Origin of the sequence: Desulfacinum hydrothermale DSM 13146 (assembly GCF_900176285.1) — a bacterium.
In the GTDB taxonomy this organism is placed as follows: Bacteria; Desulfobacterota; Syntrophobacteria; order Syntrophobacterales; family DSM-9756; genus Desulfacinum; species Desulfacinum hydrothermale.
On sequence record NZ_FWXF01000016.1, the window covers coordinates 1 to 57,671 of the forward strand.

At 62.2% G+C, this 57,671-nt stretch carries 50 protein-coding genes; 14 read left to right on the forward strand and 36 right to left on the reverse strand.

Going from position 1 to position 57,671, the window contains the following annotated elements; translation table 11 throughout:
- Positions 1–901: 901 nt before the first annotated feature.
- Both sucD and sucC read right to left on the reverse strand, forming a co-directional pair.
- On the reverse strand, positions 902–1,774 hold the full coding sequence (sucD, locus tag B9A12_RS12770; protein ID WP_084058452.1) for a succinate--CoA ligase subunit alpha: 873 nt from the start codon (positions 1,772–1,774) through the stop codon (positions 902–904).
- A 12-nt stretch (positions 1,775–1,786) separates the two neighbouring features.
- Positions 1,787–2,950 carry an ADP-forming succinate--CoA ligase subunit beta gene (gene sucC, locus B9A12_RS12775; RefSeq protein ID WP_084058454.1) on the reverse strand — a complete coding sequence of 388 codons (1,164 nt, stop codon included), beginning with the start codon at positions 2,948–2,950 and terminating at the stop codon, positions 1,787–1,789.
- Positions 2,951–3,207: 257 nt separating this feature from the next.
- Between sucC and gatB the strand changes: the two genes are divergently transcribed.
- Both gatB and mtnA read left to right on the forward strand, forming a co-directional pair.
- Positions 3,208–4,638 (forward strand): Asp-tRNA(Asn)/Glu-tRNA(Gln) amidotransferase subunit GatB, encoded by a 1,431-nt coding sequence (gene gatB, locus B9A12_RS12780; RefSeq protein WP_084058456.1) that lies wholly within the window; start codon positions 3,208–3,210, stop codon positions 4,636–4,638.
- Between the two features lie 47 nt (positions 4,639–4,685).
- Positions 4,686–5,738, forward strand: a complete 1,053-nt coding sequence (gene mtnA / locus B9A12_RS12785) for an S-methyl-5-thioribose-1-phosphate isomerase (RefSeq protein WP_084058458.1) — start codon at positions 4,686–4,688, stop codon at positions 5,736–5,738.
- A gap of 36 nt (positions 5,739–5,774) precedes the next feature.
- Here the strand turns inward: mtnA and radA are convergent, their stop codons facing one another.
- Entirely contained in the window at positions 5,775–7,148 is a 1,374-nt protein-coding gene (gene radA, locus B9A12_RS12790; protein ID WP_084058460.1) for a DNA repair protein RadA, read from the reverse strand.
- A 379-nt stretch (positions 7,149–7,527) separates the two neighbouring features.
- Between radA and trxA the strand changes: the two genes are divergently transcribed.
- From trxA to rho, 4 genes are all read left to right on the forward strand, one after another.
- Positions 7,528–7,860, forward strand: a complete 333-nt coding sequence (gene trxA, locus B9A12_RS12795; RefSeq protein ID WP_084058462.1) for a thioredoxin — start codon at positions 7,528–7,530, stop codon at positions 7,858–7,860.
- 79 nt (positions 7,861–7,939) lie between these two features.
- On the forward strand, positions 7,940–8,881 hold the full coding sequence (trxB, locus tag B9A12_RS12800; RefSeq protein ID WP_139796624.1) for a thioredoxin-disulfide reductase: 942 nt from the start codon (positions 7,940–7,942) through the stop codon (positions 8,879–8,881).
- Positions 8,882–8,910: 29 nt separating this feature from the next.
- Complete coding sequence (locus tag B9A12_RS12805) at positions 8,911–9,675, forward strand: outer membrane protein assembly factor BamD (RefSeq protein ID WP_170920587.1); 765 nt, start codon at positions 8,911–8,913, stop codon at positions 9,673–9,675.
- Between the two features lie 469 nt (positions 9,676–10,144).
- Positions 10,145–11,395: a transcription termination factor Rho gene (rho, locus tag B9A12_RS12810; protein ID WP_084058565.1), complete on the forward strand. Its 1,251-nt coding sequence runs from the start codon at positions 10,145–10,147 to the stop codon at positions 11,393–11,395.
- A 196-nt stretch (positions 11,396–11,591) separates the two neighbouring features.
- On the opposite strand, the gene B9A12_RS12815 is transcribed toward rho, so the two are convergent.
- Positions 11,592–12,419, reverse strand: a complete 828-nt coding sequence (locus tag B9A12_RS12815; RefSeq protein ID WP_084058466.1) for an ATP-grasp domain-containing protein — start codon at positions 12,417–12,419, stop codon at positions 11,592–11,594.
- A 66-nt stretch (positions 12,420–12,485) separates the two neighbouring features.
- Between B9A12_RS12815 and rpmE the strand changes: the two genes are divergently transcribed.
- From rpmE to B9A12_RS12850, 7 genes are all read left to right on the forward strand, one after another.
- A complete protein-coding gene (gene rpmE, locus B9A12_RS12820; RefSeq protein WP_084058468.1) occupies positions 12,486–12,713 on the forward strand; it encodes a 50S ribosomal protein L31 in 228 nt (75 codons plus the stop codon).
- A gap of 162 nt (positions 12,714–12,875) precedes the next feature.
- Positions 12,876–13,943, forward strand: a complete 1,068-nt coding sequence (gene prfA / locus B9A12_RS12825) for a peptide chain release factor 1 (RefSeq protein ID WP_084058470.1) — start codon at positions 12,876–12,878, stop codon at positions 13,941–13,943.
- A 97-nt stretch (positions 13,944–14,040) separates the two neighbouring features.
- The gene (gene prmC, locus B9A12_RS12830) at positions 14,041–14,961 is read left to right on the forward strand and encodes a peptide chain release factor N(5)-glutamine methyltransferase (protein WP_084058566.1); all 921 of its coding nucleotides are present in this window, start codon (positions 14,041–14,043) and stop codon (positions 14,959–14,961) included.
- Between the two features lie 5 nt (positions 14,962–14,966).
- Entirely contained in the window at positions 14,967–16,223 is a 1,257-nt protein-coding gene (murA, locus tag B9A12_RS12835; protein WP_084058472.1) for a UDP-N-acetylglucosamine 1-carboxyvinyltransferase, read from the forward strand.
- 25 nt (positions 16,224–16,248) lie between these two features.
- A complete protein-coding gene (locus tag B9A12_RS12840; RefSeq protein WP_245802448.1) occupies positions 16,249–19,029 on the forward strand; it encodes a DNA internalization-related competence protein ComEC/Rec2 in 2,781 nt (926 codons plus the stop codon).
- A gap of 90 nt (positions 19,030–19,119) precedes the next feature.
- Positions 19,120–19,494: a response regulator gene (locus B9A12_RS12845; protein ID WP_084058477.1), complete on the forward strand. Its 375-nt coding sequence runs from the start codon at positions 19,120–19,122 to the stop codon at positions 19,492–19,494.
- Positions 19,495–19,570: 76 nt separating this feature from the next.
- Positions 19,571–20,614, forward strand: a complete 1,044-nt coding sequence (locus B9A12_RS12850; RefSeq protein ID WP_170920589.1) for a sigma-54 interaction domain-containing protein — start codon at positions 19,571–19,573, stop codon at positions 20,612–20,614.
- Positions 20,615–20,868: 254 nt separating this feature from the next.
- On the opposite strand, the gene B9A12_RS12855 is transcribed toward B9A12_RS12850, so the two are convergent.
- Complete coding sequence (locus B9A12_RS12855) at positions 20,869–22,104, reverse strand: TIGR03790 family protein (RefSeq protein WP_170920590.1); 1,236 nt, start codon at positions 22,102–22,104, stop codon at positions 20,869–20,871.
- A gap of 134 nt (positions 22,105–22,238) precedes the next feature.
- Between B9A12_RS12855 and B9A12_RS12860 the strand changes: the two genes are divergently transcribed.
- Positions 22,239–22,670, forward strand: coding sequence for a hypothetical protein (locus tag B9A12_RS12860; protein WP_084058483.1), 432 nt, complete (start codon positions 22,239–22,241; stop codon positions 22,668–22,670).
- Positions 22,671–22,975: 305 nt separating this feature from the next.
- On the opposite strand, the gene B9A12_RS12865 is transcribed toward B9A12_RS12860, so the two are convergent.
- From B9A12_RS12865 to B9A12_RS13020, 31 genes are all read right to left on the reverse strand, one after another.
- The gene (locus tag B9A12_RS12865; protein ID WP_084058485.1) at positions 22,976–23,932 is read right to left on the reverse strand and encodes a hypothetical protein; all 957 of its coding nucleotides are present in this window, start codon (positions 23,930–23,932) and stop codon (positions 22,976–22,978) included.
- Positions 23,929–25,242 (reverse strand): VanZ family protein, encoded by a 1,314-nt coding sequence (locus B9A12_RS12870; protein WP_084058488.1) that lies wholly within the window; start codon positions 25,240–25,242, stop codon positions 23,929–23,931. Before B9A12_RS12870 ends, B9A12_RS12865 begins: the two co-directional genes overlap by 4 nt.
- Before the next feature lie 211 nt (positions 25,243–25,453).
- Complete coding sequence (locus B9A12_RS12875; RefSeq protein WP_170920591.1) at positions 25,454–26,101, reverse strand: exosortase C-terminal domain/associated protein EpsI; 648 nt, start codon at positions 26,099–26,101, stop codon at positions 25,454–25,456.
- The gene (locus B9A12_RS12880) at positions 26,098–26,925 is read right to left on the reverse strand and encodes an exosortase/archaeosortase family protein (protein ID WP_084058492.1); all 828 of its coding nucleotides are present in this window, start codon (positions 26,923–26,925) and stop codon (positions 26,098–26,100) included. The genes B9A12_RS12875 and B9A12_RS12880 overlap by 4 nt, the downstream gene beginning before the upstream one ends.
- A complete protein-coding gene (gene pssE / locus B9A12_RS12885; protein ID WP_084058494.1) occupies positions 26,922–27,455 on the reverse strand; it encodes a PssE/Cps14G family polysaccharide biosynthesis glycosyltransferase in 534 nt (177 codons plus the stop codon). Before pssE ends, B9A12_RS12880 begins: the two co-directional genes overlap by 4 nt.
- Positions 27,452–27,964, reverse strand: coding sequence for a glycosyltransferase family protein (locus B9A12_RS12890; protein ID WP_170920592.1), 513 nt, complete (start codon positions 27,962–27,964; stop codon positions 27,452–27,454). The genes pssE and B9A12_RS12890 overlap by 4 nt, the downstream gene beginning before the upstream one ends.
- The gene (locus B9A12_RS12895) at positions 27,951–29,081 is read right to left on the reverse strand and encodes a glycosyltransferase (protein ID WP_084058499.1); all 1,131 of its coding nucleotides are present in this window, start codon (positions 29,079–29,081) and stop codon (positions 27,951–27,953) included. Before B9A12_RS12895 ends, B9A12_RS12890 begins: the two co-directional genes overlap by 14 nt.
- The gene (gene asnB, locus B9A12_RS12900) at positions 29,078–31,087 is read right to left on the reverse strand and encodes an asparagine synthase (glutamine-hydrolyzing) (protein WP_084058502.1); all 2,010 of its coding nucleotides are present in this window, start codon (positions 31,085–31,087) and stop codon (positions 29,078–29,080) included. Before asnB ends, B9A12_RS12895 begins: the two co-directional genes overlap by 4 nt.
- Positions 31,087–32,316 (reverse strand): glycosyltransferase, encoded by a 1,230-nt coding sequence (locus tag B9A12_RS12905; RefSeq protein WP_170920593.1) that lies wholly within the window; start codon positions 32,314–32,316, stop codon positions 31,087–31,089. Before B9A12_RS12905 ends, asnB begins: the two co-directional genes overlap by 1 nt.
- Positions 32,313–33,692 carry a hypothetical protein gene (locus tag B9A12_RS12910; RefSeq protein WP_084058506.1) on the reverse strand — a complete coding sequence of 460 codons (1,380 nt, stop codon included), beginning with the start codon at positions 33,690–33,692 and terminating at the stop codon, positions 32,313–32,315. The genes B9A12_RS12905 and B9A12_RS12910 overlap by 4 nt, the downstream gene beginning before the upstream one ends.
- Entirely contained in the window at positions 33,689–34,603 is a 915-nt protein-coding gene (locus B9A12_RS12915; protein ID WP_084058509.1) for a sulfotransferase family protein, read from the reverse strand. Before B9A12_RS12915 ends, B9A12_RS12910 begins: the two co-directional genes overlap by 4 nt.
- On the reverse strand, positions 34,600–35,772 hold the full coding sequence (locus tag B9A12_RS12920; protein ID WP_084058511.1) for a glycosyltransferase family 4 protein: 1,173 nt from the start codon (positions 35,770–35,772) through the stop codon (positions 34,600–34,602). The genes B9A12_RS12915 and B9A12_RS12920 overlap by 4 nt, the downstream gene beginning before the upstream one ends.
- A gap of 45 nt (positions 35,773–35,817) precedes the next feature.
- Positions 35,818–37,338 carry a glycosyltransferase gene (locus tag B9A12_RS17040; RefSeq protein WP_084058512.1) on the reverse strand — a complete coding sequence of 507 codons (1,521 nt, stop codon included), beginning with the start codon at positions 37,336–37,338 and terminating at the stop codon, positions 35,818–35,820.
- On the reverse strand, positions 37,328–38,347 hold the full coding sequence (locus tag B9A12_RS12930; RefSeq protein WP_084058514.1) for a GHMP family kinase ATP-binding protein: 1,020 nt from the start codon (positions 38,345–38,347) through the stop codon (positions 37,328–37,330). The genes B9A12_RS17040 and B9A12_RS12930 overlap by 11 nt, the downstream gene beginning before the upstream one ends.
- Positions 38,344–39,081 (reverse strand): nucleotidyltransferase family protein, encoded by a 738-nt coding sequence (locus B9A12_RS12935; protein ID WP_170920595.1) that lies wholly within the window; start codon positions 39,079–39,081, stop codon positions 38,344–38,346. The genes B9A12_RS12930 and B9A12_RS12935 overlap by 4 nt, the downstream gene beginning before the upstream one ends.
- A gap of 298 nt (positions 39,082–39,379) precedes the next feature.
- Positions 39,380–40,558, reverse strand: a complete 1,179-nt coding sequence (locus B9A12_RS12940) for a hypothetical protein (protein WP_084058518.1) — start codon at positions 40,556–40,558, stop codon at positions 39,380–39,382.
- Positions 40,559–40,604: 46 nt separating this feature from the next.
- Complete coding sequence (locus B9A12_RS12945) at positions 40,605–41,876, reverse strand: putative O-glycosylation ligase, exosortase A system-associated (RefSeq protein ID WP_084058520.1); 1,272 nt, start codon at positions 41,874–41,876, stop codon at positions 40,605–40,607.
- Complete coding sequence (locus B9A12_RS12950; RefSeq protein WP_170920596.1) at positions 41,873–42,829, reverse strand: glycosyltransferase; 957 nt, start codon at positions 42,827–42,829, stop codon at positions 41,873–41,875. The genes B9A12_RS12945 and B9A12_RS12950 overlap by 4 nt, the downstream gene beginning before the upstream one ends.
- Positions 42,829–43,611 (reverse strand): polysaccharide deacetylase family protein, encoded by a 783-nt coding sequence (locus tag B9A12_RS12955; protein WP_084058524.1) that lies wholly within the window; start codon positions 43,609–43,611, stop codon positions 42,829–42,831. Before B9A12_RS12955 ends, B9A12_RS12950 begins: the two co-directional genes overlap by 1 nt.
- Complete coding sequence (locus tag B9A12_RS12960) at positions 43,608–44,447, reverse strand: formyl transferase (protein ID WP_084058525.1); 840 nt, start codon at positions 44,445–44,447, stop codon at positions 43,608–43,610. Before B9A12_RS12960 ends, B9A12_RS12955 begins: the two co-directional genes overlap by 4 nt.
- Positions 44,426–45,652 (reverse strand): prenyltransferase/squalene oxidase repeat-containing protein, encoded by a 1,227-nt coding sequence (locus tag B9A12_RS12965; protein WP_084058567.1) that lies wholly within the window; start codon positions 45,650–45,652, stop codon positions 44,426–44,428. The genes B9A12_RS12960 and B9A12_RS12965 overlap by 22 nt, the downstream gene beginning before the upstream one ends.
- Before the next feature lie 64 nt (positions 45,653–45,716).
- Complete coding sequence (locus B9A12_RS12970; protein WP_084058527.1) at positions 45,717–47,108, reverse strand: phenylacetate--CoA ligase family protein; 1,392 nt, start codon at positions 47,106–47,108, stop codon at positions 45,717–45,719.
- 7 nt (positions 47,109–47,115) lie between these two features.
- Positions 47,116–48,393: a TolB family protein gene (locus B9A12_RS12975; RefSeq protein ID WP_084058529.1), complete on the reverse strand. Its 1,278-nt coding sequence runs from the start codon at positions 48,391–48,393 to the stop codon at positions 47,116–47,118.
- Between the two features lie 29 nt (positions 48,394–48,422).
- Positions 48,423–49,382 (reverse strand): glycosyltransferase family 2 protein, encoded by a 960-nt coding sequence (locus B9A12_RS12980; RefSeq protein WP_084058532.1) that lies wholly within the window; start codon positions 49,380–49,382, stop codon positions 48,423–48,425.
- Between the two features lie 338 nt (positions 49,383–49,720).
- Positions 49,721–50,620, reverse strand: coding sequence for a glycosyltransferase family 2 protein (locus B9A12_RS12985; RefSeq protein WP_084058534.1), 900 nt, complete (start codon positions 50,618–50,620; stop codon positions 49,721–49,723).
- Positions 50,610–51,551 (reverse strand): sulfotransferase family protein, encoded by a 942-nt coding sequence (locus B9A12_RS12990; protein ID WP_084058535.1) that lies wholly within the window; start codon positions 51,549–51,551, stop codon positions 50,610–50,612. The genes B9A12_RS12985 and B9A12_RS12990 overlap by 11 nt, the downstream gene beginning before the upstream one ends.
- A gap of 159 nt (positions 51,552–51,710) precedes the next feature.
- On the reverse strand, positions 51,711–52,688 hold the full coding sequence (locus B9A12_RS12995; RefSeq protein WP_212636939.1) for a glycosyltransferase family 2 protein: 978 nt from the start codon (positions 52,686–52,688) through the stop codon (positions 51,711–51,713).
- Positions 52,685–53,791 carry a glycoside hydrolase family 99-like domain-containing protein gene (locus B9A12_RS13000; protein ID WP_245802445.1) on the reverse strand — a complete coding sequence of 369 codons (1,107 nt, stop codon included), beginning with the start codon at positions 53,789–53,791 and terminating at the stop codon, positions 52,685–52,687. The genes B9A12_RS12995 and B9A12_RS13000 overlap by 4 nt, the downstream gene beginning before the upstream one ends.
- A 1-nt stretch (position 53,792) precedes the next feature.
- The gene (locus B9A12_RS17665) at positions 53,793–54,224 is read right to left on the reverse strand and encodes a glycosyltransferase family 47 protein (RefSeq protein ID WP_245802446.1); all 432 of its coding nucleotides are present in this window, start codon (positions 54,222–54,224) and stop codon (positions 53,793–53,795) included.
- Positions 54,225–54,897: 673 nt separating this feature from the next.
- On the reverse strand, positions 54,898–55,854 hold the full coding sequence (locus B9A12_RS13010; protein ID WP_084058537.1) for a hypothetical protein: 957 nt from the start codon (positions 55,852–55,854) through the stop codon (positions 54,898–54,900).
- A 578-nt stretch (positions 55,855–56,432) separates the two neighbouring features.
- A complete protein-coding gene (locus tag B9A12_RS13020; protein WP_170920597.1) occupies positions 56,433–57,200 on the reverse strand; it encodes a glycosyltransferase in 768 nt (255 codons plus the stop codon).
- Positions 57,201–57,671: the final 471 nt, after the last annotated feature.

The following is a 57,671-nucleotide window of genomic DNA, read 5'->3' on the forward strand; positions in this document are numbered from 1 at the left end:
GGCCTGCAGGGCACATCGGGGGGTGTTGTGTGGCAACGCAACTATTACGAGCACATTATCCGTGATGAGGAATCCCTGAACAGTAGGGGCACGGCAGCGCCGTGCCCCTACTAGTCAATATATCCTCAACAACCCTGTACGCTGGCCCTTCGACCGAGAGAATCCTTGCGCCCTGCCAACGGAAACGAGGGTGTAAACCCCCCATATATTGCTGGTAGCAAGCAACCCGCAAGGCCCTAGAAATACCCTCCCGACGGACAGGTGTGTCCAAACTCGTCGAAATCTGTTGTCGAACGCATCATTATGACCATATCAAGCTAAAAACAGACTGCCCAGAAGCGAAAAACGATCTCCGGAACGGCAAAATAGGCTCTCTGGGAATGATGCCCAGTTCATTAGACCGTGCGTGCACTGGAATCGCTCAATTTAGGGCTAGGAAACGGCCTGAGAACCCCCAGGTTGCTCCATCCTAGTGCGGGCGAAAGGTTTGGGTCGGCCAGACCGGCCCGTGGGACCGGCCTGCAGCAGATAGGGGCGGGTTCGGAACCCGCCCCCACAAAGCTCAAAAAAGCCACAGGGCACAGTGGCATTTCAACCAGTTAGAAATCTCCCGAAAAGACTGAAAGGCCATTGTCAGACAGCCTCCTACTGTCTGAGAATTCCAAAAGCACCATGGGGCCGGTGAGATTTCAACGGGTGGGAAAGCCCCCCGAAAGGCTGAAAGGCCCTTGTGGGATCGATTGGTTTCTTTGCGTGCAGGACGGCCTTGTGGGGTGAAGGCATTTATCATTTCGGACAGGCTCCGGGAAAGGAGCCGCCCGTTGCGTTTCTTTGCAGGAATGGGCCTTGGGGGAGCGAAGGATCCTTCGCCCCCCGGTCTTTGTTGCTTGCCCCCGATCGTCTAAAACCCGAACGTCTCCTTACAGATCTCGCCCAGTTTGCCCAGATTTTCCACCACGGTGATCCCGGCTTCCTTCATGGCCTGGATCTTTCCCTGGGCCGTTCCGCTGGATCCGCTGATGATGGCGCCGGCATGGCCCATGCGGCGCCCCGGCGGGGCGGTGAGGCCCGCCACAAAGCCCACCACGGGCTTGGTCACCTGCTGGGAAACGAATCGGGCGGCCTCTTCTTCGGCCGATCCCCCGATTTCCCCCACCATGACGATGGCCTGGGTCTCGGGGTCTTCCTGAAAGGCCTGCAGGCAGTCGATGAAGTTGGTTCCATTGACCGGGTCCCCGCCGATCCCCACGCAGGTGCTCTGGCCGATCCCCTGCAGGGTGAGCTGATGGACCACTTCGTAGGTCAAGGTTCCGGAACGCGAGACCACCCCCACCGGACCGGGCTTGTGGATGGGGCCGGGCATGATGCCCACCTTGCACTGGTCCGGCGTGATGATGCCCGGGCAGTTGGGGCCGATGAGGCGCGTGCCCGAGCCCTGGAGATAATTCTTGACCGTGAGCATGTCGCGGACCGGGATCCCTTCCGTGATGGCCACCACGAGGGCCACCCCGGCGTCCACCGCCTCCAGAATGGCGTCCGCCGCAAAGGGCGGCGGCACGAAGATCATGGAGCAGTTGGCGCCGGTTTCCTTCACGGCCTTTTCCACCGTGTTGAAGACGGGAATCCCGTCCACGTCTTGGCCGCCCTTGCCCGGGGTGACACCCGCCACCACCTGGGTACCGTAGGCCACACACTGTTTGGTATGGAACTGGCCTTCCCGGCCGGTGATTCCCTGAACTAGGACTCGCGTCGATGCATCCACCCAGATACTCATGGTGCCCCCCTCCTAGGCCTTGGCGATGGCCGCTACCTTTTCCGCCGCATCCGAAAGATCTTTTGCCACGATGAGATTCAGGCCCGACTTGTAGAGAATTTCCCGTCCCTGCTCCACGTTGGTCCCTTCCATGCGGATGACCACGGGCACCTTCACGTTCACTTTCTTGGTGGCCTCCACCACGCCCTGGGCCAGCACGTCACAGCGCAGAATACCGCCGAAGATATTGATGAGCACCCCTTTCACATTGGGATCGCTCAGGATGATCCGAAACCCGTTTTCCACCATCTCGGCGCTGGCACCGCCTCCCACGTCCAGGAAGTTGGCCGGCTCGGCCCCCGCCAGCTTGATGATGTCCATGGTGGCCATGGCCAGCCCGGCTCCGTTGACCATGTTGCCGATGTTGCCGTCCATCTTGATGTAGTTCAGGTTGTACTTGGACGCCTCCACCTCCAACGGGTCTTCTTCGTCCAGGTCCCGGTAGCCCAGGATGTCTTTGTGCCGAAAGAGGGCGTTGTCGTCGAAGTTGATCTTGGCATCCAGGGCCAGGATGCGTCGGTCTTTGGTGATGACCAGGGGATTGATTTCCACCAGGGACGCGTCGTAGTCCATGCACAGTCGGTACAGGGCGTTGACCATGGGGATGAATTGCTTGACCAGATCGGCCTCCAGACGGAGCCCGTAGGCCAGCTTGCGCGTCATGAAGGGCTGCAAGCCCAGGAGCGGGTTCACATGGACCTTCACGATCTTTTCCGGCGTGGCGGCCGCCACCTCCTCGATATCCATCCCCCCGGCTTCACTGGCCATGAGCACGATGGTGGCCGTGGCCCGGTCGGGCAGAAGGCTCAGGTAAAGCTCCTTTTCGATCTCCAGGCCTTCCTCCACCAGAACCTTTCGCACCAGCCGCCCTTCCGGGCCCGTCTGGTGGGTCACCAGTGTCATGCCCAGAATGCTGTCGGCCACGGAAGTCACTTCGTCGGCCGTTTGAGCCAGCTTCACACCGCCGCCCTTCCCCCGGCCTCCGGCATGGATCTGGGCCTTGATCACCACAGGCAGCGTCCCCAGTTCCTCGGCCGCGGCCTTGGCTTCCTCCACGGTCAAGGCCACCTTCCCGCGCGGAATCGGCACCCCGTACTTCTGGAACAGCTCCTTCGCCTGGTACTCGTGGATCTTCATGGTCACCCTCTCTTTTTGGAAAACAGTGGAAACGTGCTGCCGCTTGACAATGAGACTCGAACCCGTTTGGAACCACCGCACATCCCGGTGCCCCTATCTGGGCATCTTTTCTAAAAGAAAACATTCCTAAAGTCAAAGCACCTTTGCCCTTCCCCCGGCCCCCTCCCATTGCACGCTGAGGGCATTCGGTGCTAAAAGGGACCGTTGGCGTTCACGTCGGCTCCACAACAAACTGGATTGCAAACGAGGCAAACCCCATGCAGTTCGAAACCGTCATCGGCCTGGAAGTCCACGCGCAGCTCCTCACCAAGACGAAGATCTTCTGCAGCTGCTCCACCCAATTCGGCGCTCCGCCCAACACGCACACCTGCCCGGTTTGTCTGGGAATGCCGGGCGTGCTTCCCGTCTTGAATCGCACCGTGGTGGAATATGCCATGAAGATGGCCCTGGCCACCCACTGCCGGATCCTTCCCCGGTGCCGCTTCGCCCGCAAGAACTACTTCTATCCCGACCTTCCCAAGGGCTACCAGATTTCCCAGTACGAGCTGCCGCTGGGGGTGGACGGCTGGGTGGAGATTGAAACGGAAGCGGGCCAGCGGCGCATCGGAATCACCCGGATCCACATGGAAGAAGACGCGGGGAAACTGATCCACGACGAGGCCCAGCCGGTGAGCTACGTGGACTTCAATCGCACGGGCGTGCCCCTGATCGAGATCGTGAGTGAACCCGACATGCGCAGCCCCGAGGAAGCCGCGGCCTACTTGAGAACCCTCCGAGACATCCTGCGCTACCTGCAGATCTGCGACGGAAACATGGAGGAAGGAAGTTTCCGCTGTGACGCCAACATCAGCCTGCGCCCGGCGGGCTCCAGCGGCTTCGGCACCAAGACGGAACTGAAGAACATGAATTCCTTCCGCAACGTTCAAAGGGCGTTGGAGTTCGAGGTGCGTCGGCAGCGGGCGCTTCTGGAAAAGGGAGAAGCGGTGGTGCAGGAGACCCGGCTCTGGGACCCGGGCCGGGGCGTGACGGTGAGCATGCGCGGCAAAGAGGAAGCCCATGATTACCGGTACTTTCCCGATCCGGACCTGGTCCCCGTGGAAATCGACCAGGCCTGGGTGGACGCGGTGCGATCCGGCCTTCCGGAGCTGCCGGACGCCAAGCGGGAGCGGTTCATCCGCCAATACGACCTGCCCGCCTACGACGCCCGGGTCCTGACGGCTTCCAGGGACCTGGCCGACTACTTCGAGGCGGTGGTCGCCGACTTTCCCCAGCCCAAGACGGTGAGCAACTGGATCATGAGCGAGCTCATGCGGGAGCTGAAACGGGATGAACGGGAGATCGAGGATTGCCCCGTGTCGCCTTCCCACCTGGCCGAACTCCTCCAGCTCATGGACCGGAACGTGATCAGCGGCAAGATCGCCAAGGCGGTCTTCAAGGAGATGTACGAAACGGGAGCGTCGGCCAAGGCCATCGTGGAGGCCAAGGGGCTGGAGCAGGTGTCGGACGAAGGCGCCATCGACGCGGTGGTGCGGGAGGTCTTGGCCGAAAACCCCAAGGAAGTGGAAAGCTTTCGGCAAGGCAAGGAGAAGCTTCTGGGCTTCTTCGTGGGCCAGGTCATGAAGAAAACACGCGGCAAGGCCAATCCAAGGCTCGTCAACGAGATGCTCCTGAAGGCACTGAAAGGCTGAGCTGGGCCGAGCGGCGCACGGCGCCTCGGCGTTGGAGGGGAAATCGTATGGCACGAAGGTCTTTACAACCCATCTATTGGGACGGCGACGCCGTCATGATCGTGGATCAGAGGGTTCTGCCTCACAAGGACAAGGTGCTCCGCTGCACCACCCCCCGACAGGTGATCCAAGCGATCAAGAAGATGGCCATCCGGGGAGCGCCCGCCGTGGGGATCGCGGGTGCCATGGCCTTGGCGTTGGGAGCCCAATCCATCACTGCGGCCGATCCCAAGACCTTTCGCCGCAAGTTTGTGGGCCTTTGCGACCGCGTGCGGGCCGCACGCCCCACGGGCAACAACCTGGGCTGGGCCGTGGAGGCCGTCTATTCCGTGGCGGTGGAAAATCCGGACGCGGATGTGCCGACCCTGCAGCGGCTCATCCGGGAAAAGTCCCAGCAGATCTTGGAAGAAGACATTGCAATCAACCGGGCCATCGGCCGCTGGGGCCGGCAGGTGATCCCCAAGGGGGCTCGGATTCTCACCTATTGCAATGCGGGCGCCCTGGCCACCGGGGATTACGGGACCGCCCTGGGAGTGATCCGTGCCGCCTTCGAAGCGGACCCCACCGTGCACGTGACCTGCTGCGAAACCCGACCCTTCCTGCAGGGAAGCCGCCTCACGGCCTATGAGCTCCTCCACGAAGGCATCCCCAGCACACTCATCACCGACAATGCGGCGGGAAGCCTCATGCAGCAGGGAAAAATCGACGTGGTGGTGGTGGGGGCGGACCGTATCGCCGCCAACGGAGACACGGCCAACAAGATCGGCACCTACACGCTGGCCGCATTGGCCCGGGCCAACGGTATCCCCTTCTATGTGGCCGCCCCACGGTCCACCATCGACCCCACGATCGCCAACGGGTCCGCCATCCCCATTGAAGAGCGGGATCCCAAGGAGGTCACCCACTTCAACGGCCGCCGCGTGGCCCCCAAGGAGATGGCGGCCCACAACCCGGCCTTCGACGTGACCCCCAACAAGTTGATCACGGGCATCATCACGGAAGTGGGCATCTTGAAAAGGCCCTACAGGAAAAACATCCGCCAGGCGTTGGAACAGGCTTAGGGGTCGGCCCCGGCCTGACCCTGGCCCCCTCGGCGTCTACGAAAAGAAAGCATCCAGGACTTCCTGCAGGGACCGGACGCCCAGGCAGCTCGTCCCTTGCGTTCCATGGATCTGATCCAGGTTGGTGCGTGGGCACACCACGGTTCCGAACCCCAGGGACATGGCCTCGGACAACCTGCGGGCGGCGTGCCCCACGCCCCGCACCTCCCCCGCCAGCCCCACCTCGCCCCAGGCCACCAGGTCTTCGGGAAGGGCCACGTCCAGGGTGCTGCTGACCAGCGCCAGGACGAGGGCCAAATCCCCGGCCGTTTCGCTCAGGCGAACCCCCCCGGCCACATTGACGAACACGTCCTGCTGGGCGAAGCTCAGGCCCACCTTCTTTTCCAGCACGGCCAGCAACAGGGACAGGCGGTTGGCATCCACACCCATGCTGGCACGCCGAGGCTGGGCCCACCCGGTGGGAGACACCAGGGCCTGCACTTCCACGAGCAGCGGCCGGGTTCCTTCCATGGCACAGGCCACCACCGATCCGGGCACTCCGGCGGGCCGTTCGGCGAGCAGGAAGCGCGACGGGTTGGGCACCTGCGCCAGGCCCTTTTCTTTCATTTCAAAGACGCCGATTTCGTTGGTGGATCCGAAACGGTTCTTCACGGCCCGCAGGAGCCGGAAAGCGTGGGTGCGATCCCCTTCCAGGTAGAGCACCGCATCCACCAGGTGTTCCAGGACGCGGGGACCGGCCACCACGCCTTCTTTGGTCACGTGCCCCACCAGAAAGACGCCGATCTCCTTTTCCTTGGCGACCCGTTGGAGCCAGGCCGCCGACTCGCGCACCTGAGCAACCGATCCCGGGGCGCTTTCCAGCAGATCCAGACGCATGGTCTGGATGGAATCCACCGCCACCGCCAGAAACGGTTTGGATTCCAACAGGGGCACCACCGCATCCACGGATGTTTCGGCACAGACCAGGAGGTTTTCCGACAAGCTCAGATCCAGCCGTTCCGCCCGCAGCCGTATCTGGCTCAGGCTCTCTTCCCCGGACACGTAGAGAACCGGCCCGGTTTGGCCCAGACAACTCAGGGCCTGCAGGAGCAACGTGGATTTTCCGATGCCGGGGTCTCCCGCCAGCAGCACCAGGGAACCGGGAACCAGGCCTCCGCCCAGCACCCGGTCCCACTCCTGCAGCCCGCTTCGAAGCCGTCGATCACCGCTGGTGGCCACCGCCCCCAGGGGCACGGCGCCGGCCGCCTGGCCTTCGGCACCCGCACACCTCTTGCCCATGGACACGGCGGGGACCTCCTCCACCAAGGTGTTCCACGCCTGACAGCCGGGGCATCGTCCCAGCCACTTGGGGCTTTGGTAGCCGCATTCCTGACACCGAAAGAGAGCCTTGTCCCGGGCCACTGGCAGCATCCTCCTGAAAGCTTCTGACCATCAAGCCGCACGGCAAGCCGTGGTTCGTGATGGGCCGTCCGGACCCCGCAACAAGCGATGTGCCGCGGGTGCGGCCGGCGCCATCCCATCCCGTCCGCCACCACTATAGTCAATGGCTCCCTGGTTTCGAAACAAAATGGAGAAGCCGGCCGATTTTCGGGTGGACAACGGGGCAGGGAGCGTTTAGGTTCTTGGAAGGTGAGATCAATCGTCCGGTCCTTTGGTGGCCGATGCCGAGCGCGATTGACAAGGAAAATCGGTCTGGTTTATAGTCCGCCCATCATGGGTTGAAAAGGCATGGGGGAATTCAGCGGATGCGCCCATGTCCGTCGCACTGTTTCCATGGAGGCTTTGACCAATGGCTGGGAAGAATGTGATTGAGATCAATGACAGCAATTTCGAGCAGGAAGTGCTCAAGTCGGACCTGCCCGTGCTCGTGGACTTCTGGGCCCCCTGGTGCGGCCCCTGCCGGGCCATCGCCCCGGTGGTTGAAGAGCTTTCCAACGACTACGCCGGCAAGCTGAAGGTGGCCAAGTGCAACGTGGATGAAAATCCCAACACGCCGGCGCGGTTCGGCATCCGAGCCATCCCGACGCTCATTCTCTTCAAGGGCGGCAACGTGACGGAGCAGATCACGGGCGCCGTGGCCAAGAGCCAGATCGCCGCAGCCGTGGAAAAGGTGGTTTCCTGAATCCTCGCCCAGGCAAATCGGCCTCACCAAGACGCCCACGGCGCCCGTGAGGCCGTTTTTGCGCGAAAGACCTTGCCATATGACCTCTAGTGATCTGTATGATATCGTCATCATCGGTGCCGGGCCGGCGGGACTGGCCGCCGGCCTCTATGCCAACCGAGCCCGCTACAACACGCTGGTCTTGGAAAAGGTGGGCGTCGGGGGCCAGTTGCTCTCCTACGAGAAGGTGGACAACTACCCCGGCTTTCCCGAGGGCGTCAGCAGCTTCGAACTGGTGGAACTTTTCAAGGCCCAGGCGGAAAAGTTCGGCATGCAGCACAAAAACGCCGATGTGACCGGCCTGGAAACGGACGGGCCCATCCATGTGATCCACACCAGCGAAGGAGACATGCGCGCCAAGGCGGTCCTCGTGGCCTCGGGCTGCACGCCGCGGAAGCTGGGCGTCAAGGGGGAAGCGGAATTCACCGGCCGCGGTGTCTCTTACTGTGCGATCTGCGACGGTCCCTTCTACCGGAACGCGGAAGTGGCCGTGGTGGGCGGAGGGGACACGGCGGTGGAAGAAGCCATCTATCTGACCAAATTCGCTTCGCGGGTTCACCTGATCCATCGCCGGGACGAACTGCGCGCCGTCAAGATCCTCCAGGAAGAGGCCTTTCAAAACGACAAGATCACCATTCACTGGAACACGGTGGTCGAGGAAATCAGGGGGGGAGACCAGGGGGTCTCGGAACTGGCCCTTTTGGACGTGGTCACCCGCGAGACTTCATCGCTGCCGGTGCCGGGAGTCTTCGTCTTCGTGGGCCTCCTTCCCAACGCGGATTTCGTACCCCAACAGGTGGAACGGGATCCCCAAGGCTTCCTCGTCACCGATGACGCCATGGTCACGGCCGTGCCCGGGATCTTCGCCGCCGGCGACGTGCGTTCCAAAAGCCTGCGACAGATCGTTACGGCCGTGGGCGATGGGGCGACGGCGGCCTTCAACGCCGGCCGCCACGTGGAATCCCTGTCCCACGCCGGATGAAGATCACGGCGGTTTCCAGGAGCCTGCCCATGAGCGGTTTGTTCATTGGCAAGACGCATCGGCGCCTGATCGGTGCTGCGTTGCTGGTGATGGCCTGCAGCCTGCTTTCGGGCTGCGGCACCAATCTTTTGAGCTACTACTTCGACGACCTGTTCCAATCCGGGGATACCATCGAGCGCACACCGGAGCAGCTGGCCTGGGACGGGGTCCAGGCCATGCGGGAAAAGGACTACGACGAGGCCCTGGATGCTTTTCAAAAGCTCAAGGAGCGCTACCCGTACAGCAAGTACGCCATCCTGGCCGAATTGAAGGTGGGCGACGCCTACTTTTTCAAGAAAAAGTACGCCGACGCCGCCCTGGCCTATGAAGAGTTCATCCGGCTGCATCCGCGCAACGAAGTGGTGCCCTACGTTCTGTACCAGCTGGGCATGTGCCACTTTCTGAGCTTCAAGTCCACGGATCGGGACATGGAAGAGACCCGGTTGGCCATGGAGGCCTTTAAGCGCCTCACCCAGGCCTTTCCCACGTCCCCATACGCCACCAAGGCCCAAAAGCAGATCCACGCGTGCCGAAAGCGCCTGGCGGAACACGAATTCCAGGTGGGCCGGATCTACTACCGCATGGAAAAGTATAAGGCGGCACGGCTGCGGCTCACCCGCCTGCTCATGGAATACCCCCAGGCGGTCAAGGACCTGGGCTACCACAAGGAGATTCAGGAGATCCTGGCCGATTGCCGCGCCTGTCTCAATCGGGGCGACGACGGCAAAAGCCTCTGGACCAAGCTCGGCTTCTAAAACGAATCGAAATCGCTTGACATTCCCTCCCTGAATTTCTTATGAGACAGGGGCACGCCAACGCACGAGACTGGACCCTTCCCCAGGATGTTTTTCCTGTCTCCAATCCCCGAAGCATCAAGGCGAAAGATCACAATCGACCCACGGCGGCAGGCATGCGATGGATCTTCCTTTCAGTAAACGGCCATCACACCGGAGTGTGACAGGAAAGCACGAAAGCCGCAATGACCCATGAGCCATGAGTGGCGGGTGAGCAGAGCCCCATGAACCACGCCTGACAAAGATTCTCTTTCGAACCAAGGCATATCAAGGAACGAGCCAATCGGCATCATGGTTGACCTGGTTTCCCACCGCACCCTTTTGGGATCGCGGCCCGTCCAGGAAAAGGAAAGGAGTTATGGCAGATAACCACTCGAACAACGAACCGCTCAACGCATCGCAACGAAGGGAAACCCTGCCCCGGCAGGAAATGAACCTGGTGGAGCTCAAGAAGCGCAACATCAAGGAGCTTTTGACCATGGCCCGCACCCTCCAGATCGAGGGGGCCAGCTCCATGCGCAAACAGGAGCTCATCTTCGCCATCCTGCAGACCCAGGCGGAAAGAAGCGGCCTCATCTACGGCGAAGGGGTCCTGGAAATCCTGCCGGACGGTTTCGGGTTCCTGCGTACCCAGGACTACAACTACCTGCCGGGCCCGGACGACATCTACGTGAGCCCCTCCCAGATCCGGCGCTTCACCCTGAGAACGGGGGATACGGTTTCCGGCCAGATTCGCCCGCCCAAGGATAACGAACGCTACTTCGCCCTGCTCAAGGTGGAAGCCATCAATTACCAACCCCCCGAGGCGGTCCGGGACAAGATCCTCTTCGACAACCTGACGCCCATCTACCCGGACCGGCGGATCAACCTGGAAACCGACGCCGACAACTATTCGACCCGGGTCATGAACCTGCTCACCCCCATCGGCTTCGGCCAACGCGGCCTGATCGTGGCTCCGCCGCGCACCGGCAAGACCATGCTGCTCCAGAACATCGCCAACGCCGTGGCCAAAAACCACCGGGACGCCTACCTGATCGTGCTGCTCATCGACGAACGCCCGGAAGAAGTGACCGACATGGAGCGCAATGTGCGGGCCGCCGAGGTGGTGAGTTCCACCTTCGACGAGCCGGCCCAGCGCCATGTGCAGGTGGCCGAGATGGTGATCGAAAAGGCCAAGCGCCTGGTGGAACACCGTCGGGACGTGGTGATCCTGCTGGACAGCATCACGCGGCTCGCCCGGGCCTACAACACGGTGGTACCCCCCAGCGGCAAGATCCTCTCGGGTGGTCTGGACTCCAACGCCCTGCATCGCCCCAAGCGCTTCTTCGGTGCCGCGCGCAACATCGAGCAGGGCGGAAGCCTCACCATCATGGCCACGGCCCTCATCGAAACGGGAAGCCGCATGGATGAGGTCATCTTCGAGGAATTCAAGGGCACCGGCAACATGGAGATCCACCTGGATCGCAAGCTGGCGGATCGACGCATCTTCCCGGCCATCGATATCAACCGGTCGGGCACCCGCAAGGAAGAGCTGCTGCTGCCTCCGGACGATCTGAACCGGATCTGGATCCTGAGAAAGCTCTTGTCTCCGCTGAATCCGGTGGATGCCATGGAATTCCTGCTGGACAAGATGCAGGGGACCCAGGACAACGCGGACTTTCTGGCGTCCATGAACCGGTGATGGGGAAATTCGCCCAAGAGGCACAGAGGCAATCAAAGGGAACTTTTCCCTGCTCCATTGGCCGGGCGGCGCCACGGTGGCCCATGGCGCAGGCAACAGGCGGGTTCCACCCATGACGCAAAGGATGGGGGGCGAAAAACCTTTCGCCCCCCATTGGTTTTCGGCGCCCAAAGCCCCTGCGGTCTCGGTTTATGGTTTACGGATCGCGGGTCAGGTCCCGGCACCACCTTTCCACCGCCCTTTGAAGGTACTTTCGGTGTCCCGGAGCGCCCCCCAAGCCCTTGCGGCCGAAGTTGAAGTTGATCTCCACAAAGACGGGCGGCCCGGCGTCGGGAAACATGAGGTCGTAGGCCGCCAGGTCGATTCCCAGCCGGCGGCTCAGATCCAGGCAGGCCCGGATGCCGCGTTCCTGGTCTTCCGGGGCGATCTCGTAGTCGATGGCCGCCCCTTTGGAGACGTTGTTGTAGAAGCCGCCACCTCCCACCCGGAAGTAGCTCACGGCCGTGGACCCGTAGACCACGACCCTCAGATCCCGCCCCCCGTGGTTGATCCATTGCTGGAACAGCACGGGTTCCTGGGCCGGAAGCCGTTCCAGCTTTTCCCATACCCCGGCCGGATCGTGGACGGGAAAGACAGCGCTGCCCCCGCCGCCCGAGTCCCCTTTGAGGACCGCGGGAAAGCCCCAAGGGCTGCCCCAGGTGCGCAAAACGCTCCAGGCGTGTTGGCGGTTTCGAAAGACCCAGGTGGCCGGATGCCGCACCCCCAGCCGCCGAAAGGCCAGGATCTGCCGCGCTTTGCCGTGCAGGGAGCGCGCGGCCTCCAGGCGCGGAAACCACCGGCGGGCCAGCCGGGTCACGGCCACATAGCGCCAGGGGGAGACGTAGCCGGGCAGCACCACCCCCCGGGCCCCCCGCAGGAGAGCACGGACCTCCGGGTCCTCCAGCGGTGCGAAAAGCGACAGGTTGTGGTCCAGCGATACGTAGGGACTCAGGGACACAAAATAGGGATCTCGACGAAAATTCACTTGAAAGACAATCCTTCCGCGTTATAATTGGGAGCTCTTGAAGCGAGAACCCATACGGAGGCAATCATGAAAAAGGACATTCACCCCGAATACCATCAGACCGTGATTCGTTGTGCCTGCGGCAGCGAACTGGAAACCGGATCCACCAAAACAGACATCCGCGTGGAAATCTGTTCCAAGTGCCACCCGTTTTTCACCGGCAAGCAAAAGCTGGTGGATACCGAGGGCCGGATCGAACGGTTCCTGAAAAAGTACGAGAAATTTCAGAAAAAGCAAGAAGAACAAAACAACTAGCCGCCGCCCGGACTGCCTGCCCGTCCATGCAGAAGTCCGGGTTTTTTGCGCCTCGATTCCGATTGACCACTTGAGGTGTGAGGCGGGCCGCGGTTTCCCGATCCGGAAGCACGGACGACGTACCGCGGGGCAACGGATCACTGATCAAGGATCCTGGACGCCATGTTCGACCGATTGGCCGCGTTGGAAGAGCGGCATCAAGAGCTGGAAGCCCTACTGAGCCGGCAGGACATCCTGGGCAATCCCGACGAGTACCGCAAGATTGCCAAGGAACACGCCGAGCTGTCCCCCGTTGTGGACACCTGGAGGCGGTACCGCAAGCTGGAAGAGCGGCTCCGGGAGAACCAGGAACTGCTGCGGCTCGAAGACGATCCCGAAATGCGGGAGTTCATCCGGGAGGATATGGCCCAGCTCCGAGAGGAGATGGAATCCCTCGAACTGGATCTCAAAAAGATGCTCGTCCCCAAGGATCCCAACGATGAAAAGAACGTGATCCTGGAGATTCGGGCCGGCACCGGAGGGGACGAAGCCGCCCTCTTCGCCGCGGATCTTTTCCGCATGTATTCGCGCTATGCCGAAAGCCAAGGGTGGAAGATAGAACTGCTGGACAGCCATCCCACGGGCATCGGCGGCTTCAAGGAAGTGATCGCGGCCATCAACGGCAAGGGCGCCTACAGCCGTCTCAAATTCGAAAGCGGCGTGCACCGGGTCCAGCGTGTTCCGGAAACCGAAAGCCAGGGACGGATCCACACGTCCGCCGTCACCGTGGCCGTGTTGCCCGAAGCGGAAGAAGTGGACGTGGACATCGACCCCAACGACCTGCGCGTCGACGTGTTCCGTTCCTCCGGACCGGGCGGACAAAGCGTGAACACCACAGACTCGGCGGTTCGCATCACCCATCTGCCCACGGGACTCGTGGTCACGTGCCAGGACGAAAAGTCCCAGCACAAGAACAAGGCCAAGGCCATGAAGGTGCTGCGCGCCCGCCTGCTGGACAAGATACGTTCCGAGCAGGAAGCCAAGATCGCCCAGAACCGCAGGAGCCAGGTGGGATCCGGAGACCGCAGCGAGCGAATCCGCACCTACAATTTCCCCCAGAACCGGGTGACCGACCACCGCATCAACCTGACCCTCTACAAACTGGAAGAGATTCTGCAAGGCGCCTTGGACCAGGTGATCGACCCGCTCGTGGCCACCGCCCAAGCCGAAGCGTTGCAGGAAGGAACGTAATGGCATCCTCGGGGCGTTGCCTGGACTTGCCCGTGGCAACGGATGGCCTTTCCTTCCCGCTCAGTTGAAACAGCCGGCCCTTCTTCAGCCTGCATCCATGGAAGAAACCTGGACCATCCTGAAGGTCCTGCAATGGACCACCCAATACTTTCGGGGCAAGGGCCTGGAACAGCCCCGGGCCGACGCGGAAGTCCTGCTCGCCCACGCGCTGGGTCTTCGCCGCGTGGATCTGTACCTGCGCTTTGACCAGCCGCTGCATCCCGACGAACTGGCCCGCTACCGGGAACTCATCAAACGGCGGACGTCCCATGAGCCCACCCAGTACATCACCGGACGACAGGAATTCTGGTCGCTGGAGCTGGAGGTGAACCCGGCGGTGCTCATTCCCCGCCCGGAAACGGAGCGTCTGGTGGAGCTGGCCCTGGAGGCGTTTGAAGAGGAGTCCCTGCGCGTTTTGGACGTGGGCACGGGATCCGGGGCCATCGCCATCGCGTTGGCCACGGAACGGCCGGGTTGGGCCGTCACCGCGTGCGACATCTCCTTAAGCGCCCTGAAGACTGCCCGGCGAAACGCCCGACGCCACGGCGTGGCGGATCGTATCGCCTTCGTGGCATCGGACCTGACGGCCGCCTTTCGGCCGAGCCCCCCGCCCTTCCACCTCATCTGCGCCAACCCCCCCTACGTGGGCGATGCCCAATGGGACGGCCTGGCTCCGGAAGTAACCCACCAGGAGCCGGAGACGGCCCTTCGGGGCGGCGGGCCCCAAGGGACGCACGTGCCGCGAAAGCTCCTCCGAAACGCTTTCCCGCTCCTCCTTCCCGGAGGTATGCTCCTGATGGAGTTCGGACAGGGCCAGGAGGAAGTCCTGGCCCGGGAGGCCCGGCAGCTTCCGGAAGCGGCCAAGGTGGAGGTGGTGCGCGATTACGCCCACATCCCGCGGATTCTTTGCGTCACCCGGCGCCATCGGGGCGCTCGTTTCTCATCCCCCCTCCCCCATCCCGATTCCACGGAAGGTTGACATTCATGGACAAACTGGTCATCGAAGGCGGACTTCCCCTGCAGGGCACCATTGCAATCAGCGGAGCCAAGAACGCCGCCCTCCCCCTCATGGCGGCCTCCCTCCTGGCCCCCGGCGTCCACCATTTCACCAACGTTCCCAGGCTCCGGGACATCCGCACCATGGAGCGCCTGCTCACCCACATGGGAGCCGCCGGCCGATGGAATCACGGACTCCGCCTGGACACCACGGCCGTGGCCACCCCGGAAGCACCCTATGAACTGGTCAAGACCATGCGAGCGTCCGTTCTTGTTCTGGGCCCCCTGGCCGCCCGCTACGGTCGCGCTCGGGTGTCTCTGCCGGGTGGGTGCGCCATTGGGGCCCGCCCCATCAACCTGCACCTTCGGGGCCTGGAGGAGATGGGAGCGCACATCGAGCTGGAAGGCGGCTACGTGCTGGTTCGCTGCGGACGACTGCACGGAACCACCTTCACGTTCGACCAGGTGACGGTCACCGGCACGGAAAACCTCATGATGGCCGCCGCCCTGGCCGAAGGCGAAACGGTTCTGGAAAATGCGGCCCGGGAACCGGAGGTGATGGACCTGGCCCAATACCTCCAGGAGATGGGAGCCCGCATCCAAGGGGCGGGAACGGCCGTCATTCGCATCCAGGGAGTGGAGGAATTGCAGCCCCGCGGGCCTCACGCCGTCATCCCCGACCGGATCGAGACGGGCACTTACCTGGCGGCGGCCGGCATCACAGGCGGCAGCCTTCAGCTCACCCATTGCCGCCCGGACCACCTGGACGCGGTGATCCGAAAACTCCAGGCGGCCGGCCTTTCCATCCAGGTCGGACGCGATACCCTGCGGGTGGCGGCCCCTGAGGACGGCATCCGAAGCGTGGACGTCACCACCTGGCCCTATCCCGGCTTCCCCACGGACATGCAGGCCCAATTCATGGCCCTCATGACCCTGGGAAACGGGGTGAGTGTGATCAAGGAGCAGATCTTTGAGAACCGCTTTATGCACGTGAGCGAACTGAAGCGGCTGGGGGCCCACATCCATCTGGACGGCCGAAGCGCCGTGGTGCGCGGAGTAAAGCGCCTTTCCGGAGCCCCCGTGATGGCCACGGATCTGCGCGCTTCCGCATCGCTGGTGCTGGCGGGCCTGGCGGCCCGGGGCCGCACGGACGTGAGCCGCATCTACCACCTGGAACGCGGCTATGAGGCGCTGGACGAAAAACTCCGGGCCGTGGGAGCCCGCATCTGGAGGGAACGGGAGTAGGGCCCCGCTGGGGCCGCGGCCCTTGGTGCCCGTGGCCCTGGCGCTGGCGGCCGGTCTGGTCGCACGGCACCTGGGGTCGGCCGGAATGGTGTGGGTTGCGGCCCTGGCCGGTGCGATTCCCCTCCTCGGACGTATCCTGGCGCCGATCCTTTTCCGAAATCACCGCCCTTTGCCCATCTTTTGCGGAACGCACTGGATCCTGGCCGCTCTGGTGCTGGGCGCCTCCTTTGGCTTGGGATTCCTTCTTCAAGACCGTGCGAAGGAGACAAGCCGCTTTCCCCAGTGGCTCGCACCGCACCTGGACGGCCCAGAAGAGACGGTGACGGCCGTCGTATCGGGTTTCCCCGATTTTTATCCGGAAAAGACAGTCCTTCCCCTATCGCTCCTCCGCCTGGCACCTCCTCTCCATTCCCCCAGGAAAAAAAGGGGAAACCGCCCCACAACGGCAGGGAAACTTCCTGGAGCGGCGGAAGCAATCGCGACAGGCGAACACTCCCCCCTTCCAAGGTCACCCGGCACCGATCCCTGCCCGCAGGGCGTGCGGGTGCGGCTGGTGGTCAAGCACCTGGAAAGCGCTTGGCGAGTGGGCGACATCTTGAAAGCGCGCCTCAAGCTGCGCTCCTTTCATAACTTCCAAAATCCTGGCGGGTTCGACTACGTGGCCTATCAGGCCCGGCAGGGTTTCTTCGCCCGAGCCTTTGTCAAAACAGACCGCCTCATGGAACGCCCTTCGTTGAAAGTCTCCCGATCCCCCATCGGGACGGTGGTCCACACCGTGGCGTCTTTTCCTGAAATGGTCTTCCGGTGGGTGGACGGCTTGCGTCAGCGAAGCCGCGGAGTGATCCTGGAGACTTTGGAAGGCGATGGGGCGGCGGTGGGCTGCGCTCTTCTCTTGGGATACCGGCACATGATCCCGGCCCGAAGCCTCAATCGGTTCCGGGATGCCGGCGTGCTTCACCTGCTGGCCATCTCCGGCCTTCACGTGGGGATCGTCGCCTGGGTGGCGTTTTGGGTGACACGCCTCGGCCTGCGCCTTCTTGTTCCAAGGCTTCTGGAAACCCTGCCCGATGTGCACGCGGGGTGGGCCGCCGCCCTGGCGGCCGCGGCGCTCTACGCCCTTCTGGCCGGCCTGGCCCTGCCCACCCAACGGGCCCTTTGCATGCTGGGCCTGGCGGTGGTCGCCGTCTGGTCCTTCCGGCGCCCGGACCCCGTTTCTCTCGTAGCCGCTGCGGCCGTGGCGCTGCTGGCCTCCGATCCCTGGAATCTTTTTCGCGCCTCTTTTCAGCTTTCCTTTGCCGCCTTTCTGGGCATCGCGCTGCTCTATCCCCGGCTCAGCGGGTGGATGGGGCGGCGTTGGCCGCACATCCGGTCCGGAAGGGCCTTTTGGCTGCGACCTTTCGTGGACGCCTTCCTGCTGTCGGCCGCGGCCACCGCGGCGGTTTGGCCCCTGACGGCCTATCACTTCCACGGATTGAGCCTGGTGGGGCTGGCAGCCAACACCCTGGTGGTTCCCGTCATGGGATGCCTGGTGCTGCCCCTGGGTCTGGTGGGCCTGGCCGTCCATCCCTTATGGTCCGTTGCGGGATCGGCCCTGATCCGGATCTCCGGCGGGGTGCTCCAGGGAGCCCTTCGGGCGGTGGATGCCTTGGCGGGGCTTCCTTTCGCCTATGCCCACGTGGGGCGCATGCCCGCCGTCTTGTTGGCGGCCTACTACGGCGGGGCCCTGGTGCTTTTTTCGGCGCTTACGCCGAAAAAAAAGGCCGCCTTTCTGGCGGCCCTTGGACTTCTCGCGGCGGCGGGCTGGTGGGTGCCCCATCCGATCACCCCCAGCGCGAACTCCCTGCGGGTCACCGTGCTGGACGTGGGCCAGGGAAGCGCCACCTTGGTCCAATGCGGCGGCGACGGCGCCATGCTGGTGGACGGCGGGGGCTTTTACGACGAAACCTTCGATGTGGGCCGGGCCGTGGTGGCCCCCGCCCTGTGGGCCCTGGGCGTCAAAAAGCTCGACTGGGTGGTTCTCAGCCACGACCAGGCGGACCATCGAAACGGCCTCAAGTTCATCCTGAAACACTTCCGGGTGAGCCGATATCTGGAAAGCGGGCTGGCCGGCAACCCGACGGGGCAAACACAAACGGCCGCCATTTGCCGAAAACGAAAGATTCCCGTGGTCCCCATCGTGGAAAACGCTCCCATCTTCCGGGCAGGGCCCCGGGAAACATCCCCCGTGACGGCGGCCCAGGACGGCCCAGACGGCACCGGATTCCCGCTGGGCGATTGCCGAGTCCGAATCCTGCACCCCAGCCGAGGCTATGTTGAAAGGCTGTGGGACGGCGGCGATTTGAACGATGTCTCCGTGGTCCTGGCCGTCACATATGGAAAGACGGGAATCCTCATCCCCGGCGACATCAGCTCCAGGGTGGAACAGCACCTCCTTCGCCGTGTGCCTCGAGACGTCCGCCGCTGGATCCTGGTTGCTCCCCACCACGGCAGTGCCCACTCAACCGGAGGGGCCCTTCTGGACGCGCTCCGTCCGGAAGCCGTTCTCGTCTCCTGCGGCCATCTCAATCCGTTCCATTTTCCGGCCAAGGCATTCCTCCAGCGCTGCCGCACCCGCTCCATCCCCGTCCTTCGGACCGACCGCCAAGGGGCCCTCTTTGCCGAAAGCGACGGCCGCCGCTGGCTCCTGCGCACCTTTGCGCCCGGCCGCAACCCGATGCAAGGCAGTCGGGCCCCCCCCGCCAAAGAAGTGCAAACTATTTCACACCTCCCCCCTTTTTCCTTTGACTTTTGGGGTCGGAGCGAATAGGTTTATTGCAAGTTTTTTCCACCTCTTTCCTTCCGCGGGACGATTCGGAAAGCGGTTGCCGTAACCTCAAGAATCAACGGCGGGTAGGCCATGAAGCGCATTTTGGTCATTGAAGACGACGAAGGATTGCGGGACCTCCTACAGAACTTTCTGGAGGAAACCGGCTATCAGGTAGTCCAAGCGGCCGATGGATTGGAAGGAATGGAGGCCATCGAAAAGGAGTCCTTCGATCTCATCGTGGTGGACGTGATGCTCCCCTATGTGAGCGGCATTGGTCTGCTCAAGATCGTGAAGAAGCGCAATCCTGACCTGCCCATCATTTGCATCACCGGGTATGGAAATTCCCCGGAAGAACTGGCGCAAAGAGAGCACGCCGACCGCGTCCTGTCCAAACCATTTGACTTGAAAAACCTTCTGGGCGCGGTCCAGGAGCTTCTCGCGGCTGACGAGCCGGAATCCCCGTAGGATCATGGCTTACATGGCCCGTGTCGCCTGGGGACAAGGAGCGGCTTTGCCTCACCCATCAGGATCGGATGAAACCATGCCGGACGATGGACCTGTCATCATAGGAGTCAGTCGCAGTACGGAGAAGATCCGTGAGATCATCCGCAAGGTGGCGGACGTGGATCTGAACGTGCTCATTTCCGGCGAAAGCGGGGTGGGCAAGGAACTGGTAGCCCGATCCTTGCACTATTACTCGTCCAGAAAAAAGAGGCCTTTTATCAAGGTCAACTGCGCCGCCCTTCCCGGGGAGCTGATCGAAACGGAACTCTTTGGATACGAAAAGGGCGCCTTTACGGGAGCGGACAAGCAGAGGATGGGAAAGTTCGAGGCCGCTGCCGACGGATCCATCTTCCTGGACGAAATCGGTGAGATTCCCCAGTCCTTGCAGGCCAAGCTGCTCCAGGTCCTCCAGGACCAGAAATTTCCCCGGATCGGAGGCCACCGGGAGATCGAAGCCCGGGCTCGGGTCATTGCGGCCACCAACCGGAACCTGGAAGCGGAGATCCTGTCCGGAAATTTCCGGGAAGATCTTTACTTTCGCATCAACACCATCAGCATCGTGGTTCCACCCCTGAGAGAACGCCCGGAAGATGTGGAACCCTTGGTGCACTATTTTCTGGAGCACCTGTCGAAAAAACACCGTCTTCCCAAGCCGGACCTGTCCCCGCGGCTCATGAAGCTGCTCCAGACCTACCACTGGCCGGGAAATGTTCGGGAGTTGGAAAATTACCTGAAGCGCCTTCTGGTCATGGGAGAATCGAAAGAGATCGAAGCCGAGCTGGAAAGCGGCGGGTTGAACCGGAACCCGGCGCCCGAAGACGACCCTTCCCCTTCGCCCGAGGCCGTGATCGAGGAGGCCGCCCAGGAAGCACTGGCCGATAACCACAATCCGCGCGAGGAAAAACAATTCCCGTCACTCAAAGAGGTGCGGGACCGGGCCGTGCAGAGGGTGGAACGGGCGCTCATCAAGCAGGTCCTGGAAGAAACCAACTGGAACCGGCGCGAGGCGGCCAAGATCCTCAAGATCAGCTACCGCGCCCTGCTCTACAAACTGAAAGACATGGACCTGTCGCCCCGCTAGGAGCACGCCCCAGAACAACACCCCAACTGACAAGACGGACCATTACCCTTCCCCTGGTACCCCCCGGCATCTACCCCGTGCAAAGCACCTTCTGAAGTCACTGGAAATGTTTAAACAACCCGAGAAACGGCGCCCATCACAGCACGCCGAGAGCACAAAGCGTGGAAACCGTCCCGTGTGGTGATGTCTAAACCGCGGGAATGGACGGATTGCCTTTCCCGCCATGGGATCCGGCCGAACCGGTTTTCCGCTCATCATTTGGCGAACGGCCGGTACAGGGGATCCCCCCTCAGGATGATCTGCCACGAAAGGTAGGGCAGGCTGGCCAGGTAGGCCTCGCCCACGGTGAGATCCCCTCTGATGAGAAGGCCGAAAAAGACATGGGGCAAAGGAAAGGCCTGGAGATAGGGTTCCCGTAGGGGCCCCAGGGTGACGGCCACCCCCCGGGCCTGAAGGTTCTTCATCCACGTGCGGCTGCTCTCGATGTGGTAGCCCACGGCCCCGGGAACCCAGCTGAACGCGTCCACATACTTTCCCACGCTGTACCAGCCACAGTAGAGGGCCGCGGCCGGGCACTGGCCGGGCTGGAAGACGGTCTGCCGATCATCCACGACCACGGGAAGGCGCCCGCTCTTTCGGACGAGCTCGGCGGCCCGGTGGATTGATCGATCGTAAAGGGCGTAGGCGGATCGCTTCCTTTTCTTATCCCCTTGAGCGGCAGGCCACCGGGCGTCGAAGTAGGCGATGCCGCGAAGACCTCTGCTTTCGGCTTTCAACGTTTGGTCGATGCGTTTTTTGACCGCCTGGGGCGATGCGCCTGCCAGACGCGCCACCACGAGGATCCTGCCGGGGGATGTCCAGCGGTCTCCCTTTCCCCCACCCACGTAGGCCGGATTGGGCAGCCAACCTTCCAAGGGATAGGAAGGGACGAGGGCCAGGGCCAGTTCGGAATCGAGGGCGGCGGATGCCACGGGCCGCCTCATTTTCCTGAGGGCCTCTTGAATCTGTTTCAGCCTCTTTTGGAGGTCTTGGCGCAGAGGCGATGTCTTTTCCAGATCGCGGATGCGCTTTTTCAGATTGGCCTCTTCCCGCTTGAGCACCTCTCGGCGCCGCTGCTCTTCCAGCGGCCTGGGCGGGGCGTCCACCTGAACGGGCAGTCCGGGCATGAGCACCAGGCATCGGATGGGCGCCGATCCCAATGCCTGCACGGCGGAAAGGACCGGCCCCAGGATCCTCTCCCGGTACAACGCCCGGCCGATCCCACGTCCCTTTCCGGCATCCACCTGGACCAGGTGGGTTGGGGGGATCTTGCGCCGCGCCATGTAGTAACGGGCCAGATCCACGTCCGAGGAGGAACGACGGTTGGCAATGACCAGGGTTTGGCGGGGCGTGAGCATGGCCAAGGCATCCCGGGAAGCCAGCGGCCCCGAAAGGGACCCCAGAAGGAAAAGAAAGCCCCCCAAGGTGGCCAAGGACCTGAATACCGTCACAGACGTGCTCCTTTCCCGCCCCCACATTGGCCTTTGACAAGGCCCCTGCAAATATGATTCATGTGAGGAAAACAAACGCTTCACGGCATGCCGGCTCCAAACCCCCATTTCAGCAAAGCAAGGAGAGAACAACGATGAATGCGGCCCGTCGGATCCTCTGGCTTCTTCTCCTGATCGGCTTGAGTTTCCAAACAGGATGCAACACTCTCAAGAGCGCCATGGACGCGCGGCGCACCATGGACTTGTCGGCCAACATCGCAGCGCCGGTCAGCGCGGTCTGGAACGCTGCCACCGAAACCCTCCGCACCCTGGGAGTGACGGTGCACGGAAGCTCCTTCGACGGCGAACAGGGAACTCTTCAGGGATCCACCCGCCAACTGGGATACATCCGGGTCTACGTCTACCGTTCCGGGCCCGATTCGGCCTCGGTGGGCATCCAAGCCCGCACGACAGCCCACCCCACCAGCACCCCGGACTACATCGATACGGAATTCGCCCAGAAGATCATCGACGGCATCAACGAACGGCTCGGCACCGGCCCCGCACCGGCTGAGAGCAATACCTGACACCTCACCAAGTGCCGCCATACCGGCTCCACGGAGGCCGTCCGAGAACCGTCTTTCGTCCCAACGCGCCCCACGTCCCACACACTATTGTGGGCCGTGGGCTTCCGCCCCGCGGCGAAGGGACCTCCCAGCCCCATCAGGCAGCCCCTACCCGATGGCCCAGGCCACGGTGGGGGATCTTCCGCTCAATAGGGCCGACCCGGCGGCACGCCCTGCCAAACGCGACCGTCTCCCGCGTTCGGCCCAGCTTCGGCGAGCCCGCCCTTGCTTGTCGTACCACACCGCCAGGTCACTACCCAAAGGGATCAATCGGGCATTTTTCGGACACGCCCCTGGTTGGTCGCATCGGCGCGGTGCGAGGGCCGTTCACAACCCGGAGCCAAGACGGAAAATTGGCAGATCATCCCCAAAATCGCTGCGCCCAGATGAACCAAAGCGTAGCGAAGAAAAAGCATCCGCCCCTCCACCAACCTCTCCCGACCGGAACTGAGAAGAAACTGGAACGCGGAAAAGGTCCGGCCGTATTTGAACACGCGGCTTTCGGTCCCCCATTGAAGCAGCCACCAAGCCGCCGGCACGGCCGCGGCGACAATCACCAGGAAGAAAAAGAATCGAGCCCATCGCCCGCTTCCCGCTAAAGCTGCCGGGAAGGAGCTACCGATCCCCATAAGGAAGAACCACAAGGCAAGGGCGCCGAGTCGCATACTGTGTCCCTGGTTGGGAAGTAATTCGGTGATGTTGTCCGTATTGGCCCCAAGGACCACCACCCCATACCACGCGGTCAAGGCAAGGGCGATGGCACCCAGGATGTCCCAATGGAGCACCCGGTTCGACCCTCCAAGGGCCAGCAGGGCCGCACTGTTCAGAATGGCAAACGGAGCGGCTACCAACCCGACCAATCGACAGGCCAATTCGACGCAATGGGGCCAGCCCAACGTGGGACTTCCCACCAGGTCGTGGATCGATTCGACCGGAGCCCCCGAGACCAGCAAAACGGCCAGAAACACGGACTGGATGGTCGTGAAGGACAGAAACGATCCCACGGGCACGCCATCCACGGATACCAAGAGACGGGCGACCGCCATGGGAGAACCCAGGGCCGTATAAAGGACGATGGCCCAAAAGAAACCGCCTCGCAGCCAGTCCGTGTGGCCTAAGGCTTCGCGCACGTTATAGGGAACCCCCGGGTGCCGTTGCCCCACCCAGACCGCCAGAGAGCAAATCACCACTACGCCCGCGAACCAGGGAATGAATCGTCTCACGGTTTCCTCTCCAGCCGTTGCTCAAGCAACAGGGGTACGAACCGCGAGGCCCCCCACGAACCCATGACGGCCCCAAGGGTCCCCAGCAGAGCATCTGTCGCATCGGCCACCTTGCCAGGCAAGGCCACCTGGGCAAGTTCCACACCAAAGGCGACGGCCGCCAGAAGCGGGATGAGGATCAGCCATTTCAAACGCCCCACCCCCCACCGGTTCAAGGGAGACACCATGGCAAACGCGAAAACCCCCAGGGGCGCGAACCACAAAAGACGCCTGAGGATCTCGGTCAGTCCCATGATCTCGCTTCGATAAAAGTAGGTGACCAGAGGAACTCGGAAGAACTCCCGAAGGCGGGCGGAGATTTCCATGCCGTTTTGGGTGAAGTTGAACGGATACCAGAAGACGCACACGACCACGAGGCACCAGACAACGAAGCCCACCAGGCCCAACACGGCCAGGAGGGAGTCTCTGGAGCCCCTCCCCCAGGCGGCAGAAGTCTGCCTGGGCCGCCACAGGAGGGCCACCGCTACGGCCGCCGCCGCCGCCGCCACGATATCGGTGGTGTCGGTGGTTCGGGACAAGACGAGGAGTTGCAATCCTTCCAACAGGGCGGAAAGGGCCACCGTGGAGAGGACCGCCGTCGTTTTGGACATGCGGGAGCCCAGTAGGAAAAGGACGCACACGGGGGCCCACAGCGCCATATCCGTGGCGAATTGGTAGAGGGCTTCGGCGGCGGAGTCGTAGGCGAAGCGGAAGGGTACCATATGAATCCGACCGGCCCGCCACTTTCGAAAGAGATCCCCCGGACTGAGCGTCAAATCCAGAGGCATCAACTGGTAGAGGGAAAAGGCCCACATGTAGGCAACCAGGCCATACCTGGCAACACGTTCCCATCTGGATTCGCTCCTAAAGGAGCGCATCCACTGCTCCAGGCGCCCTCCCACACACCCGTGAAGACCGATCCCGCAACCGGCGCCCAACACCTGCGCCAGCAGATCCGAAGAAGAAGGTACCCTGGGCGGAAAAAAGATCTGCGCAAACTCAATGAGCGACGAAAGACTGCTGCAGGCGAGCAGGGCCACGAGACCGGCACCGAAGCCTCCCAGGAAGGACATTCGCGTACGGAAAAAACCACGGGCAAAGTAGGCCGTTGGCACGAGGATCAGGAAATTGGCGGCCCAATCGCTTTTGGACCGGATCCGAAAGTCCCAAAAGGATGGGGCCGCTACTCTGGAGACGGCCTCCGCCCAGCCCACGGGATGGAAGTTCAGCGGAACGAGACTCCCATAGGAGATGAAAAGGGCGGCCCCCAAAAAGAGCCACCCGTAGGGCCAAATGCCTTGCCTGTTTTTCAGGGAATACCTCCTCTCAAGGAGCCCTCCCGTCCGCGTTCCCGGGGAAAGCAGATTCTCGAAAACGCTGCCGGATTAAGAAACCACCGGCGTTTCCGCAAAAAAAGAGCCGCCCTTATGAGCGGCCCGCCCCCTTTGGGGCCCGGTGGGGGGCCAGGGCGAACCGCCCTCGTCAGTGCGGCAGGACCGCGTCCAAATGGGGCTGGAGCCGTCGTAGGAAGTCCTCCAGGCGCGCCTGGGCCCGTTCCGTGGCCGGCCCCTCCGCGCGGGTGGAAAGGCGGATGAAGGCCACGTCGGTCCGGTGACGGGTCAGCCCGTCGACCACCATCCAGAGCTTCTGCAAATACTCGTTGGCCACCGTCCGCCGGCCGGTCTGGAACCAGTAGAAGAAGACCTCCCGTTCCCCGGCCCGTTCATAGACGGAAGCGATGACGCGGGTCTTGCGCCCGCCTCCCAGGTCGATGGTTCGCCGTTCCACCTTTTCGGCGAACCAGCCGGATCCGGGCATGCACAGCTTGGGCGAATGGGGATGGAATTCGCTGGTCTGTTTGCCGTGGAAGGTGATGAAGAGCCCCACGGTGGTACCGGCGGGATCGGTGTAGGTGCGGAAGAGCATGTCGGTGGGCTCCAGCACCTTCTGGACGTAGGCGTCCACCTTCAGATCATGCCCGGCATAGGGGCCGAGGGTGGTTGGGATGGAACCCAAGGGCTTCAAGGGTTTCAGTTCGGGGATCCGTTCGAAATCCTTCGTGGCCGCCCACGCACCGGACAAAAGCAGAGCCACCACCAGGGCGGGTATCCATCCGCGCACTGTTGTCATGGCGTCACCTTCCTTTCCCATCGCCCCAGGATGAAACTCGTGGCAAAGAGCAGCGCCAGGGCCACTCCGAATATGACCAAACCGGCGAATTCATGGAAAAAGCCCTGGGCCATCTCGGGCCCGAAGAGATGGGCCAGGACGCCCGTGACCACGATCCGGACCACGTTCACCCCGATGGCGATCGGAACTCCCAATGCCAGCAGCAGCACACGATGCGTCCCTTTCTTATGAAAGAACCAGCCGATGGCTCCCGCCAGGGCCAGCACCGAAATGAGGGAGCGCATACCGCTGCAGGCGTCGGCCACCTCCAGGGTGAGGCCGGGCAGGTTCAGAACGTTTCCTTCCCGAAGCAGGGTGTAGCCCATGGCATGGAGGGCGGCCGTGGACACCCGGGCGGCGAAGAGCTTCAGAGGAACGGCGATCTCATTGTAGAGAAAGTAGGGTAGCGGGATCATGAAAAAGAGATAGAAAATGGGAAAGCGCAGCTTGCCAAACCATTCCCGCCCTCCCAGCACCAGGGCGATCCCAGACAACACACCCAGCAGGGACAGGCGCACGGTGAACATCTCATCGCCCATGCGGCCCAGAACGTAGAGCCCCAGGGATCCGACCAGCACAAGGATGCCCAGAGGATAGGCCCCGGTGTTCGGCGTCTGCCGGAGTTCTTCCTTGCGGTCCCACAGGTAGTAGACCGACACCAGCGGCACCAAAAACCCGTGGGAGTAGTTGGGATCCTGGCTCCACTGATCAACCAGGCTCCGCAAAGGTTCGTAGTAGAGCAGCCCCAGGGGGACGGCCACCAAGACCCACTGCAATGCTCTCATGCGCTTTTCCTTTCGGTCTTTCCGGATGGAAACCGCTCCACGTGAAAGGACCCCGGGCCCTTGGCTGCCCGCCCGTTCCGGTTGTCTTCCAGGCGCTCCATCAAATGCCGGGCCAGCGAACAATAAGGAAGCCCCTGGGCCCGATGGCCGGGGGCTTCCAGCAGATAGGCGGGAAGCTTTTCCAGGTCCCGGCACCACAGCACGCTTCCCACCGACTCCAGCTTCCTGAGAAACTGCACCTGGTGATCGTCCACGGCGCGGGGATTGGCCACGGCCACGAAGGGCTTTTGCAGGCCCAGTAGCTCCAAGACGGTCCCCGTCCCGCCGTGGGCCACCACCACCGACGCCTCCTGATACCAGGGATCCAGCGTGGGCTGAAAGTCAAAGTATTGGCAGTGGCGGGGCCGGTAGCTTCCCGTTCCGATCTGGCAAACCACCGGTTCGTGGATCTCGCCGCGTTCCACCAGGCGGTCCACCTGCCGGATCAAATCGTCGAAGGGCAGGGTCGTCCCCACGGTGACGAAGATCATAGGACATTTCCTCCATAAAGGGCGTTCCGGTACATGCCAGTGCTTTCGGGCCACTGAACGTAGAGCCCGTCGCAGAGCCGGAAAAAATCCAAGATCCTTCCCGTGCGGGAAGGCACCGTCACCCGGGTGATGCTTTCCACGAAAATCGTTTCCCGGCCCATGAGTCTCGCCCACAGACACAGGGGAACGGCCAGGGAAGAGCCCACGGTGATCACCACATCGGGGTCCACCCGGCGCATCACGCGTCCCACTTCCCAAAGGGATCTCAGAAGATCCTCCCCCGCCTGCCTTTTCAGGGACCGTCCCAGCCGGGTCAGGCTCGTCACCCGGTGTTCGGTCCCCTTGGGAATCCCCAACTGCTCCAGGCTTCTGGGCAGGGGGCGCGTGGTGAGGTAATGGTAGCAGAATCGTTTGTCGAATTGGGACAGCAACGCCACCGTTTCCCAGAAAAAGCCCCCTCCCGCCAACGTCACGAGCAGCCGCTTCCTGCGCCCCTTATGCCGTTCCATAAGCCCTCCCCTTTTCCAGCATGGAACGATACAAGGCATCGTAGGAACCGATCATGGCCTTCAGGCTGAAACGCTTCACCGCCACATCCCGCCCCCGCAAGCCCTGCTCCCTTCCCTTTTGTGGATCCAGGACGTAGCCTTCCAGGACCTGAGCCAGCTTCCTCGGATCGTTTTCCTCCACGAGGCGGCCCGTCTTTCCGTCTTCCACGATCTCCGGATTTCCACCCACCTTGAGCGCCACCACGGGCACGCCGCCGGCCATGGCCTCCAGGATCGTCATGGAAACGCCTTCCTTGAGGGACGGGAGGACAAAGAGATCCAGGTCGCGAAGAATCTCGGGAACATCCGCCCGCTCGCCCACAAAATGGATCCCGCCTCCAGCTTGGTCCTGGAGCGTCTTCTTCAAGGGACCGTCGCCCACCACGACCAGATGGACATGGGGATGGCGGCGACGGACTTGTTCCACGGCCCGGAAGAGGCAGCCATGGTTCTTGATCGGGTCCAGCCTGGCCACGATCCCCATCAGGAAGGCGTCGTGGGAAAGGGCCAGTTCCCGGCGAAGCGCCCTGGATGCCGTTCCCGGGCGGAAGATGTCCGTATCCACCCCGTTGTAGATCTGAACCACCGGGCACCGCACGCGAACCCTCTGGGATAGCCACCGTTCCATCTGCTTGGAAACGCACACCACGGCATCCATCCGGGACGAGAGCACGCGGCGCACCCATGTCCTTTTTCCGTTCCGTCCGTCCAGATCCTCCATCACCCACCCGTGCTCGTTATGGAGCACGGGACCAACCCGGCCCAGGCCGGCGGCCAAGACAGCATCCATCCCCGCCCAATTGTAGGTGCACACAAGATCCGGGCGCCACCGGCGAAGTTCCGCCGCCAGGCGAAGCAGAAAAAGGGGCGGGTTGCCGGGGGGTTTTCGCAATTCCACCCACGGCGTTTGCCGGGGCAGGAGCTTCACGGCGGCCCCCGCCCGGCTCATGCACACCAGCACGTGTTCATAGCCGTCCAATCCCCCCACCAGGGACGCCACCACCCGTTCCATGCCTCCCGTGTGGAAGGAGGAAAGCACGTGCACAACCCGTGGACGCCCATCCGATGATGACTTCATAAGAGAAACCGCCTCGCCCAGGCGTTGAGCATCAACAACGTCCACAGTTCCATGCTGCGGTCCCTTCGCCCTTGCTGGTGTTCCTGCCAGAGGGAGGTCGCAACCCGGCCGTCCAAAAAACGCCGGGTGCCCTCCCCTTCCAGGATCAGGCTCCGGGCGTATTCCTTCAGTTCTCCCCGAAACCATGCCCCCACGGGAACGGCGAACCCCTTCTTGTGGCGCTCCAGCACGTGGGCCGGCACACTCCGGCGCACGGCCTTCTTGAAGATGTGCTTGCCCTGCAGCCCGTTGAGCTTGAAACGCCAGGGAATGCCCGCGGCGAATTCCACCAAAACGTGATCCAAAATGGGACACCTGACTTCCAGGGAGACGGCCATGCTGGCCCGGTCCACTTTGGTCAGGATGTCTTCGCAAAGATAGGTCTTGAAATCGATGTACTGGAGTCGGGACAGATGGTCCCGGGCCGGCGCCCTCCGGTAAAGATCCCGAAAGAGATCCTTCGTGCGGTAATCTTTCAGGGCGCCCCGCAGGCGGCCGTTCAAGAGTCGGTGCTTGTCTTCTTCCGGCATGCCGGACATGGAGGCGAAGTAGGCTTCCTCCGGATCCCTCGCCAGGTTGGAAAGCACCGTGCCAGCCCGAAGGAAGCGCGGCACCCCCGGGCTTTTGGGAAACCACCCGGCCAGGGGGCCGAAAAGAGCTCGACGGAGGACCCGGGGCACGATCCGCCGGACCCGCTCTTCTGCCACATCGAACCGGTAGCGGCTGTAGCCTGCAAAGTTTTCGTCCCCACCGTCTCCCGAAAGGGCCACCGTCACGACCTGGCGAGCCATCTTGGACACGTAATAGGTGGGAACCGCCGACGGGTCGGCAAAGGGCTCATCGTAGTGCCAGGCCAGAGTGTCGATGACAGGAAGGCTTTGGGGCGTCACTCGGAATTCGTGATGATCCGTGGAGAAATGCCGGGCGAGTCGTCGGGCGAAGGGGGCTTCGTCGTAGTCTTCCGTGTCGAAGGCGATGGTGTTGGTGAGGACCGGCTCTTGGGACGCAGCCGCCATGAGGGCCACCACGGCCGAGGAGTCCACGCCGCCGGAAAGGAAGGCCCCCAGGGGCACATCGCTGATGAGGCGAAGCCGCACCGCTTCCTGCAAAAGGCCGTGAAGCTCCTCCGCCAGATCCTCCTCCCGGCGCCCGTGGGCTGGCGATTGGAAGGACAGGTCCCAGTAGGACCGAAGGGCCATGCCCGATGCCGAGATCACCGCCTCGTGACCCGCGGGAAGCTTTCGGATATCCCGGTAGATGGTCTTGGGCGCCGGGATGTACTGAAGCGACAGATAGTCGGAAAGGGCCGTCTCGTCCACCCGGGGGATTCCTTCCAGCGCCTCCAGGATCGCCTTGATCTCCGATGCGAAGTAAAATTTTTTGCCCCATTCCGCGTAGTAGAGCGGCTTTTTCCCCAGCCGGTCCCGCACCAGCCACAGACGCCCTTTGCGGGCGTCCCAGAGGGCAAGGGCGAACATGCCACGAAACCGGCTCACCGCCCCCGTTCCCCATTCCTCGTAGGCATGGACGATCACCTCGGTGTCCGTGCGGGTTCGAAACCGATGGCCCCGGCCCATGAGCTCGGCCCTCAATTCCAGGAAATTGTAGATTTCCCCGTTGAAGACCACCCAGACGGACCCGTCTTCATTCGCCAGGGGCTGGCGGCCGGAGTGGAGATCGATGATGGAAAGACGGCGATGGCCCAACGCGATGGGAGAGTGGGCAGCGGAGAGGGGGGAGTCGAGGGGGCGTGAGGTCGGGACGTCCTGAAGCCGTGAGGACGTGGAGTCTGGGAGCGTCTTGGGCGATGCCGCGCATTGGGTGGGAGGTGGCCACCAGAGGCGGCCGTGGACGTAGTAGCCCTCATCGTCGGGGCCCCGATGGGTCAGGATCCGGGTCATGCGGACCAGAAGATCCGGGTCCACGGGAGTTCCATCGCGGTGCAAGATGCCGGCGATACCGCACATCAGGATGTCCTTCCTTTACCAACCTCGGAGGTTTGGTGCTCGGCCACGACCTTCTGGAAGACCCGGATCACCTCGCAAGCCACTCGGCTCCAGTCCCTGCTCGCCGCGTGGGCGGCCACGGCTTCCCGATCCCAGGATCGCTCCAGCCCGGAACATATCGCCTCTTCCAGGGCCTCCCGATCCAGGGTCTCCAGGACGATCCCCAGAGCATCGCGGCACACCACTTCGCGGTTTCCGCCCACGTGGGTGGTAACCACCGGCGTGCCGCAGGCCAGGCTTTCCACGAGCACGTTGGCCCACCCTTCGTTGGTGGTGGGCAGCACGAAGAGATCCGCCGCCGAATAGTAGGCCGGCAGCATGTCCGGGGGACGAGGCCCTTCCATCCGCACGTGCTGGCCCAGATTCCTTTCTCCAATCATCCGATGGAGCTCGCGGCTCATGTCCCCTTCCACGGATCCGCCTCCCACCACCACGTAGACCAGATCGGGATAACGTCGGCACAGGCGCGGCAGAACGTCCAGGACGCGGTGGATGCCCTTTCGACGCACCAGCGCCCCCACGGTGAGGAGCACCGGGCCCTGGACCGGCAGGTCCAAACCGCGGCGGGCCTCCTCCTGGGGCAGGGGACGGAAACGGCCGGTGTCCACGCCGTTGGGGATCACGTGAACCCTTTGGGGAGGCGCTCCCAGCTCCACGGCGAGCCGTGCCAGGGAGCCGCTCACGGCCATGAGGGCCGCCGCGCGCCGGAAAACCCGCTTCATCTGAACTCGCTTGAGCCTTTCGCGCGCATGGGGCACCTCGGTTCCGCGAAGGGTGACGGTGAACGGAACGCCGAAACGACGGGCCAAAAGGCTCGCGGCCACTCCGTCCGGGTAGGTGAAGTGGGCGTCGATGAGCTGGAACGGGGACCGGCCGTGCACCCTTTGGAGCACGGGGAGGAGCGACAGGGCGTAGAGCCACCCGTCCAGGCTCTTCAACACCCCCGGAGGGCACAGGAAGGGGGGATGGAGCACGGCGCCGTTCGACGGCCGGAGACGCCCGGGAACCGCGGGCCGGTAGCCTCTCTTGACGGACCGGATGAGGGGATCGGCGGGAAAGTACGGCACGGGGGCCACGACGGTCACCTCCTGGCCCTCGTCCGCCACCCGCTGCATCCGTTCCCGAACGAAAAGGCCCAGAGTGGGTTGGGCCGGGTTGGGATAGACGGAAGAGAGTGTGAGAATCTTCATTCTTCGGAACCCTTCCGGTCCTTTGGTACGTCTCCTTCCAGGTCCACCACGGTCACCACCACCCCGCCGGGCCGGGAAAGGGGCACGTCGCGGCTTCGCCATCCCGGAGGAGGCATGGGTTGCTGCACCGGGAACCCCGGCGGCGCTCGATGTCCCGTCTGATCGGCGTTGCTTCCCGGATTCACCAAGCAAGCATCGTCTCCTTCGGGGGGTTCATGGGGATCCCAGAAGATAAGGGTCGTCATCAGGGTGTCCCGCCGCACGGAAAAGGTCCTTTCGGAGTAGGAAATCCGCCGAACAGGTCCCAGCATGGCCGGATGGATCCGGTGGACCAGGACGCCTCGCCAGGTTTCGCCCGCACGAACACGGATTTCATGATAGCCCACCGGCTGGAGGGAAGCATCATAGAGGCGCACCGCCCCCATCCCCCCGCCGGCCTTCACGGCTCTTTGCGCCAGACGGGCGGGCACCAGGCTGTCCGTCTTCCACACCAGCCGGTGAAGGGTCTCCCGGTCGGCCCCCAGGGTGCTGGAAACAAAGTATCGATAAGAACGGTCCGTCCGGGTGGGGTTGGTGACCCGGATGGGCACCGACAGCCCCTCCCCCGCCCGGGCCGTGGATCGATGAAAAGACGGGTGCACCTCCACCAGCGGGGCGCGCCGCTCCAAGCCCAGGCAGTCCAATTCCCAATCCACCCTTTCGGCGCCCCCATCTTCCAAGGCGACGAACTGAAGCTGTCTCAACGTGGCCCAGAAATCGTAGGGGGCCGAAACACCGGAAGCGGCGTACCAATGGTAGTAATCCCGCTGTTTCTGAAAGGCCTTTTCCGAGAGCCGGACCCGAATCCAGCGGCCCGCACATTCCGGGCGAAAGGAAAACTCCGCGTATCCGTGCATCATGGAATCGGTGGCAAGCCCGCGGTTGTTGGGACCTCCCACGTGCTCGTCTCCCGGTCTCCAGTGATAGGTCCACACGCCGAAGGTTCTGACCCCGTTGGGCGAAAGAAGGGGGGATCCGGCAGGGATGCGGACGCTGAATGCGAGCAGATGGGCGGTTCCAGGAAGGTATTGGGTCGATCCGCTGAGCAGATAGAGCCGCCGCAGCCCCGCCTGGAAAAAGAGGGCCCGATGCCCCGGCGCCAACCGCACCAAAGCACGCCCTGTGCCGTCCACATCGTCACCGGGCACCCAGTCCATCACCTTTCTGTCCAGCGGGCGAAACCCCAAGTGGCCGTCTTCAGCCACGGGGATGCCCTTGTGAAAGCAGGTGAGGGTCCGCACTCCAGCCGACTCCGCTCCGGCCAAGGCACGCGAAGCAAAGCACAATGCGCCCCCCAAGATCAGGCAGCCCAGGACGACGCGTCCCTTTTTACTCATGGCACGCGATAACCCAACTGTTCCAGAACGGTGGCGGCAATCCGGGCCGCCTCGGCGGTTTCGGCCCGATCCCAATGCCGGTACGTCCCCGTTTTCGGCTTGAAACCACGGGCCGTTTCGATCTTGTGGTCCTGGAGTCCGAAGTCGTGGGAAGTCTTGTGATAGTCCAGGACATGGGGCTCCCACTCTTCCCCTAGAAATTCAAAAACCGCCGGCAAATACCCCTTGGGGTCCGCCGCATAGTCTTCGTAGCGGATCCGATGGCAGCGCTGGGGATGGCGGCGCTCAAAGTCCATCATCTTGCGGCATTGATCCGCCCAATAGAGGGTGAAGGCCAGGCGGGGGGAACGGACGTAGAGATCCGCGTAGAGTTTGGCGGGACCAGCCAGTCCGTTGTTCGAATAGGCCACGGCCATGGACTGGGCCACGTCCAGGCCGTGGCGGTAGAGCATGATAAAGCGACACTCGGGCCCGAAGAGAAGATCGATGAAGTCCAGGATATCCACGTAGGAGGGAGTCTTGTCCACCCAGCGCGCTTTTCCCTTGGCCAAGGTGTAGTCGTCGTAAATGGTCCAGGCGAAGTCCCGGAGGCGTTCCAGGAGGCCGTCCTCGTCCACGCCGACCCCCCGCAGGCCCTTGCGCATCCATTGGGAACCATACAGTTCGGCCAGGCCACTCAGAAAATTGGTCTCAGGCGGCACGGCGATGCGGCTGTGGCTGTCCAACACAAAACGAAGGAGCGTGGTGCCGGAGCGGTAGACTCCGATCAAGAAGCACGGGGGACAGCGTTTCCTCGCCGACGGATCCACCACCTTGACAATCGTCTTTTCCCGCACCGGCGGGCCTTCGATGATGCGACGCACCTTGTTGACCAGCCGTTGAAAAGAGGGAACACCGGTCCCTTGCGTCATGTCCACTTCCTCCCGTTCAGGAGCGCCGCCGTCCTTCGGGCCGAAACGTCCCAGGAAAACTCCCGATGAGCCCGTTCATAGCCCTGTTGCGCCAGCGTCTGGTTCAACCGCATGTCCGTAAGAAGACGATAGAGCGCCTCGGCGACGGCCGAAACGCAGGAGCCGTCCACGCGAAGGCCCGTCACTTCGTGGATCACGGCATCGCCTGTGCCTCCGGTCAGGCCCGCGATGGGAGGCGTCTTGCACGCCGAGGCCTCCACGTAGACCTTGCCGAAGCCTTCCGTGTCGTTTCCCACATCGTAGTTGGGCATGGCAAACGCATCCGCCGCCTGATACCAGAAAAGAAGCTCCTGGTTGGGGACAGCCCCCAGCAAGCGGACACGATCGGCCACGCCGCACCGGGCGGCCGTTTCCCGAAGGAAGTTTTCATCCGGACCGATTCCCACTACCACGTGGGTTGCGTTAACACCTCGTTCCATGAGAACTGGAAGAGCTTGAATCACCTGATGAAATCCTTTTCTTCGGGTGAGACGGCCCACAGAAAGGATGATCCGCTCGCCGTTTTCAAGGGCCATCCTTTTCCGAAGCCTCTTCTTGTCGGGGCAGGGCCGAAAAAAGTCCAGGTCCACCCCGGGATAGACCACGTGTATCTTTTCCCTCGCCACCCCCATCTCCAAGAGCAGATCCCGGGTAAAGCGACTGTTGGCCAACAGGGCATCCGCCCTGCGATAGGTAAAACGCATGAGCCGATACTTGGCAGGGGTGCGCCACGTGGTGATCTCTTCCCCGTGGGCGTAGATGAGAAGCGGAAGCCTCCGCAGGCGGGAGACGACCCATCCCACAAAGCCCTCCGAAAGCACCCGCCCGCAGTGGATTTCGTCGAAGGGATGCGTGAGGCTCAGTCTCAAGCTCTTCATCAGAAGACGCCCGTAGATGGCCAAAGATTCGGGCCGCAACCAGGGATGCCGCTCCAGCTTCAGCCGGTGGATCGTGTTGGGGCTTTGGCAATCGAAAGCCGCCGCTCCCGGCTGATCGGCGGTCACGATGTGGGTTCCCCCGTCTCCGATGCGCTTGTAGACCTCTTCGAAGGTCGTGTTGGAGCCGCCTTTTCGAGGCGGGAATTTTTCGGTAATCACCAGATAACGTGGGCGTGCTTCAAGCGTTTTCATTGTCCTTTCGCCATGTTGCTGGAGTTGCCCTCGCATTTTTAGCCCTCAAAACTTATGCTCTTTTTCCCCTGCGAAGATTCTAAGAAGCGCAGAGTAAAAGCCTTGGTTGAAAACGGGGCGGGAAAATCTCTCCAGTGCGTACCGACGGGCACTGCTTCCCAGATCGCGCAACCGATTCTCATCGTCCCATAGATCAAGAATGGCCCTGTGCAGGCCCTCCCAATCCCCCGGTGAAAAATCCACGGCCGTTTGCCCTCGGATGTAGTAGTCTGTGATTCCCTGAGAACGACTGACCAGGATGGGCTTTCCCATGGCCATGGCCTCCAGAAGACTGTTCACTCCCCCGGCGTGAATCGTATCCTTCAGGGGAAGCACGACTAAGCGCGCCCCGCCATAAAGCTTCTTCAGCTCGTCGAAGGACACCCTTTCTCTTATGATCTTCACGTACGGCAGGCTCGCAGACTCCGGAAGACGGTGGGATCCTGTCTTAACAACCACCTTCACAGGAAGGCCTTTCACCGCCCGCAACAATGTCTGAAAGTCTCTACCGGGGTCGTCCCCGATGCTAAACACGTAGTCTCCGAGGGTATTTTCTTGGGGCGCCCAGAAGTCGGTATCGATGGCGTGATAGACGACTTCAACGCGGCACCGCTTCCCGTAGCGACGTTGGAGAAAGCGTTTCTGATTGGAACCACGAACCAACACCCCGTCGCAACGGCTCAGCACTTGATCCAATACCCATCGCCGTGCACGCCACCCATAGTCCAGAGGAGGATCATACAGAACGACCGGTCCACCTATTCCCGTCAAGTCGCGAGACCACAGATAGACAAGAGCCGACGATTCCCCCACCGCGATGACGCCATCGTAATTTTCCCGGGAGAGCAGAAGGCGTAGCGCCCGCACGGGGTCGAAGCCGGCATACAATGTGTGCTGCCTTCGCAACGGATTCAGTGGAAAAGGCGAGGCGTCAATAAAATCCGTCTGAACGCGCCATCCCCGGCAAGCAAAGGTGCGCGGGTTTCCCACTTGCGAGCTTTTTTGACCTCGAGTGTATTGGGAAGGCGAAAGCCCAGCTGGCGACGTGTCCAGCCATGCCAACCGCAGACATTTGTCCACCCTTTGCTGGGCCATTGAACGCCCTCCATGACCTTGTCCGAGAGTTTTTCTGTCTCTCATTCCCGCCAGCTCCCCGTGTTCCTCCCGGCAAAGTGGAAGACCATGATCCGCCAAGGGTTCCGCATTCCTCCCCAAGGGGCTTGTCCGAGAATACCCAGGCTGCTCCCTTCTTGTGCGGACGGAAGGTTGGGGCCCCCAGGCGGGCCCGTGCTGCCGGCCTGGCCTTGCGGGAGCAGGGTTGGATTCCGAACCCGCCCCAATAAGACTGTCTGAGAGCCCCAAAACCACGTGGAACACCGAAATTTCAAGTAGTTGGGAATCCACCAAGAAAGCCGAAAGGCTATTGTCGGACAGATTCCAAGACTCAGGTTCCCCCTTGATGAACTCCCGATCCCCCAGGCCGTCAGTTGAGCTTGACTCCCTTAGCGCTTGGGAATCACTGGACATGGGCCCCGATCTGCCAGCTCTGCACCCCGCTTTGCTCGAAGCTGAATTCCACCACCTGGCCGTCCAGTTGTTCCAGGCGCTCGGCGATCAGGTGTTTGCGGTCGAAGGGGCAGAAAAGCAGTAAATAGCCTCCACCGCCGGCGCCCAGGACCTTCCCCCCCAGGGCGCCCATCTTGCGGGCCTCTGCGTACATGGTGTCGATCTGGGCGTTGGTGATGGCGCTGTCGAAACGCTTTTTCATCTCCCAACCCTGGTGCAAAAGATCCCCGAAATCGTCCAGTTTCCCGGTCAGAAGGGCCCGCTTCAGTTCGAAGGCCAGCTCCTTGGTGGCGTCCAGAGCGGCCACCACGTCCCTCTTCTTTTGCTGGTAACTGGAAATCTGGCGGTCCAGGATATTGGCGGAAAGGCGGGTTTTTCCGGTGTAGCAAAGCAGGAGCCGGTATTCCAGTTCGTTGATGAGCTCCCGGGGGATCCTCAGGGGATTGACCACCACGGTTTCTCCCAAGAACTCGATGAAATTGAATCCCCCGAAGGTGGCCGCATACTGATCCTGCATGCCGCCCTTAATCCCCAGCTCGATCCGCTCGATGCGGTAGGCCAGCTGGGCGATCTCGTAGGGAACCAAGGGTTTTCGAAGCCAGCGCTGAAAGAGCCCGATGAGGTTCACCACCACCGTGGAGGAGGTTCCCAGGCCGGATCCGGGAGGAGCGTCCGTGTGCATGAAGAGACGGAAGCCGCTGGGGGTTCCCAGATTGCGCATGACGGCCTTGACCAGGTCCAGTTCCCCGTCGTAGGGGAGGCGTTCGTCTGTGTGGTACTTGGCCACGATGTCGTAGTCCAGGGACTGGACCTCGATGTGGCCGTCGCCCCCGGGGATCAGCGAGGCGTAGGCGTATTTGTCGATGGTGGCGCTCAGGACCGCGCCCCCCCTTTCTTGGGGATAGGGGGGCACGTCCGTTCCGCCGCCGGCGAAACTGATGCGAAGCGGGGCCTTGCTTCGAAAGATCATGGCAGGTGCTCCAGTTCTTTCTGGGATTTGCGATACCGATCCGGGGTCCCGATATCGAGGAAGGTGCCGCGGGCGGGGAAGCATCCCAGCGCCTCGCCGTGATCCAAAAGGCCGGGCAGCACCTCTTTTTCCAGGGACACGGCCCGTCCCGGCGCGATGGCTCCCAGGACGCGTCGTTCCAGGAGATAGACTCCCCCGTTGATCCATGCCGGCCTTCCCGGAATGCCCTTCTTTTCGTTGAAGGAAAGGAGCCTCCCCCGGGAATCCATTTCCACGACGCCGAAAGAAACGCCGTCCTCCACGTGGGTCACGGCCAGCGTGGCGAGCCAGCCGTTTTCTTCATGAAAACGGGCCAGAGCGGCCAGAGAGACATCCAGGAAGGTGTCCCCGTTCAGGACAAAGAAGGGACCTTGCACGTACCTTTCCGCGTTCTTCAACGCCCCGGCCGTCCCCAGTGGGGTCTCTTCCACCGAAAGGACCACCTCCAGGCCCCACGGGGCGCCGTCGCCCACATAATCGGCGATCCGCTCCCACAGGTATCCCACGCACAAGACCACCCGCTCCAGACCCTGGGCCTTCAGCCACCGGAGGAGCCGCCCCAGAAAGGGTTCGCCCGCCACCCGGGCCAGGGCCTTGGGCCGGTCCGGAACCTCCGGGCGCAGCCGGGTTCCCAGGCCGCCGGCCAGCACCAGAACGGGCAAGGGCTGGTGTTTCTTTGCCTTCAAGCACTCCATGGGCAGTCCTTCTTCAGGCACAACGTTGGGATTCTGGTCAAAGACGAGAACGTGGAGCCCGGCGACAACAGGACGAACCTCCATTGAAACTGGGGCTCACAACCCTGATGAAGCTTCTTTCCATGTGAGTCAGCTGTTGGGCCATCCTCGCGGCCGAGGTCGCCTTCCACGGAAGGGAAAGTTCGGCTGTCTCACGACACGACGTGCGATGGGCGGGTCCGAGTGATTCCAGATCGAGGCGAATGTTTCGGGGTCCTCAAAGGCTGCGCTACGAAAGCAAAAAGTCAATGGAGTGTTCTCAGAACGCCTTGCGGCCGCCTCTTCTTGGGGAATTCGCTAGGAGTGTTTCCACCACCTTGAGCAGCACAAAGCCCGGCACCCAGCAGCCGGTGAGGCAGACCCACTTGCGCAAAGACCGGTCCTGCCAGATACGCCAAAGGTAGGCCCGGAGCCGGGCCAGGAGCCGTCTTTCCCGAAGGGGAGAGCGGGGCGATTGGATCATCTCCGCCAGCTCCTCGGTGTTCAGGAAGACCAGGTCCTTGTGATTTTCCAAGGCGGTTCGGTAGAGCCTTTCCAGCTCCTCCAACGTCCGTTCGCAGGTTTCCTCGTCCTTGATAAAGTTCCACCGGTGGGTTTCCACCAGCGTGGGGCGCCCGGCCTGCCGATCCCGCCCCAGGGCCTCCAGCACCTTTCCCGCACCGTGGCCCCGATGGGGCTCAAAATAGACGTTTCTCACCAGGTAAATCGGCCCAAAGCGGCTTCGGCTTCCGTTGTAGATCGTTTTCCCTTCGGGCAGGGGGCGGTTGTCGGCATCTCGCGCCAGGCAGCGCCTCCCCGGAGTCACGATGACCTGCACGCCGGCAGCCGCCCAACCCTTTTCCACCGCATCGTTCCAGATGAAGGTGGGCGGAACCGCCACTTTGGGAACCATCTGCCAATCCTCCCGGAAGGTGACGGCTTCCCGGTAGGCTTTTTGTTCCTGCCGTTTCGACCGGCTCTTCCCCGACGCGCCGTCTTGGTGAGCCAGCCACGAACTCTGCCATTCAGGGGGAAGGGATTCGGTACAAAGAAACCCCTTGCGAAAGGTTCCCTCCCTCCCGCTCCCAGGAACCGGTGAACGCGGGAGCCAGGCCCCTTCCCCCAGGTGGTTCCAGCTGTGAAGCTGCAGGGCAAAAACCCCCTTCTGGCACCCTTCCCGAATGGTGTCGGCCAGCTGGCGTGTGACAGGATCCCGGAAGCCCACCCATTGGGTGGTGGTCTGGTGAGGCGCACTTATCCCCGTGGACCGGTACAGGGCTCGAAGAACGATTCCCAGGGTCAGAACGGGAAACCTTCCCCGGTGATCCCGGTACCGCGTGAGCACCGCGAGGACCCGTCGCAGGACCCCGGCATGTTCCGAAGGCCCCGGCCCCCAGTCGTCGCTTTCGATGATCAACACCGGCCACGACAAGACGGGCTCCCGCAATACGGCCGCCATCCGGCCCAGGCACTCCTTCACCGGAGCAACAAACTGCTCCACATTCCTAGAAAAACGCGTAATCGCCGATCCTCACATCCTCACCGGACTGGTACCGCTCCACCAAGACCCGGCACAGCACCACAAGGCCCACCAGGTGATAGAAGAGATCGAAATAGGCCAAACCTAAGAACGCACCGCCCACCATATAGCCCACCAGGCTCACCTGGATCATGGTCGCCGCATCGGCCAGCCATTGGGTTTCTGAAACCCCATGGGCCTGCCTTTTGATCCATGTGGCCGTACGCCACGTCATGAGGATCAAGGCCAGGTAGAGGGCCAGGCCCACAAAGCCGTGTTCCCCCAGTACTTCGAAGAAGATGCTGTGGGCGTCGTGCACCTCGCCTGGATTGGGGGCGTACCGATCGAAAAGCCAATCGCGGAAGCACTCGAAGCCGCCTCCGATGGGCCGGGCCTTGGCTAGGTTGAAGGCAAACAACCAGGCGTTGATCCGGCCCATGGCCGAGGCGTCCTCTTCGTAGGTTTCGATGGTATGCATCCGCTCGGCCCAAAAGGAGGGCATGAACGACAGGATCCCGTAGGCGGTGAGCGCCAAGAGGAGCGTATAGAAAAACTTGCGCCGCGTCTTCAGGATGAGAAAGAAGCTCACGGCCACTGCCCCGAGAAACCCGCCCCGGGAATGGGTCCCGATGACAGCCAGCCCCGTGAGGGCCATGGCCACCCCCAGGCCGATCCGAATCCATCTCTGGGATGTGGTGAGCTGGAGATACCGCATCAGGGGAATGGTCATGTTGAGGGCCAGGGCGATGCCGCCGCGAACCCCGATGAAGGTGGCCTGAGGACCGAGAACCATAAAGTTTCCGCCCGTCATCAAGGTGAAGATACCTCCCTTGACACCGTAAAAGCCCAGGGAGAGGGCCGTCACCCACAGGAGCATGTGGATCCGCTTGGGGGTGTTCATGACCATGAGGGTCACGTAGGTCATGAACATGATCTTCCACACCTTGTTCCACTGTTCCCACGCACCTTCAGGATTCAGGGCGAAAAGGGTGGTCACGAACATCCACAGGGTGAAGACCAACAGGGTTTTGGTCTCCCGGGTCCACGGGATCTTTTTGGGCTCCTTCCAGGTCATGAGCGCGGCCAGGGTGGCGATGGCCACCACCTGGGCGAAGGGAAAGGTCTGGGCGAATCCCCAGCAGAGCTTGTGCGGGTTCATGAAACCCAGCCAGCACCAGGTGAGCACCCCCACCACCGGGTTGACCAGGATCCAGGGAATGAGCCCCAAGATGACGGCCGTAACAACGATGTCTCTCATGCGCCCCGATCCCCTCTCATCTTCCGATGCCGGTTCATGCTCCCGGCGATCTGTCCCAGGAAGTGGCCCAGGATCATCTGCCGGCGGAGCGTGCCGGCCGGATCAAGGCGAAGTGCTGCTTCCAGGAGCTTCAGGCAGGCTCTTGCCGTCTGGGGCAGCAGGTAGAGGGGAACACCGGCCAGTCTCCTCCCGGCGGGCAATCCGTCCAGGTAGCCCTTCTGGTAGCCCGCATTGAAGTGGATCTTGCGAAAGTAAGAACGGCGCAGCTGGTGCGGCTCCACCCGGTGGTAGACCACCATGGCGGGCTCATAGAAGATCTTCCCCCCCAGGCCGGCAAGCCGTCTAAAGAAATTGGTTTCCATTCCCTTGAAGAGCTCCCCGGCTTTTTTGCCTTCGCCCTTGCGGCCGTAGGAAGTGTCGAAGCCCCCCACCCGATGGAAGGCTTGCCGGGTGACCGCCATGTTCCCGCCGAAGGGATAGCGCGTGATGCCGTCCAAGAAGAGCGGGCTTTCCCCGTAGTCCTGGTGGCCGAGAAAACCGCGGAGCTCCCGATCGATCCACCGGGGCAGGGGAACACCGGGATCCAGATGGATCCGTCCTCCCACGGCGTCCGCTCCGGAGCTTCGGAAGGCATCCCACGCGGATCGGAGCCAGCGGCTGCTCACCAGGATGTCATCGTCGATGAAGATCAGAAAGCGCCCGCGCGCCTGCCGGACACCCCGGTTTCGAGCCGCGCTCAGGCCCTGCTCCCCTTCAAAGACGTAGTTCAGATCCAGGGGAAGCCTTTTCGCCAGGCGCTTTGCCACCCGGGCCGTATTGTCCCGGGAGTTGTTGTCCACCAGGACCACCTCCCAGGAAATCTGGGCCGCATCCTGCTGACGTGCGAGGCCTTCCAGGCATCGGGGCAGGTTGTAGCTTCGGTTGTAGGTGCAGATGACGACGGACAGGTCCATCAGAGGTCTCTTCCGTTCCACCGGGCCAGGGCCCGGTTCCAATAGTATTTGACGGGATAAAGCAGGGAGGCGTCGTTCATGCCGAACCGAATCTTTTGGGCCAGGCGCCACACCCCGTCGGTGCCGTACACCTCGATGCGCCGAAGCTGAAACCGGTCCGTCTCCACGCGGTTGAAACCCGAGCGCGTGGAACATGCCAGGCCGTAGCCCGCCCGGACCACCGCGTCTCTGACCCCCTCACTTACCAGCCCGTAGGGATAGGCGAAGCTAAACACGGAACGTCCCAGTTTGTCTTCCAAGACGCGGCGGCTGCAAGTGAGCTCCTCTTCCACCCGATGGGCGGGAAGTTCCGTCAGCCGTGGATGGGAGGCCGTATGAGAGCCGAAGGACACACCGTGATCGCTCATTTCCCGAACCTGGGACCAGGAGAGCATGCGCCGGCTGGAAAACCCCCGCCCTTCCATCCAGTGGTTGGTGCGGCCCACCGCATCGGTCACCAGGAAGATGGTGGCCGGAATCCCGTAACGGGCGAGAACGGGCCAGGCGTATTCGTAGTTGTCCGCATACCCGTCGTCCAAGGTGACGGCCACCGCCCGCTCCGGCAGGGGCGTCCCGCCCGTGAGCGCCCCATGGATATGTTCCAGGCTCACCCATGCATAGCCATGCCGGGCCAGATACTCCATGTGCCTTCGAAAGAGGCCGGGCGGGCACGCAAAGCGTGCGTCCCTCGGCTCCTTCGGCTCGCTCACCATGTGATACATGAGCACCAAAAAGCGGCTCACGGCACACCCTCCACCATGGGCGTTCCTTCCGCCGAATACCAGGTCACCCTCCGGGGCAGCCCAACGCCGCGAAGAAGGCCTTGGCGCATCTTTCGTTCCAACTCCCTTTCGTGTCGCCACATCCGGTCCTTGACCTGGAAGAGACGCCCGCGTTCCCCCTGGACCGCGCCCAGGCGCTCACCCCGTTCCAGACGATCCAAAAGCTCCGCGTAGACTTCTGCGCTGTCCCGCACGCCCCGCCAGAAGAGGGTGAGCTCGTCGTCGCCCTCCCGCACTTCCGGGCACACGTGGGCGATGAGCCTGCCCGTGTCGATGCCGGTATCGATGAAATGGATCGTGCAGCCCACCCGATGCGGTTCTTCATGGTAGAGGGCCCAGAAGGTCCCGTCCGCTCCCCGGTAGTGGGGGCTGAGCCCTCCGTGGAGGTTCACCATGCCCAGGCGGCCCCTGCCCAGGAGTGGGTCGCGGATGAGCGAGGTGCCGAAGACGGTGATGAGATCGGGGTCGAGCCTGTCCACCAGATCCAAAACCCGGGGATGGTTGATGTGGGGCACTTGGTGGAGCCGATCGGGGCGTTCCAGGCGGGGTTGACCATGGGGAAAGAAGAAGGCTGCCTCCTTTCCGCCCCCGTAGCGGCGCCGGTCGCGGATCCAACGCCATCCCTTTTGCCAGAGAAGGCGTGGATTGCGAGCCCACTTTCGAAGCTTTTCCGTTTGGATCTGGCTTCCCGTTTCCTGGACGATGGCCAGGGGCTCCGCGGCTCGGCACAACCGGTTGGCCACGTGCAGGTGCCGGGGGGAGCGGCCGCACAGGATCATGATGCGAAGACGGGACATGGGGAGCCCCCTTGCGTGGCTTGAGGATCGGATGGGATGGCCCGATCGGCCATCTTCATCAACAACACATCGGCGAAAAACTTGGCGGCCCAGTTGGGGAATTCGAACCGGGAATAGGCGCCCCAGAGCGGATAGGATCCGGCCACGGCCCCGTCTTCCGGACCGCCGGAACCGGTGAGGCGATGGCGGCGCTTGAGATAACCCAAGGCCCTGTGAAAGGCCTGCGCAAAGCGCCCGTCGTGGTCCAGCCCGGTCTGCACCCATCGTTTCCAGATGATCGCGATCTGAGCCAGACCCGTCAGGCACACGTAGCGGCCCCGGGGCCGCCACTGCGGGTCATAGGCCCCGGCCAGGGAGCCGTCCTTTTTCTGGAGACTCACAAGCACGGTGGACGTTCGAAGCGCCGCCGCCACGTACCGGTCCCGCCCCAGGAGCAGACCGGACTCCTGCAGGCCGCGCACGGCGTAGGCGATGGTGTGGGTGAAGGGGGGTCGGCCGGGCACGAAGGCGTTGGCGTGAAACCAACCTTCCGAGTTTTGTTGCCCCAAGGCCCAGTCTAAGTTCTTCTCGGCCGCCCTCACCAGGTCCTTTTCACCCGTGACGCATCCCGTTCGGGCCAAGGCCCACGCAGCCCGGGTGTTGTAGGTGTGGGGCACGCCGTTGTGGACATTGCGGCGCCAGCACCCGTCCCCGTCCTGGGAGGCCACCATCCAGCGGCACGCTCGCACGGCCGCCTCCAGGCAATCCGTCCGTTCCAAATGGCCATAGCCCGCCAATAGTCCGTGGACGATCTGGCCCGTGTTGAAGATCACCGGCCGGCTCCCCGCCTCACCGAAATGACCGGGAAAGGCCCCGTCTTGTTGCTGCAGGGAAAGTTCCCAATCCAGAATTTCCCCGGCCCGGCACACAAGGTCCGTGTCGTTCAGCACCCCTGCCGCCACCAGCAGGGTCTCCACCAGATATCCACTGGTTTCCGGATAACTGGGAAGCCAGCCGTCTTCGAAGCTCCAACCCGCAGACATCCCGCCTTGGTCGGGCAGGCCGCGACGCACATCCTGGGCCCGGCGGACCCAGTCCAGTACGGCCTTGAGGTGCACCCGGTCGTCCTGGGGCACTCCGTTTCGGGAAGGAAGGATATGGCGGCCGAGGAGCCGAAGGTGGTCCGGGCGCCACGGCCGATAGCGGCACCATGCATCCCAAAACATCCGCACCCCCTTCGTCCATCTCTGCCCCATGACACTCTCCATTTCCTCCCCCACTTCCCACTCCCTACCCCACCACTCCCCGCAGCGCCTCCGGCAGGGGCACGTGACTCACCACGTAGCGGTGCTTTCCCGACGCCTCCGCCGGAATGTCTTCCATCAGGCGGATCCCCACCTGGACGTTTTCCCCCAGGCGGGCCTTGAGGCCTTCCACCACCTGAGTCCGCCGCTCCTCATTCCATTGTGGACCCGTCACCACCCACACCTCCACGTCGTCCACCGCGTGCTGGATGAACTTGAACCGGGCGACCCCCGGGGTGGCCCGGAGCACGTAGATCACGGCCAGGGCGTGCATGATGGTTCCGTCCGATCGGGTGACGAAATCGGTGGTTCTTCCGGAAACCTCGCCGAGCACATGGAGACCCCGTCCTTCCGGGCAGGTTTGGCCCGTATATCGGACCACGTCTCCTGTTCGATAGCGGATGAAGGGCTGGGCCTGGGAGCAGAGGCCCGTGACGACGGCCTCCCCCAGCTCCCCGGGCTTCACCGGATGCCCGTCGCCGTCCAGCACCTCCAGGATGATGCTTTCGCTCATGAGAAGGATCCGGCCCGTCGGGCTTTCATGGGCCGTGAAGCCCACGTCTCGGCTTCCGTATTCGCTAGCCGCCGGGACGCCGAAGACCTCCTGGAGCAAATCCCTTTGGTGGGGATAGAGGGGCTCTCCCGTGGTGAAGACCGCCTTGAGACCGGGAAGGCGCATGTCCACGCCCTTTTCCTGGGCTCGTGCGGCCAAAAGACTCAGGCTGCTGGCATAGCCGTAGAGGCTTTTGGGCCGGAATCGCCGGATGGCCTGGATGTAGGCGTCCATGTTGGCAAGGGTCATCTCGAAGGCGTTGAGGAAAAGCTGATTGACCATGCGGTCCCGGAGGAGCTTGATCTTGTCCGTGGGACCGGCGTGGAGCCCCGCTCCCCAGAGCCACACCTGGGGCTCCCCCACCTCCACGCCCCACCAGCGCTGGGCACGGAAGCGGCCGGCGGTGTCCGAGGCCTGTCGCCATTTACCGAAGTAGAAGATGAGGGGTTCGCCGCTGGACCCCCCCGTGTTGTAAAGGTAGGCGCCGCCGGGAACCCCGAGCCAGGCGATGCGGTCCCGGTTTTCCCGGGCATCCTGGCGGGTCATGGTGGGAAGGCGTGCCAGATCGTCCAGGCCCATGGCATCCAACGCCCCTTCGTCCAACCCGGCTTGCCGGATCCTTTCCGCATGCCAGGGGCTGTGGCGAAGGGCCGTTTTCAGGAGCGCGCGGAGCTTGTGGAGTTGAATCGCTTCGATCTCCTGCCGGGATGCCCACTGGCTCCGTTCCAGCTCCGCCAGATAGGCAAAGGTGGGACGTCCCAAGAGCCGTTCATGGGCCCGGTAGAGGGTTCCAAAGAAGCTGGTGGCCTGAGTCGGGTATTTCATGGCGACCTCACAAGATCGGATGGAGGTTGACGACATACATCTGGCGGCTCCCGGTATGCGTTGAATCGATACAGACAGCCGTCCCATCCCTTTTCCATCGTGGGTGGAGATCACAGCGGATCTCTCCCCGGTACCGGGCGGGCGAAAGGAACCTATCCAGATTGATCCGTCGCTTTCCGTGCAGGTCGTAGAGATAGAGGGTGCGCATTCCGTAGGGGTCCGGGTAGGTGTCGTTGAGAATCCATCGACCGTTGGGAGAAAAGTTGCAATGCCCGTCTTCCTGCATGACATGGCCTCCCACCACCCGGCTTTCGCCGCTTTCCACGTTGTAAAGGTGGAAAGCCGGGCGCCCTTCCGCCCCCATGGCCCATGCCAGCAGGCGATCTTCGTCCTTCCAGTCGTAGTGCGACACCACGCCCGTTGTGATGATGGGCCGGAGGCGGGTTCCGTCGGCCTCCGCCACCATGAGCCGGGTGGCCCATCCCCGGCGGGGATGGACCCAGCGGTGCAGAAAGGCAAAACGGGTTCCACGGGGGCTGAACTGAACGTGGTTCACCCAGTGAGGAACATCCGGCGGATACATGCGCGGTTCCACCCGGGCCACTTCCTTCACGGAGAGGATCAGTTCCGACGATCCCTTCTGCAGGTCCATCCACCACAATCCGTCGCCATCCGGCAGGGGATCCTCCGCCCAGGGATCCTCCACGCCCGCATAGCCGTAACCAGGCCGGAGCCGGTGAAGGCGCGAAAAGTTGAGGCTGATGGCGCCCATACCGTCCGGATGCATGGCGTAAAAGGGCCTGTCGAAGCGGGCCTCCACCGTGCCTTTCAGGTTCCGTATCAGCCCCACGAATTTTCCCCCCTCCCGGTGGTTGTGGCAGATCCACGTGTCCGGGTCGGCGGGATGCCACTGGAGCATGCAGCCCTGCTGCCAGTTCCAGGCAAGGGACTCCCCCAAGGCCTGGAAGCGATTTCCTTCGTGCAAAAGGAGGCAACCCACCACGGCTTGATCCCGTGCCGTGGGGGGACGGTCGTCGAAGGGCACTTCCAAGGCCAGCAGCTTGTCTCCGGAAAGATTCCAGGGAGACTTGTCGTAGTAGCCGAAGAAGTGGTGCAAGGGGCCGGAGGTGACGGGCTGGACCAGGTTTTGGAAGCGGCCGCAGTGAAGACCCCGGTACAGGGCGGGGGCACGCCGTCGCAGCGGCCCCTCCGCCCAGGTCTCCATCCGGCGCGCCACCCGCCACGGCACCCAGGAAGATCGAAAAAGGAGGTCGGAAGGAATCATGCTATTCACCTTGGTCAGGAGATGAAAGATCAGGCACGAGCCCGGCTGGTGTGCCGCCGATCCAGGAACTTCAATAGCGGGGCGTACATCCCCATGGGCAGGAGGGCTGGAAAGAGGTACTTCACGTCCCGCACGCCCCACGAACCATGCCTCAAAACAAAGCGAAACACCGTCTGGGCGCCGGCCAGGTCCCTTTGCCAGTAGCAACGGTAGCCGCGGGCCAAGAGCGCCCCGTGGAGGTAGCGTTTCAGAAGATCCCGAGGCACGGCAGCGCAGAGGTCCGGACGACTCTCCATGAATCTCTTTTTGACGAGCCACACGTTGATGGCCTGCCTGCCCTGCTTGTCCGTCAATTGCCCGGCCCCGTGGTGCCTGTAGTAGGCCAGTACCCTGGGAACCCGCACGATGGGATGCGAAAGGCCGATGCGAAGCCACAGGTCGTAGTCCATGCAGGTCCGCAGGGCCGTGCTGAAGCCGCCCACCGCATCCAGCGCCTCCTTTCGTATCAGCGCCGCATGGATGGGCCAGGGGGAAGCGGAACGCAGGAAGGCGTGCACTTTGCCTTCCTTTTCATAGTCGGGCGGCACGTAGGGTTCGCCGCTGCTTCGAACCGCGCCCACGTTTTGCCAGCCGCAATAGGCCAAGGCGGCGTCGGTACCCTGGAGAGCCGCCAGCATTTCTTCCAGGAAGGTGGGAGCCCAATAGTCGTCGGCATCCAGAAAGGCCACGTATTCTCCGGTGGCCACCTTCAGTCCCAGGTTTCTCGCGGGATACGGTCCCTGACGGTCCTGGCGCAACACCTTGACCCGGGGGTATTGTGCCAAGATATCCCGGCTCTCGTCGGTCGATCCATCGTCCACCACGATCAGTTCCACGGCGCCGTGGGTCTGGCCGGTGACGCTCTCCAAGGCCTGACGCAGGTAGGACGCGGCATTGTAGCACGGCATGATCACCGAGACCCGAGGCGGCGTCGTTGCACTTCTGCCCATGTTTGTCTCCCCAGGAGCTTGTCTGAGAACGCTTCGGTTGCTTCCTTCTTGAGCGGACGGAAGGCTGGGGCCACCAAGCGCGCACGCGCTACGGGCCCGGCCTTGCGGGAGCAGGGGCGGGTTCCGAACCCGCCCCTACAGAGCTCAAAAAACCTCACATGGCACGATTGAATGGCATTGATCAGAAAGCCCCAAAAGGCCAAGAGGCCATTGTGAGACAGCCTCCCAGTTTTCAAGGCTCTGTTTCTTCAGGGCCAGCCGGAGGCCACCGTACCCCAGGAAATGGACTCCGAACCGCCCCCGATGGAAAGATCCGTGAGGCGGCCTCGGGCGCGGCTTCACACGTCCCGCGCGCCCAGCATGGCCGCGCCCAGTCCCGCCAGCAGCCGCCCCGATCTCCACGGGGAAAGGCACAGCCCCCGGGCAAGGAGGGTCAAGGCCCAGACCTTTCTCCCCTTTCGGTACTCCCACTTGGCCGCGTCGGCCAGGGCCGACGCATAGGCCGCCCGCCAGAAGGCGCCCCGAAGCGAAGGCGGAAGCAGCACCCGGTTTTTTCGAAGCACGGCCAGCATGGATGCGCGCATCACCTGCGCATTGCGGCTCATCCCGGAACCATGGCGGACGATCACCACCAGCGGTTCCTCCAGGCAGGCATAGGAGGTGACCGCCGAAAGGCGAAGCCACATGTCCACGTCTTCCACGCTTCGGAGCCGTTCGTCGAAGAGTCCCACGCGGGAGAAAAGGTCCCTTCGTACCACCACCCCCGAGCCGCTTCCCGGCACGGCCGAAAGACGGGAAAAGATGGCGGTGGTGAGGCAGCCTTGTTTCGATGGACATCGCCACACGCTGAGGGGCGAGCCGTCTTCGGCCACCACCAGGGCCGCCGTGGAGGTAAAGCCCAGGGCGGGGTCGGCCGTCATCACGGCCATCTGGCGGGAGAGCTTTTGGGGAAACCAGAAGTCATCCGCATCCAGAAACGCCACGTAGTCGCCCCGGGCCGAGGCGATTCCGGCGTTTCGGGCGCTGCTGAGTCCTCCGTTTTCCTTTCGGACCACCCGCACCCGGCCCCGGTACTTCTCCAGGATTTGGGGGGTGGCGTCGGTGCTTCCATCATCCACCACGATCACATCCAGGCAAGGGTAGTCCTGACCCAGGACGCTGCAAAGAGCCCGCTCCACGCACCAGGCCGCATTGTAGGCGGGAATCACCACCGAAACCAGCGGCCCACTAGAGCTCATAGCCCAGCTCCCTCATGGTGGGGGCCAGAACGTCCAAAACCCGTTCGATGGCGCGAGGATTCTGGGTTTTCCACTTGGCCAGGCGCGGCGGGCCGCTCACCAGGCTCGTCTGGTGCTGCAGCAGGGACTCGCACCGACGCCGGATGGGCTCTTCGAAGGGAAGATCCAGCCGCTCGAAAACGCGTTGAAAGACGGACACGGGATCCACAAAAAAGTCCTCGTATCGGATTGGGATCCACTGCCTTGGAGGCACGAGCCGCCGGGCGCCCAGAGCCGCCCGGTTGGCGCTCACCCATTGGTGGGCGCACACCCGCTCCAGGGAAGCGTTGTTGAAGCGGCGCCAATCGGGGGGAAGGAAAAAAGACCAATCGTCGTAGCGGCCCCCGTCGATGCGAACCGATGCCGGCAGAGGCCCCAGAAACTGGTGCAGGGCAAACCGCGGGGTTTGCTTCCAGCCTTCCATGAGGGAATTGACGTTGTCGCGGCCGTCCCGATGGATGTAGATGAAGCAGGCCTTGGGAAAAAGCCGGTAGAGGTAGGGAACCCGCAGGACATTGATGCAGGTCTTATCCAACACCCACCCTGCTCCCAGCCGTTCGTAAAAGTATTTGAAGGCGGCGTCCCGGTGTTCGGGCTTGGCATGTTGGAGCTCGGCCCCTTCCGAATGCCATCCGTTGTGGTGCGGACCCCAGAGCCCGTTCCAGAAGGTGGGCAGTTCGTAGCCGAAAGAAAGCAGATGGCGGGACAGCCGGATGGTCTCGTAGGTCACCGAGGTCCCCGCCCGGGAGCAGCCCACAATGAAGACGGGATCCGGCATGTGGGGCCGGAGGAGTTTCCAGGCCAGCCCGCGAACCCCATAACGGAGCGCTCGAAGGTTCTTGGCCCGTATTTCCGGGTCCTTCAACTTGAGAATCTTCTTGAGACCGTTCATTCGTCCACCGTTTTCCCACCGGGGGTTTCCAGACAGCGCCGCCCGAGTCTGGCAGTCATATTTTGAAAAGCTCTCCAGGTGCTTGCCTGTAAAGGGGTTAGGGACATGAAAACGCCCCAGATAGAGATGGAAAGGCCCAGCCGGCGTGTTCCCGGATCCTCACTGGGAGAGAAAGACCGCCGGATGGCGCGCATCCTTTCGCCGCAACCCATACCCTTTGAGCTCCCCCAGGGCGCCGGCGAGGCGCATGGCATAAAAGCGCCGCGCGCTTGGGTTGCCGGCGTGGGCTGCCAGCCGAGCCAGCCGGTCCAGAACCTTGGACCACATGTGGAGGGGCGGCAGCACGCCTGCAGCCCCGGTCTCCTCCAGCCGGACCACCGAGGCGGAACGTTCGTAGGCCTTGCGCAGGAGATAACGGAGGCGGAATCGGGCCGGATCCACGTAGTGGTATTGGATCATGCCCGGCACGTAGCGAAGCCGTTCGCCTCGGGAAAGCGCCCGGCGCACCCACTCGATGTCTTCTGCACCGCCCAGGTTGTGCCCCACGGGGCCGAAGCCCGCCCGAAAGGGACCGGCGCGCTGCAACACCTCCCGGCGCACCGCCAGGTTGCCGCCGCCCGGATAGGGCCCTTGGGGCCCAAGGGTTCGGGCGGTCTCACCCAGGTCGAAGCGGGGCACGGGAAGTGGGTACAACCTGTATGGCCCCGTATCGTGCACCCAGGCAGGTTCCCGGCCGTCCCAATCCGGCAGAATCCTTCCGCAAAAGAGCCCTGTTTCGGGGAAGCGGCGGGCCGCCGCCACCAGACTCTCGAAGCATAGCCGGTCCACCCGGTGGTCATCATCCACGAAGGCGATGAGATCTTCAATGTCCAGAGTCCTCAGTCGGTTCAGGGCGTGAATCTTTCCCGGCGCGAGCTCGCTCACGAAGCGCAACGGCCACCCATTGGCATGCGCGCTCAAAGCCGCCTCCCGTGTTAGCCACTCTTCCGTGCCGTCTGTGCACGCGTTGGCCACCACCAGGATCTCCGTTCGGAGGCCCCGGGGCCGCTTCGCCCGGCGGACGGTAGCCAGGGCACGCCGGAGGAGTTCCAGCCGATTGTGGGTGCACACGGCCACCGTGAGGCCCTTCACGCTCACAGAGCGCCTCCAGAGCTGGAGAAGGCCTTCAACTCGTCGTGCAGGGCTTCCAGGTAGGCGTGTCCGTATCGCAGATCAGGTTCCATGTAGTTTCCCTCCGCCCATTCATTCCACGATTTGAGAAAGACGAGCCGCTCTTCCGGGTTCCGTTCGCCGACGAAGCGGAGGGCGTCCCGGACGTTCAGGCGGAAAAGGCCCGGATCGCAGTCGTGAAAGACCAGACCCCGGGTGCCGCTTCGCGGGGTGTTGTCCCAATTGGGTAGAATGCACGGATAGCCGGGAAAGGGGGGACGCTTGCGGGGAACGAAAAAGGGTACCAGGTCGCGGTAGGAATAGACTGTCAGGTCCCGCGGAACCCGGTGGATTGCCTTTTTCACCGGTCCCCAGGCGCCGTTACCGGGCTCGCCGTAGACGTTACGGTAAAACGGGGCCAGACGCTGCAGGACCGCCCCGTCGAAGCCGAGAGGTCTCAGGTCCCGACCGCTCAGATGCAAAACCCCCAGGAGATAGAGTCCCTTGAAGCCGGCCTTCAGGGCGGTTTCCCTCCAAGAGTCGGTCACCCGGCGCGCGTTCGGCAGCTCATCGGGGTGGTAGACGATAAAGAGCGGTTTTCCGTCCACCCGGATGTAGCGTTCATCTTCAAAGGCCCGGGCGAGGAAGCGGAAATGCTGCGCATGATCGTCCATGCCCGGATAGGTCTGCTCCATGAGCACCTCGTCTGACGCGCCCTTCCAGATTCCGCTCCAGCTCTTGTTGGCCCAGCAAAGGCAAAAGGGAAAGCGGGGTTCGCCCGAACGGAGCACTTCGTTGAAGGGCCGCTCCAGCAGCCGCCGGCCGTTTCCGAACCAGTAGTGGTAGTAGCAGAAACCTTCGATGCCGTATCGGCGGGCCATCTCCGCCTGGGCCTCGCGGACCTCGGGAAGTCGAAGATCGTAAAATCCCAGGTCCGCGGGGATCCGGGGCTGGTAGTGGCCGGGAAAGAGGGGCCTGGCCTTGGCCACGTTGGTCCATTCCGTAAAGCCCTTCCCCCACCACCGGTCATTTTCCGGAATGGGATGAAATTGGGGAAGATAGAAGGCGATCACTCTGGCCTTAGGATTCACGTCAAGCCTTTCGTACAATGCCTTGGTGAGTAGAGGGCTCGTGTGGAGCCTTGCGACACTCAAGCCCGAGTCTTCGGCACATGGCCTTGGATGTTTCGTGGTAGCTGAGTCGGTCTCGAAGGGCATGAATCCGGCGCCGCATGGAGCGTACCTTTTCCCGAGGCAGGTCCAAGGCATGCAAAACCGCCTCTTCCCATCGATCATCCTTGACCGCAATGCAATGAACCCCATGCCTCATCTCCAAGCCGTAAAGATCCACTTCTTTTTCATTCAGGATCGGTACGGCGCCTCTCAAGAGGGCTTCGATAGGGCGATGGGTCACCAGGGAATAGCCTGGAGGACACAGCACAAAATCCGATTGGGACAAGATGCGCACGTAGTCGGCCGCCGACACACCCGACCCGGAGGAGTCCGTGTATTCGTGCCAAAACATCTCGGCCCCGTTGAAGTGGCGTCGAAGCTCATGCAAAAACCCTCGGCGCCCCTGGGATCCAGGCTGCCCAGAAAGCTGATGCGAAAGCTACGCGGCTCGTCCGGGAGCCAACTGGGGGAAAAAATGAGTTCGAACAGTCTCGGATTCGTCAGAAACTGGGAGTGCACATCGAAGCCGCAGATAAACCGGGGTCTATGCAGAGCACGATAAAGATCCATCCCCCGGTAGCCATCTTTGTACACCACCCGGCCCACGGGAATCCCCGCCCGGCGCAACGCCATGAATTCTTTTACTTGCACCTTGAGGGCCGACCAACGGGGCTGGCCCCGATCCCCTGCGGTGATAAAGGTCACGGGCTCGCGCACCCGATGCCCAGCGATCTCAAGAGCCTTCGGGGAAGGAAGGTGGGGATGGCCCTGAACGACAACCCGCCTCCCGGCACCTGCCTCGTCAACTCGGCCGTTTCCCACACAGGACAATCGGACTCCGGGCATCCGAGATATTTCGGAAAGCCTGCGGCCCGACTCTGCACGATCATAGAGGAAATTCACCTCCATACCCTGGAAGGTCATGGCATGGAGCAGGGTGAAGGTGAGCGAATCCACCTTACCGGTCACGAAAGCCACCGGAGCGGAAGACCTCTCCAATCTGGTCGGGTTGCCCGAGGAGGCTTTCATGACACATCCACCAGGGAGGACATTCGGGAAAGGAAAGAGGCAGTCGTTTTTCTCAGGCGCCAAAACGGAGGTCCGCTTTTTATAGGGACTGTCGCCTGTCGCACTTGCTCACGATCAGTGGTACCGTAGGTTGACTTCATGAGGTCGTCGATTCGAAAGGGGTAGCCAAACCTTTGGGCGATGGGCGCAACCTGTTCCTCAAACTCGACGATCTCCCGATCTGTCCACTGACAGATGTTTCTCTTCTTATCAAATGAGTGGGGGCGGCTGTCCGCAAGGGCTTGAAACGTCTCCTTGGTCACCAGGGGCTCGTAGCCCAGGAACCGGGAGGCCTCCAGATAGGCGGAGTGATCAAAATCCTCGATGCGAACGACCTTGTAGGTTCCCTGGGGTAAAGTTTGAAGTTTTTCCAGAGTCTTTTCTGTATACGCCCGGTAGAACCAGGCGATCTTGCCGATGGGCGTCATGCTGTTCCAAACAGGAAAGAACGGCCCGGTGGGCGCAATCCGGGCCAGGAACATTTCAAAGAGATCTTTGGGCATCTGTTGATAGCTGGGCGCCAGGGAGGGATCCTTCACCACATAGGGCTGGCGATAGAAGCCCTTTTTCAGAAAGGAGGAAACCACCTCGTGGGGGGCTCTCACCAGGAGAATAAACTTGGCGCCGAACCGCTCATGGAGTTCCACCACGGAAAGAGACAAATGGGGACTGGCCTCGAGCGAAAAGACGGCCCGCTTCAGGTCATCCCGAATCTCCCGTTCTTTGGCCTGAAGAAAACCTTCCGAATCCACCGGGAGATCGTACCACTTGCAGTAACGGTGAAACGTTTCATTCAAGGGGAATCGCTCGTGAGAGGCCGCCACACCAGGTTCCAGCTCGCCCAGCTTTGTGTAAAATAGCGTCCCGCACCGGCCCGTGCCGATGACGAAACCCACTTTTCCTTGATATTCCATGTCAAATCCCCATAATTTTTACAGAGGAAAACACATTATCTTACTAAATTCAGATCTTAATTCGTGAAATTTCGCCTATGAATACGAATATCTTACGGCAGATGTACTACTAAAAATACAGCTCATTTTTGATATACGGTTTCCTGACACATTTTCACCCGGCAGGTGCACTCATGAAGAAAATTGAGATCGAACAATCTCTCAAATCTTTCTCCAACGGACACGCGGGCTTAGACTTTGTGGGAAATCTGATCAACGTTGCCGCGAGCCTGCGCGAACATTTGGAAAGGCAAGTTCCTGGACCGTCGATGATCTCGCATGCGGATGTGTTCAAGACCTACTTGGGGCTTCTGTGCCCGGGCAGAATGGCTTTGAAGCCACTACGGAGGTGGCCGGCAATGACGGTTTCCAAGAGCCTCTGCACATTCAGAAGGTTCCTTCACATGAAACCTTGCAACAACCTTTTGACGAGCACGCTAGGGTTTTCGAACGCCTTGCCGACGCTGGTAGCTTAGAACTGCTTGAGAGGGCCGGGGTTCCCGTGACGGCGTGGGGCTTTTCGCATCCTGCCTTGGGTTTTAGGGGGCAAGCACTTTCCCCACAGAGAGAAAGACGGCGTTCCAGGCTTTGAGAAGATCCTCTTCTTCCCGCTGCGGGCTGTAGGTCTTTGCGATGTATTCCGCCGCCCGGCGCCCTCGATCCACGAGTGGGGCGGGATCCGCCTCGTACTGGCGGATCACCCCTTCCACCGTGCGGGCAAAGCCGATGATGTCGCCTTGTTCGATGGGGTAACTGAAATGGGGGTCGAAAAATTCCCTGCCCCCACCCCCATGGAATCCCACCACGATGCATCCGCACGCCATGGCTTCCGCCGCCGGAAGTCCGAACCCTTCCGGGTAGCCGAAGCTCAAGAAAATAAGCGATTCCCGCAGCAGGCGTGCCACTTCCGACTGGGGGATATTGATGAAAGGACGCAGCTCGAATTCCCCAAGGACTCCACGAAACTTGAGGATGCTAACCACTTGCATGGCATCCCTCGGGTTCTTGATCCGCGAAAAGGCAATTTGTTTCTTCTTGTTCGGCTCATAGAAGAAAAGCTTAGGGTCCACAGACAGCCGGAACCGATGGACCGGATGATGAGGAAATGCATATCGCACATATTCCTCCGTATTCTTGGAGTTGACCAGTGTGGCGAGGACATCCGGATGGCCGTAAGGGGTGGTCAAACTCTTGGCATCCCAAGAATAGCCCCTGAAGGTTAGGTATCCACTTTGGTTCAAGATAACCTTCTTGATCCCTTGGCCATAGAGATCGGCCAGGTTCGGCCCGTACACTTCCGGGATCACGAGAATATCATCCTCACCAATGAAGGGCTTGTGCCCCCCCTCAATGGGGATTTTCTCCATACGGTCTTCAGCCCCCTGCGCGGCCGTAAAGGCCTTCACTTTCTTCTTGATCTTTCCAAAACTACGCCGACACCAGCCCTCCTTTCGGTAGACGATGGGCGTGGAGTTCTCGAACCACGTCGCGCGAAACCCCTTTTTCCGATGCACCACATAGGCAGGGATGCCGTGCTTGTTGCCTCTTCGCTGTTTGTTGTGCAACCGGCCCTGAAATTGCTATTTTAGGATGGCTTTTCAGGCTCTGCAAACACCACTAAGTCGGGTTATCATTGAGCGCAAAACCGACTTTCCAATACGTCAACTGCAGGCTCGGCAATCACTCCTCACCGATTCAGAGGGCCATGATGCGACCTATTCATCCCCACAAATAGTCTAATTCTGAGCTATGTAGGTAGTCTAGCTTTCAGTACTATT

What these genes read in the sequence shown, in the direction of transcription:
- sucD (WP_084058452.1), bottom strand. Translation starts at nt 1,774, where the DNA reads ATGAGTATCTGGGTGGATGCATCGACGCGAGTCCTAGTTCAGGGAATC.
- sucC (WP_084058454.1), bottom strand. Translation starts at nt 2,950, where the DNA reads ATGAAGATCCACGAGTACCAGGCGAAGGAGCTGTTCCAGAAGTACGGG.
- gatB (WP_084058456.1), top strand. Translation starts at nt 3,208, where the DNA reads ATGCAGTTCGAAACCGTCATCGGCCTGGAAGTCCACGCGCAGCTCCTC.
- mtnA (WP_084058458.1), top strand. Translation starts at nt 4,686, where the DNA reads ATGGCACGAAGGTCTTTACAACCCATCTATTGGGACGGCGACGCCGTC.
- radA (WP_084058460.1), bottom strand. Translation starts at nt 7,148, where the DNA reads ATGCTGCCAGTGGCCCGGGACAAGGCTCTCTTTCGGTGTCAGGAATGC.
- trxA (WP_084058462.1), top strand. Translation starts at nt 7,528, where the DNA reads ATGGCTGGGAAGAATGTGATTGAGATCAATGACAGCAATTTCGAGCAG.
- trxB (WP_139796624.1), top strand. Translation starts at nt 7,940, where the DNA reads ATGACCTCTAGTGATCTGTATGATATCGTCATCATCGGTGCCGGGCCG.
- B9A12_RS12805 (WP_170920587.1), top strand. Translation starts at nt 8,911, where the DNA reads ATGAGCGGTTTGTTCATTGGCAAGACGCATCGGCGCCTGATCGGTGCT.
- rho (WP_084058565.1), top strand. Translation starts at nt 10,145, where the DNA reads ATGAACCTGGTGGAGCTCAAGAAGCGCAACATCAAGGAGCTTTTGACC.
- rpmE (WP_084058468.1), top strand. Translation starts at nt 12,486, where the DNA reads ATGAAAAAGGACATTCACCCCGAATACCATCAGACCGTGATTCGTTGT.
- prfA (WP_084058470.1), top strand. Translation starts at nt 12,876, where the DNA reads ATGTTCGACCGATTGGCCGCGTTGGAAGAGCGGCATCAAGAGCTGGAA.
- prmC (WP_084058566.1), top strand. Translation starts at nt 14,041, where the DNA reads ATGGAAGAAACCTGGACCATCCTGAAGGTCCTGCAATGGACCACCCAA.
- murA (WP_084058472.1), top strand. Translation starts at nt 14,967, where the DNA reads ATGGACAAACTGGTCATCGAAGGCGGACTTCCCCTGCAGGGCACCATT.
- B9A12_RS12845 (WP_084058477.1), top strand. Translation starts at nt 19,120, where the DNA reads ATGAAGCGCATTTTGGTCATTGAAGACGACGAAGGATTGCGGGACCTC.
- B9A12_RS12850 (WP_170920589.1), top strand. Translation starts at nt 19,571, where the DNA reads ATGCCGGACGATGGACCTGTCATCATAGGAGTCAGTCGCAGTACGGAG.
- B9A12_RS12860 (WP_084058483.1), top strand. Translation starts at nt 22,239, where the DNA reads ATGAATGCGGCCCGTCGGATCCTCTGGCTTCTTCTCCTGATCGGCTTG.
- B9A12_RS12875 (WP_170920591.1), bottom strand. Translation starts at nt 26,101, where the DNA reads ATGACAACAGTGCGCGGATGGATACCCGCCCTGGTGGTGGCTCTGCTT.
- B9A12_RS12880 (WP_084058492.1), bottom strand. Translation starts at nt 26,925, where the DNA reads ATGAGAGCATTGCAGTGGGTCTTGGTGGCCGTCCCCCTGGGGCTGCTC.
- pssE (WP_084058494.1), bottom strand. Translation starts at nt 27,455, where the DNA reads ATGATCTTCGTCACCGTGGGGACGACCCTGCCCTTCGACGATTTGATC.
- B9A12_RS12890 (WP_170920592.1), bottom strand. Translation starts at nt 27,964, where the DNA reads ATGGAACGGCATAAGGGGCGCAGGAAGCGGCTGCTCGTGACGTTGGCG.
- B9A12_RS12895 (WP_084058499.1), bottom strand. Translation starts at nt 29,081, where the DNA reads ATGAAGTCATCATCGGATGGGCGTCCACGGGTTGTGCACGTGCTTTCC.
- asnB (WP_084058502.1), bottom strand. Translation starts at nt 31,087, where the DNA reads ATGTGCGGTATCGCCGGCATCTTGCACCGCGATGGAACTCCCGTGGAC.
- B9A12_RS12905 (WP_170920593.1), bottom strand. Translation starts at nt 32,316, where the DNA reads ATGAAGATTCTCACACTCTCTTCCGTCTATCCCAACCCGGCCCAACCC.
- B9A12_RS12910 (WP_084058506.1), bottom strand. Translation starts at nt 33,692, where the DNA reads ATGAGTAAAAAGGGACGCGTCGTCCTGGGCTGCCTGATCTTGGGGGGC.
- B9A12_RS12915 (WP_084058509.1), bottom strand. Translation starts at nt 34,603, where the DNA reads ATGACGCAAGGGACCGGTGTTCCCTCTTTTCAACGGCTGGTCAACAAG.
- B9A12_RS12920 (WP_084058511.1), bottom strand. Translation starts at nt 35,772, where the DNA reads ATGAAAACGCTTGAAGCACGCCCACGTTATCTGGTGATTACCGAAAAA.
- B9A12_RS17040 (WP_084058512.1), bottom strand. Translation starts at nt 37,338, where the DNA reads ATGTCCAGTGATTCCCAAGCGCTAAGGGAGTCAAGCTCAACTGACGGC.
- B9A12_RS12930 (WP_084058514.1), bottom strand. Translation starts at nt 38,347, where the DNA reads ATGATCTTTCGAAGCAAGGCCCCGCTTCGCATCAGTTTCGCCGGCGGC.
- B9A12_RS12935 (WP_170920595.1), bottom strand. Translation starts at nt 39,081, where the DNA reads ATGGAGTGCTTGAAGGCAAAGAAACACCAGCCCTTGCCCGTTCTGGTG.
- B9A12_RS12940 (WP_084058518.1), bottom strand. Translation starts at nt 40,558, where the DNA reads ATGGCGGCCGTATTGCGGGAGCCCGTCTTGTCGTGGCCGGTGTTGATC.
- B9A12_RS12945 (WP_084058520.1), bottom strand. Translation starts at nt 41,876, where the DNA reads ATGAGAGACATCGTTGTTACGGCCGTCATCTTGGGGCTCATTCCCTGG.
- B9A12_RS12950 (WP_170920596.1), bottom strand. Translation starts at nt 42,829, where the DNA reads ATGGACCTGTCCGTCGTCATCTGCACCTACAACCGAAGCTACAACCTG.
- B9A12_RS12960 (WP_084058525.1), bottom strand. Translation starts at nt 44,447, where the DNA reads ATGTCCCGTCTTCGCATCATGATCCTGTGCGGCCGCTCCCCCCGGCAC.
- B9A12_RS12965 (WP_084058567.1), bottom strand. Translation starts at nt 45,652, where the DNA reads ATGTTTTGGGATGCATGGTGCCGCTATCGGCCGTGGCGCCCGGACCAC.
- B9A12_RS12970 (WP_084058527.1), bottom strand. Translation starts at nt 47,108, where the DNA reads ATGAAATACCCGACTCAGGCCACCAGCTTCTTTGGAACCCTCTACCGG.
- B9A12_RS12975 (WP_084058529.1), bottom strand. Translation starts at nt 48,393, where the DNA reads ATGATTCCTTCCGACCTCCTTTTTCGATCTTCCTGGGTGCCGTGGCGG.
- B9A12_RS12980 (WP_084058532.1), bottom strand. Translation starts at nt 49,382, where the DNA reads ATGGGCAGAAGTGCAACGACGCCGCCTCGGGTCTCGGTGATCATGCCG.
- B9A12_RS12985 (WP_084058534.1), bottom strand. Translation starts at nt 50,620, where the DNA reads ATGAGCTCTAGTGGGCCGCTGGTTTCGGTGGTGATTCCCGCCTACAAT.
- B9A12_RS12990 (WP_084058535.1), bottom strand. Translation starts at nt 51,551, where the DNA reads ATGAACGGTCTCAAGAAGATTCTCAAGTTGAAGGACCCGGAAATACGG.
- B9A12_RS17665 (WP_245802446.1), bottom strand. Translation starts at nt 54,224, where the DNA reads ATGTTTTGGCACGAATACACGGACTCCTCCGGGTCGGGTGTGTCGGCG.
- B9A12_RS13010 (WP_084058537.1), bottom strand. Translation starts at nt 55,854, where the DNA reads ATGGAATATCAAGGAAAAGTGGGTTTCGTCATCGGCACGGGCCGGTGC.